The sequence below is a fragment of the Vibrio cincinnatiensis genome, from assembly GCF_022113815.1.
GTDB lineage: Bacteria > Pseudomonadota > Gammaproteobacteria > Enterobacterales > Vibrionaceae > Vibrio > Vibrio cincinnatiensis_A.
Genome location: NZ_SGOM01000013.1, coordinates 1 through 57,671 on the forward strand (window position 1 = coordinate 1; position 57,671 = coordinate 57,671).

Here is a 57,671-nt window from a genome sequence, read left to right on the forward strand (position 1 = left end):
CGGTGAGCACTGAGGCGCTTTCCCGTGACAGCGAGGCGGCATTATAGAGATCAACATCACATTGGCAAGTGTTTTTTATTGCCTTTTTTCTAACTGCGTGTTTTTCACCCAAAACGCATCTTTTATGGCTTAATTCAGGGTACACTTCTCAATAAGTGATGATATAAAAATAGTTAAGGAGAAAAGAGTGAGCTCGATTCGTTGTTATAAAGGAATTTCCCCCCAGATAGCTTCTAGTGCTTATATTGATCCCACTAGCATTCTTGTCGGTGATATCAGAATTGGTGATGATGCGAGTATTTGGCCTTTAGTCGTCGCTCGTGGCGATGTAAACCACATCTGTATTGGCAGCCGTTCTAATATCCAAGATGGGAGCGTGATCCATGTCACACATAAAAATAATGAGAATCCTGATGGTTACCCACTGCTGATCGGCAATGACGTTACGGTTGGACATAAAGTCATGCTGCATGGTTGCATCATTCAGGATCGAGTATTAGTCGGAATGGGTTCAATTCTATTGGATGGTGCGGTGATTAAAAGTGATGTCATGATTGGTGCGGGCAGTTTAGTTCCACCGGGTAAAGTACTGGAGAGTGGCTATCTCTACGTGGGCAGTCCTGTCAAACAAATTCGTCCATTAACAGATAAGGAACGCGCATTTTTAGTCAAATCTTCAGACAACTATGTACAGACCAAGAATGAGTATCTCAATGACGTAGAGATGATCAACTGATCACCTCTATATTACCGTGCTGATTAAAAGCTTCTTCTTCAATCAAGACTTCAGCAAGCTCTTCGAGATCAAAACGTACTGTATCGAATACCGCAAGAGCTTGTTCTGGGCTATTAATCGCTTTCCCAGAATATTGAATTAATTGTTGAATAGAGATCTGACAAGAAATAAGTGCCCCACCTTGCTGAGCTGGAAACTCTATAACTTGCAGCTTTTCATTCCAATGCTGGATATCTGGAAAAAGAATCGACTGATTCATATCTCTCCCGCTAGATTTTTTCTAAGTTCTCGCAAAATCTGTCTTGTCCCTGGACGTAGCCCTCGCCAGAGCATAAAGCTTTCGGCAGCTTGAGCAACCAACATCCCTAAACCATCATAGGCATAGGCAGCACCGTTCTCTAGCGCCCACTGATTGAAGATGGTTGCCCCCTTACCATACATCATGTCATAAGCAACACTAGTAGGAGAAAAAATGCTTGAGGATAGCTCAGGTAACTTTCCCTCTAAACTTGCTGAGGTGGAATTGATGATAATATCAAAGCTATGGGTTATCTCATTCATAGCTTGCGTATGAATAGAGCCAAATTTGGCAAAATTTTCTGCTAACTGCTCGGCTTTACTTAATGTTCGGTTGGTAATGGTAATATTAGCAGGATGCTGATCTAGAAGAGGTTTAATTACGCCCCGAGCCGCACCTCCCGCCCCAATCAATAAAATATTAGCGCCATCAAGAATAACCTGATGTTGTAATAAATCTTGGACTAGCCCTTCACCATCGGTATTGTCACCAATCACTTCTCCATCATCGAGCTTTTTTAAGGTATTAACCGCTCCGGCAAGTTGAGCTCGCTCGGTAAGACGATCGGCAAACTGATAAGCCGCTTCCTTAAAAGGAACCGTAACATTACATCCCTTTCCACCTTGTGAAAAAAACTGTTGCACAGCCTTTTGAAAACCATCAACCGGAGCTAGTTCGGCAGTATAAGTCATTTTCTGATTGGTTTGACGAGCAAACAGCGTATGAATAAAAGGGGATTTACTGTGCCCGATAGGGTTACCAAACACAGCATAGTGATCGTGATGAAAATCCATATTCTAGCCTATTAGCAAAGGTCTCTGTTGAGACCCTATCATTGGGTCTGTTTTCTGTCACCACTCTTTCGGGACTAAAAACTCACTAAGCTTCGCTTCAGCACTGCCTTTCTCAGGCTGATAGTCATACTCCCAGCGCGCCAATGGTGGCATTGACATCAAGATAGACTCTGTACGCCCACCACTTTGTAGACCAAACAGTGTTCCACGGTCAAAAACCAAATTAAATTCAACATAACGACCACGTCGATAAAGTTGGAATTGTCGTTCACGTTCGCCATATAAGGTCTGTTTTCGACGCTCAACAATGGGTAGGTAGGCTTGAGTATACCCCTCACCCACGGCTTTGATATAGTCAAAGCAGCGCTCAAAGCCCCAGTGATTGAGATCATCAAAAAACAGTCCGCCTACCCCTCGTGTTTCTTCACGATGTGGCAGATAAAAATAATTATCACACCAAGCTTTATGCTCATTATAAACATGAGAGCCAAACGGCTCACAGAGCATTTTTGCCACCTGATGCCACTCTCGACAATCTTCAGCAAATGGATAATACGGAGTAAGGTCAAAACCACCACCAAACCACCATATCGGTGCTTCCCCCTCTTTTTCAGCAATAAAAAAACGCACATTCGCATGAGAGGTAGGAACGTAAGGGTTATGCGGATGCATCACAAGCGATACCCCCATCGCCTCAAACTGACGCCCCGCTAACTCTGGCCGATGAGCGGTTGCAGAAGCGGGCATCTGTTGACCTGTAACATGGGAAAAATTGACACCACCTTGCTCAAATACTTGACCATGGCGCATTACTCGCGTTCGACCACCACCACCTAATCGCTCCCCGGGTTCACGATACCATTCATCTTCAACGAACCTGGCTTTGCCATCCTCTGCTTCTAATTGCTGACAAATCATATCTTGAAGGTGGAGTAAAAAGTCTTTCACCGCTTGCTTATCAATTGTCGACATTATCTTATTCCTTTACTCCAGATCATCCTTGTCTCAGTACTTGCTGAGTTTTGGCATCCCGAATCTCACTTGGCTTATTTCTTCCCCCTGTTTTCCCATGTAACACAGCCGGTAGTTGATCACCGAACTGTTGTATCACCTCTTCAGTCGTCATACAGGAGGGAAGACCAGATAAGTTGGCACTGGTTGAGGTAATAGGCTTCCCATAAGCAAGGCATAGTTTTTGTACTAAGGGATGATCCGAGACTCGTACCGCAATCGTATCAAACTGACCACTTACCCATTTAGAGACTTGTGAACTGGCTGGCACAACCCAAGTCACTGGGCCAGGCCAAGTCGATTTCACCGCCATCAGTTGTTCATACGTGAGTTGGCTTTCATCAATATATGGAAGAAGTTGTTCATAGCTAGCGGCAATTAAAATTAAGCCTTTATCTACCGAACGCTGCTTTAATTGCAGTAATTTCTCAATCGCTTGAGAATTATCAGGATCGCAGCCAACCCCAAATACGCCTTCGGTTGGGTAAGCAATCACTTCACCAGAGTGTAAGGCATGTAAAATCTGTTCAAAATTATCCAACGTATATTCCTAAAAGTCGTATGGAGGATTTCTTGGAAGCTAAGTCTACAAATTATCAGACCAGAGTGCTAAAGCAAATTAAGCATAAATTATGTCTATATCCTCCCCTACCCGCGCAAACGTTTGCTTGCAAAAAAAACTCCTCGTATAATGCGCACAAGCTCACTCACCTAACTACCACGCTTAAAGGAATTTGAGATGAAAGTCGGCATTATCATGGGTTCAAAATCAGACTGGCCAACCATGAAACTGGCAGCAGAGATGCTCGATCAGTTTGGCATCGCTTACGAGACTAAAGTAGTCTCTGCCCATCGAACGCCTCATTTGTTAGCTGATTATGCCTCCAGCGCCAAAGATCGAGGATTAAAAGTGATTATTGCTGGAGCCGGGGGTGCAGCTCACTTACCCGGTATGACTGCAGCCTTTACCGCTCTTCCTGTTCTGGGTGTACCCGTTCAGTCACGCGCACTTTCGGGGTTAGATTCTCTCTATTCAATTGTCCAAATGCCAAAAGGCATTGCGGTCGGTACATTGGCTATTGGTGAAGCTGGAGCCGCTAATGCAGGTCTACTAGCGGCACAAATCATCGGCACTCATGATGAAAGTGTCATGGCAAAGGTAGAAGCCTTTCGTACGGCACAAACCCAAGCGGTACTCGCTAACCCTAACCCAGCCGAGGAATAATTCATGCATGTATTGGTGTTAGGTTCGGGTCAACTCGCCCGCATGATGTCTCTCGCAGGAGCACCACTGAACATCACACTTTCAGCCTTTGATGTAACCAGTAACCATGTTGTCCACCCATTAACGCAAACGATAATCGGACACGGTTTACCACAAGCGATTGAGCAAGCTGACATCATCACCGCTGAGTTTGAACATATTCCTCATGATGTACTCGCCGTCTGTGAGCAGAGTGGTAAATTCCTGCCCACCACTGAAGCGATTAAGGCGGGAGGGGATCGTCGTCTTGAGAAAGCTTTACTGGATCAAGCAGGTGTGCGAAATGCACCTTACGCAGTCATCAATAACCGCCAAGACTTTGCTGCTGCCATTGAAAAAATCGGTCTGCCGATGGTGTTGAAAAGTGCCTTAGGCGGCTACGATGGTAAAGGTCAATGGCGCTTGAAAGCCAGTGATGATGTCGAGCGTATTTGGACTGAAATGGCGGAATGTTTAGTCAGCTCAGAAAATCAAGCCATTGTCGCCGAACAGTTTATTCCCTTTGATCGAGAAGTCTCCTTAGTTGGCGTTCGTGGTCGAGATGGGAATATTGCCGTTTACCCTCTTGCTGAAAATATTCATGTTGATGGGGTGCTGAGCTTATCAACTGCCATTGATGCCCCTCAATTGCAAGCACAAGCACAAGCGATGTTTAAAGCAGTTGCTGAACATCTCGACTATATCGGTGTTCTGGCCTTAGAGTTTTTTGATGTGCAGGGAACCTTACTGGTCAATGAAATTGCGCCACGGGTACATAACTCGGGTCATTGGACTCAACAAGGTGCTGAAGTCTGTCAATTTGAGAATCACCTACGAGCTGTCTGCGGTTTACCTTTAGGGAGCACTAAGTTGGTTCGAGAAACTGCGATGATCAATGTTCTAGGTGAAGATAGTTTGCCGAATGAACTACTGGCGATGGAAGGCTGCCATATTCATTGGTATGGAAAAGAGAAACGCGCAGGAAGAAAAATGGGGCACATTAATGTCACCGCCGATTATACGGGAGAGCTCGATCGTAAACTAAATCAATTAGCAACCATACTCGATCCCGTCCGTTTTCCTGCCCTACAAAAACGTATCTCTTCTGTTTAACACAAATGGATTTTTCGCTATCTAGCGATTACCCTAGAAAAAATTAACGACGCTTTATTGTGTCGTTAATCATTTTGGAGATGAGCACACTTCTTATCTGCACATTGATATTTAGTTCCACTTGCCAATTTTTTTTCCATTAATAATGGAAAACCACACTGCTCGCATACTCCAGCAACAGGGCGCTGATTCAGTGCATACTTACATTTAGGAAAGGCATCGCACGCATAAAAGGTTTTTCCAAAACGGGATTTTCGCTCAACCAAATGCCCTTGATGGCATTCAGGACAAGTAAGTAATGACTCCGTTTTCTGGTTCTGAACATCATTATCTAACGATTCAATATGGCGACAATCTGGGTAAGCACTACAACCAATAAACATGCCAAACCGCCCCTGCCGAAGCACTAACTCGTGTCCACATTCCGGGCAAGGAACCCCTAACTCTTTAATGATATGACCATCATTCTGATGAAGCGGCTTTATATAGTCGCATTGTGGATAATGGCTACAACCTAAAAAAGGGCCATGCTTAGCGCGGCGAAGCTGTAACGCCCCACCGCATAAAGGACAAGGCTCATGAGTTAACGCCTGCTCATGAGCAGAAAATAAAGTAGGATCAATTTTATTGCTCATATCAATTAATGCTAATGCAAAATACCCTGTTCTTTACTGTATAGAAGCTCTTCCATCAAGGTATAAGCATTCTCGTTGCCTGGGACATTAAATAGCACCATCAGAATAATCCACTTTAGATCATCTAATTCAAATTCATTGGTTTCTAATCCCATTACACGATCGATCACCATCTCACGAGTTTCTGACGTTAACACCTGAATTTGTTCAAGAAACAACAAAAAACCACGCGCTTCAAGATCGAGCCGCGCCATCTCTTGAGCCGTATATACCCGCATTGAAGTCGCTGCACAGGTTGCCATCGCTGAATGTGCATCACTTTGTTGCAATGCAGCTAGCTCTTCTAACCAATGGAGGGCTTTATAAATCTCTTTCTGGTGAAACCCTGCTCGAAGTAACTCATCCTCAAGCTCATCTTGATCCACTTGCAACTCAGCATCGCTATGGATATACGTCTCAAACAGATACATCAAAATATCCATCATAGCTTGCCCCTCCCCTTACGAATATAGCCACCGGAAACTGCAACAACTTGCCCTAAAAGCTCAAGCTCTAAGAGCTGCATCATGACTTCTTGTACAGGGATATGGGTCCGCTGTGCAAGAATATCAACGGGTGTCGCTTCTACTCCTACGTTAGCTAACAGCTCGGGAAATGGCAATTCTTCTTGACCATTTGATGGAGAAAAAAGGTCTTCTTGAGGGGAAATAGTGGATTTTTGTGACCAATGGGTCAATGACGTAATTTCAGCAAGGATATCGTCCACCGTTTGAACGAGGCAAGCTCCCTGCTGAATAAGACGATTACTCCCCTGACAATTAGCAATATGTATTGGGCCTGGAACCACAAAAACTTCTCGTCCTTGCTCCAAAGCATAGCGAGCGGTAATCAATGAACCGCTTTTTTCTGCGGCTTCAACCACTAAAACCCCTAATGATAAACCACTGATAATACGGTTACGCCGCGGAAAATGTTCTGGTCTTGGTTTGGTATTAGGGCGAAACTCAGACACTAAAGCTCCACTTACTTTTATTCGCTCGGCTAACGATTGATGCCTCGTCGGATAAATACATTCGAGTCCTGAACCTAGAACCGCAATGGTTGATCCTGATGCTTTTAAAGCCCCATCGTGTGCATAACCGTCAATTCCCAATGCAAGCCCACTGGTGACCGCTAACCCATGCTCCACTAATTGCGAAGCAAAATGTTGTGCTATGTGCTGATTATCTATCGTGGCATCTCGACTACCGACAATCGCAATTTGTGGCTGAACTAGAGTCGAATATTGCCCTTCCACAAACAAAACTTTCGGCGGAGAAGCGACCTCGCGTAATAAAGGGGGATAACGCTGCTCATCATATAAAGCAATAATATGTCGCCCAGCCTCTTTCGATTGCCACTCTAAACAAGCTTCAACTTCTCGCTTAGCCTGATGCATCAAATAATCCACTTGATCTGGCTTCAGTCCTAAAGCTAACCATTGTTGAGAGGAATAATCGAGCATGTTCGCCAGAGAATCTAAGCTCAACAGTCGGGTAATCATCTTCTGCGTTAGCTTTGGCGTAAAGCTTAAAGCGAGCCATGCACAAAGATCTTTGTGTTGCATTGGTTTCGTCAAATTAATTTACTGTATCGAAGCGACCGACGAAGAGACGGCTTCATCAATAGGAGCTAGAGCCAATGTGCTTTGATCAATCGGTGATTCACTGTTCGTCACTAAGGCTAGGCTAAATGCATCATAAGGACGAATCACCATTAATGTACCCACTTTGCGTTGTGGAAGATTAATCGCTTCTCCTCGATTCGACTTGTAGCTATATCCCTCTTTATCTTGATAAACGATTGCTCCCTCTTGATACAACTCAAACATACTGCCTTGTACTAATCCATCATCTTTACCATGGTCGATCACAACAACCTGATTTTTTGCTGCATACTGGCTCCCTTCCAGCGTCCCTAAAATGGCTGCTTGAACCCCCTGTGGGGCTGGGCGAGGGAAAAAAGAGGTGGATAAATTAAGTTGATTCAACCCCACTTCAGCGAGAGCGAGATCATTGACCATGATTTCTTGCGCTAATTGATGAATAGAAAGTGCGGTAGCTTGATCTTGGCTGTCCACTCGCTCAGCCGTCGCTAATAAACGCAGTGCGACCATTTTTTTATCATCACGTACAAATTCCGTCATTGGCCGGTAGATGCCCCATTGAGCATGGCTAGACTCTCCAGAAATATAGACCGTATCTTGCTTAGTTAAATACTGCCTTCCATCGTTCGAACCTAACACTCGTGGATTTTGCGCAATCTCTTCCTCTTCGATCAAACGATCCGACAATAAATAAGGCAACAACAACCCCTCTTCGACCGTTGGCAATGACTGCTTTTCCATTAAGCGCACTTTCGGGCTCAACTTAACCATAGGTTTCAAACTTAACACTGGCTGCCCATCACGCCACACTAGTGTTAGTTTATCTCCCGGATAAATAAGATGAGGGTTGTCTATTTCTGGGTTCACTTGCCAAAGCCTTGGCCATAACCAAGGGCTATCGAGATATAACGCTGAAATATCCCATAAGGTATCGCCTTTCACCACAATGTACGTTTTCGGCGCATCCGCTTTCACAGCCAGAACCGCAGGCTCACTAGCGAACACTGAAAAATGAGAGAAGAGAGTGATAAACAGCATATTGAAGGTAAGTGCTGTAAGACGATAGTAACGAATGAATACGCTCATGACCTTGCTTCCTTGGCCGGTAGATAACAGAAGGTTTGCTATAAATTTTGCTCGATGCTGTCATTTAGGTCATAAAATGTCTAGAATTGAGCCAACAAGCGTTAAGCTGTTTCGGCACAGTTCAATATTTCGAGTGTATATGTCTGTATTACAAGTATTAACATTTCCAGATGATCGTCTTCGCACCGTTGCTAAGCCGGTCGACAAAGTCACGCCTGAAATCCAAAAAATCGTCGATGACATGTTAGACACCATGTATGACGAAGAAGGCATTGGTTTGGCGGCAACACAAGTAGATATCCATCAACGCATCGTGGTGATTGATATTTCAGAAACCCGCGATCAACCTATGGTACTGATCAATCCACAAATTTTAGAAAAGCGTGGTGAAGACGGTATTGAAGAAGGATGTTTGTCTGTCCCTGGCGCGCGGGCTCTTGTGCCTCGTGCAGCAGAGGTCACAGTTAAAGCGCTCAACCGAGAAGGTGAAGAGTTCACCTTTGATGCCGATGATTTGCTGGCCATTTGTGTTCAACATGAGCTTGATCACTTAGAAGGCAAACTGTTTGTCGACTATTTGTCGCCATTAAAGCGCAAACGCATCAAAGAGAAGTTGGAAAAAATTAAGCGTTTCAACGAGAAAAATCAATAACTCGAATAGAGAGGTTACCTTGAGTCAATCATTACGTATTGTCTTTGCAGGTACTCCGGATTTCGCCGCCCGTCATTTGGCGGCGTTGTTGTCTTCGGAGCACGAAGTGATTGCGGTCTATACTCAACCAGATCGTCCTGCAGGGCGAGGAAAGAAGTTGACGGCTAGCCCGGTAAAACATATTGCTATTGAACATAATATTCCAGTCTATCAACCTGAAAATTTTAAGTCTGATGAAGCGAAGCAACAACTTGCTGAACTCAATGCTGACTTAATGGTCGTTGTTGCATATGGGTTATTATTACCAAAGGCAGTACTCGACCTCCCAAAATTGGGGTGTATTAACGTACACGGCTCTATTTTGCCCCGCTGGCGAGGAGCGGCTCCGATTCAACGCTCAATCTGGGCGGGAGACCAAGAAACGGGGGTCACAATTATGCAAATGGATGTCGGCCTTGATACGGGGGATATGTTAAAAATTGCGACCCTGCCTATCTCAGAGACAGACACTAGCGCTTCTATGTACGAAAAATTAGCGGCGCTAGGTCCGGACGCATTGATTGACTGCCTTACTGATATTGCCAACGGTACGACTCAACCAATCAAGCAAGATGATGACAAAGCCAATTACGCTCAGAAACTGAGTAAAGAAGAAGCGAAAATCGATTGGACACAAGAAGCCGCCTTTATCGAACGCTGCGTACGTGCTTTTAACCCTTGGCCCATGAGTCATTTCGGTGTCGCTGACAATACGATAAAAGTATGGCAAAGCCGAGTAGATCCTCGAGCTTGTGATCAAGCACCGGGGACGATTATTCAAGCAGACAAATCCGGCATTTATGTTGCCACAGGCAACGGCTTACTGGTTCTTGAACAGTTGCAAGTACCTGGAAAAAAAGCCATGCCAGTGCAGGATATTCTCAATGCTCGTGCAAGTTGGTTTGAAGTCGGTAGCCAACTCAGTTAAACCTTAACGAGGGCAGAGATGTCCTCATTATTTTTATTTTCAATTCGGTATTGCTCATGAATGTTCGCGCTGCGGCAGCCAATGTATTGTTCCAAGTGGTTGATAAAGGCCACTCTCTTTCGCACGCTCTTCCAGCGGCACAGAAAACGATTCGTCCAAGAGACTATGCGCTTTTACAAGAAATTTGCTATGGCGCATTGCGTTATTTACCACGCTTAGAATCCATTGCCAATGAACTGATGGATAACCCATTAAAAGGTAAGAAACGCGTTTTTCACCATCTCATTTTAGTGGGTATTTACCAACTCAGTTTTATGCGCATTCCTTCCCATGCTGCGGTTGCCGAGACGGTTGAAGGAACAAAAATACTGCGAGGAAGTAACTTAAGCGGCTTAATTAATGCCGTTTTACGCAGCTATTTACGAGATCAGGAAACGTTAGATGCCATCTCCGTTAGTCACAATGCGGGTAAATATGGCCATCCCAGTTGGTTACTCAAGCTATTACAAGAAGCGTATCCACAGCAATGGGAACAGATTATTGAAGCCAATAACAGTAAAGCTCCCATGTGGCTACGTGTTAACCGCCAATATCACACCAGAGATGAATATCTTACACTGCTAGAAAATGAAAACATTGAATTCACCGAGCACACTCAAGCCTCTGACGCCATAAAATTAGCCTCTCCTTGCGATGTCAGCGTATTGCCTGGTTTTGATAAAGGGTGGGTGTCTGTACAAGATGCCGCCGCCCAACTAGCCGTTGACTACTTACAGCCTCAAGAAGGGGAGTTGATTTTAGATTGCTGCGCCGCGCCAGGGGGTAAAACCGCACACATTTTAGAACATACTCACGATACTGAAGTGGTGGCAATCGATAGCGATCCAAAACGTCTTGAAAGAGTCTATGACAATCTAGAGCGGCTGCAATTGCGTGCCGATGTTATTTGTGGTGACGCTCGCTACCCCGAAGAGTGGTGGCAAGGAGAGCAATTTGATCGTATTTTGCTTGATGCTCCTTGTTCAGCAACGGGTGTCATTCGTCGTCATCCTGATATTAAGTGGCTACGTCGTGGGAGCGATATTGAGGCATTGGCTCAATTACAAAGTGAAATTCTGGATGCGATGTGGAAACAGTTAAAAGTCGGTGGCACTATGGTTTATGCCACCTGTTCGATTACACCACAAGAAAACAGCGAGCAGATAAAAGCATTTTTAGCGCGGACCACCAATGCACAATTAGTAGGATCGGATCCCAGCCAACCGGGAAGACAAATATTACCGGGCGAAGAAGATATGGACGGTTTTTACTACGCCGTTCTCCACAAACAAGCATAATAGGGTCTGCACATTATCAACCAGATTTCATTGGCGGTTGATGGGTGAATAATAAGAGTACAAGGTATGAAAATCATCATTCTTGGTGCCGGGCAAGTTGGGGGCACACTCGCTGAGAACTTAGTCGGTGAGAACAACGACATTACCGTTGTCGATAAAAGTTCAGAACGGTTACGTGAGTTACAAGATAAATACGACTTACGAGTGGTTAATGGTCATGCAAGCCATCCCAATGTATTAAGGGAAGCAGGGGCACAAGACGCGGATATGTTGGTTGCAGTAACCAATACCGATGAAACCAATATGGCCGCATGCCAAGTGGCCTTTACCCTTTTTAATACCCCGAACCGAGTGGCTCGTATTCGTTCCCCTGAATATTTGCAAGAAAAAGAAGCCTTATTTCAATCTGGTGCTGTTCCTGTTGATCACCTAATCGCCCCTGAAGAGTTAGTCACTAGCTATATCGAGCGTTTAGTGCAATATCCTGGCGCACTGCAAGTGGTAAGTTTTGCGCAGGAAAAAGTGAGTCTGGTGGCCGTTAAAGCCTACTATGGCGGACCTTTGGTTGGGAATGCGTTATCCGCCCTACGTGAACACATGCCACATATTGATACCCGTGTTGCTGCCATATTCCGCCAAGGTCGCCCCATTCGCCCACAAGGCACCACCATTATTGAAGCCGATGATGAGGTATTTTTTGTTGCTGCTAGTAACCATATTCGCTCAGTCATGAGTGAATTACAGCGGCTAGAAAAACCGTATCGTCGTCTCATGATTGTAGGCGGTGGCAATATTGGCTCCAGTTTAGCGAAACGTTTAGAGCATACCTATAGCGTGAAGCTCATTGAACGTGATTACCAACGAGCCGAACAACTTTCTGAAGAGTTAGAAAACACCATTGTTTTTTGTGGTGATGCTGCCGATCAAGAGCTGCTTTCTGAAGAAAATATTGATCAAGTTGATGTGTTCATTGCACTCACCAATGAAGATGAAACCAATATTATGTCGGCCATGCTTGCTAAACGTATGGGCGCGAAAAAAGTGATGGTACTGATCCAACGCAGTGCCTATGTTGACCTTGTTCAAGGTGGAGTAATTGACGTAGCCATTTCGCCACAACAAGCTACCATTTCGGCATTGCTTACTCATGTTCGTCGTGCTGACATTGTCAACGTGTCATCGCTACGTCGTGGAGCGGCAGAAGCGATCGAAGCCATTGCTCATGGCGATGAAACAACATCCAAAGTGGTAGGACGAACCGTGGGAGAAATCAAACTCCCACCAGGTGCCACCATTGGTGCAATCGTGCGCGGTGAAGAAGTGCTGATTGCTCATGATAGAACCATTATTGAACAAGACGACCACGTTGTGATGTTCTTAGTTGATAAAAAATACGTGCCTGACGTGGAAAGCTTATTCCAGCCAAGCCCCTTTTTCTTATAGGTAACTGGCGTTATGCTGAATATACGCCCAATCTTATTCGTTATCGGGCTAGTGCTGTCTAAACTCGCCCTATTCATGTACATCCCCACCTTGGTTGCCTTTGTCAGCGGCACCGAGGGGTTCATCGAATTCGCCCAAGCCGTTATCATCACACACTTAATGGCCTTTTTCTGTTTAACGCTGGGACGAACCGCAACCTTTCGCCTCAACGTGCGGGATATGTTCCTCATCACCAGTTTGGTCTGGACCATTGCCAGTGCTTTTGCTGCCCTGCCTTTTGTCTTCATCAACCACATCAGTTTTACCGATGCTTATTTTGAAACGATGTCTGGTATCACCACAACAGGTTCAACAGTATTGAGTGGGTTAGATGATATGGCTCCTAGCATTTTACTCTGGCGCTCTATTTTACAATGGTTAGGAGGGGTCGGCTTTATTGTGATGGCCGTCGCTGTCTTGCCCATGTTGAACGTGGGCGGCATGAAACTATTCCAAACTGAATCATCCGATTGGTCTGACAAAAGCAGCCCACGAGCCAAAACGGTCGCCAAAAACATTGTGGCTGTGTATCTCATTTTAACGGGGATGTGTATTGTTGGTTATATGCTCACAGGCATGGGCCTTTTTGATGCCATTAATCACGCTTTTACCACCCTATCCACTGGCGGATACTCAACCTCTGATGGTTCGATGAACCATTTCTCAAACGGTGCCCATTGGGTAGCAACGCTCTTTATGTTTTTAGGTGGGCTGCCTTTTCTACTCTTCGTTTCTGCATTACGAAAACGTCGTATTCAAGAATTATTAACCGATTCGCAAGTGAAAGGGTTTTTCCTACTTTTCATGATTACCAGCGGAGTGGTTGCGGTATGGCTGACGCTTCATAATGATTATTCGGTATTGGATGCACTACGGGTTTCCATGTTTAACATCGTCTCCGTTGTCACCACAACCGGATTCGGCTTAGATGACTTTACCGCATGGGGGGCCCTGCCCACGACATTATTTGCTTTCTTGATGATGTCTGGTGCTTGTTCAGGTTCAACCTCCGGCGGGATTAAAGTCTTTCGCTTCCAAATTGGCTTTGCCTTGCTCAATAAGCAAATGATGAAACTGATTCATCCTTCAGGTGTGTTTGTACAGCGTTATAATCAACGCCCTGTTAATGAAGATATTGTTCGCTCGGTCATCGCTTTTGGATTAACGTTTTTTATTACTATTATTGTGATTGCGGGCTCACTCTCCGCCATGGGGCTTGATCCCATCACCAGTATTTCAGGTGCGATTACCGCAGTGGCAAACGTAGGACCGGGAATTGGCAGCGTGATAGGGCCATCTGGTAATTTTGCTCCCCTACCAGATGCAGCTAAATGGATACTCAGTTTAGGCATGCTGATGGGGCGACTCGAAATTCTTACCATTTTAGTGCTATTTTTCCCCGCTTTTTGGCGACGCTAAGGAGAAACATGAAATACCTACTTTCAATAATTCTGGCCTGCTGGTTTCCTCTCGTCACAGCCGCAGAAGTGGTGACGCTCAAAGATGGTCGCCAAATTCAGCTAAATGATGACTTTACTTGGCATTATTTGGCCTTAAGAACAACCCCAGAGTCAACCTCAATCCAGCCAACTGCGGCACCGCTGATCACCACGAAACGATATAAGGTGGAACTTAATGACCATAAACCTAGCTTACAGATCACTGAGTCCGGAATAGACATCGTATTCGGCAGTGCCCGTTATCGTGATGGAAAACTTATTTTACCCACAGCGATCACGAACCAAAGCACCCAATCGGTAATTAATATTCGCCTAGCGGTAACCATTTGGGACGAACAAGGGGTTGAGCTGACTCAACAAACTGTCACCATCTGGCAATCGATCAAACGCATGGCTGACACCTACCTTCGCCCCAAATCATCGGTAGCAGGTAAAGCGATTGAAGTTGATGTTCCTTTTGCGGAACGTTATCAGCTAATGGTCACCATTTCTCAGCTAGAAACTCGATAAATTACATCGGTTCAACATACCAGTAGATTGCCAGAAAATGACATACGCATCCCGCTAACACGAATCCATGCCAAATCGCATGATTGTAAGGGATGCGTTTTGCAACATAGAAAATCACCCCAAGCGAATACACAATTCCACCGAGCGCTAATAAGGTCACCCCACCCACATCAAGATGAAGAACAAGCTGATAGATCACAATGAGCGATAACCACCCCATCACAAGATAACTCACTAGTGAGAATTTCTTAAAGCGAGACATAAAGGCAACTTTCATAATGATGCCGAACAAAGCGATAGACCAAATCACCATCATCAAACTAATCGCCAGCGGCGTACGTAAGCTGACCAACAAAAATGGCGTATAGCTCCCAGCAATGAGCAAATAAATGGCACAATGATCAAAGACCTTAAGCCAATGTTTAACCCGTTGTTGAGAAATGGAGTGATAAAGTGTCGAAGCCAAAAATAAGAGAATAACACTCCCACCATAAAGGCCCATGCTGGTAATTGTGAGAAGATCGGCTCGGTGATCAACCGCTTTTATTAATAGCAACACTAAGCCGATAATGCCTAATAGCAACCCAATACCATGACTGATGGCATTCGCAATTTCTTCTTTTGTGCTGTATTGACTGGAAGACATAATGGTGCCCATATTGAGTCATCTCGTAGCCCTCAGTATGGCACATCAAACTTACACGTGTAAGCTGAAAAGTGTAAATTCTAATTAAGTGGCTGAATCTAAAAACGCCAATACTTTTTCTCCCGCTTGCTGAGGAGACAAAGTTGAACTTAAGGTCAGTTGCCTAGTAAGCTGTCCCGTTCCCAATAGATTAGCGAGCATTCCTGTTGCGCCACGCTGATAACGGTCAATTTCAAACCACAGTTGTAACGAGTGCCGCTCCCGATAAGCGACGATCTCTAATTCTCGCCAACGTCCATGAAATGGGCCATCGATGGGAACAAATTCAAATTCTTGCACAAAAGGAGATTCAAACCCTTCGGCCGCCTCGCACTCAACCTGACGTAAACGTAAACCTTGCTGCTCTAAAGCGGTAAAAATGCCTTCCATTAAAGGCTCAGGCCTAACTGTTAACGTATCTTTATCACTAGGATCTCGAGCGAGCGCGACCGCCAGCCCCGTATCTAGCCAAACTTGCGAGTCACCAATCGTAACCGGCGTATTCCACGGCACCTGTAGTTCAATGTCAAAATCACGCGTCTCCCCAGTACTAATCGTAAAAGCGTAAGGTAAAGACCAATGAGCCAGAACATGAGTTTGAGGAATACGTCGTAAAGGATGACCAGATGGTTGGCCCCTTTCCTGTGGCGCTTCAGCAATATATCGGCAGCACAACTTCAGTTCGATATTATCAACCCATTGCTCAGAGGAACCACCATAAACATGAATGGTCACCTTGACACTCTGGCCAGGAAAGAGAACCTCTTGATGTAATACAGAATCAACTTTTGCTGAACCAATACCAAAGCTGGCTAAGGTTTTTTTGAGCAATGACATAGATTCCCTCCTACGTTGTTTTCCCGACCCCCATCGTAAAACGTAACCACAACACAAGCGACACTTTCACACACTTTCTTCACTTATTTAACAAAAATACGGTTTGGCTATCGATCAATGACTCGGTTAATGCTAGGCTAACTCTGATATGCAAGCATATCATTATTCCTAAATAACTATTTGGATTGGCATTGCCAGAATGAGCGACTCTTCGCCGCAGAGCGTGTGGAGATTAACTCATAGTTATTTAGGCCATAACATCGGCAATGGATGTGCCTGACCGTTAGGTAAATGAATGCGCCCAACAACTGTCAGGTTTTCGCACACGAACCGTAGTGCAATGCGCCGTCGTAGTGGTTTTACTGCTGCTCCGATTGCAAAAAAAATCGCGTCTGCCTCCACTCTTGTGGAAAAAAATGCGTTAATCGCATCGCCAGAAACAAAAGTGGTTAAAGCCGCTTAAGTTAAAAAGCGCAGTTTAAGCTGCGCTTTTTTCTTCACCACACACCTCTCCACCGAAACCCGTTGATTGAACGAAGGCATACCTCCACTCTCCCAGAAACTTGGGGGTTATTGGTATTCTCGATTCAATTTGCTATCTTTAGCAAAAACCATTACAAAAATAGGGAGAAAGCGATGCAATGTCATCGAATTGAAGAATTACTTGAGCTATTAGAACCAGAATGGCAGAAAGCGTCAGAACTCAATTTAGTCCAATTTATTGCTCAATTGGCTCAAGAGGCTGGCTATAAAGGAGCATTAGAATCACTCACGGATGATGTGCTGATTTATCATCTTAAAATGCGTAATAGCAGTAAAGATGCTGTTATTCCCGGCATCAAAAAAGATTATGAAGACGATTTCAAAAGTGCCATTTTACGAGCACGAGGAATTATTAAGTAATCCTCTTTCTATTTAAGCAGCCACTGGCTGCTTTTTTATTCTCTCCTGCATACCGTTCCCCCTTCAAAAACATCTTTTATTGTTAAATCTTGATTGCATTAAAGAAACAAAAACGTTACCACCGCTATAATTTCACTCAGTCTTTTCATACACTACTCAGTGAAATCGCAATGTTAAAGAGTGTGAACGTAAGAAGTTGCACCACATCACCAAAAAGGATGGGTTATGAGTCAAGATAAAATTGACGTTAAAGAGATAACACCAAAAAGCCAACAAGACGATCGCTTTAACCCCAGTAATCGTATTTATGTGCGGGAAAGTAAAGGAGCCTACCAACAATTACGCCGTTATGGCGGTTGGGTTTTATTGCTGCTTTTTGCACTGATTCCATGGATCTCTTACGGTGAACGCCAAGCCATTCTATTTGATCTTAGCCAGCAACAGTTTAATTTCTTTGGCACAACACTTTATCCACAAGATCTCACACTGCTTGCCCTCTTATTTGTGATCGCCGCTTTTGGATTATTCTTCCTCACGACTTTTTTAGGGAGAGTCTGGTGTGGTTACCTCTGCCCACAAACGGTGTGGACGTTTATGTATATCTGGTTTGAAGAAAAGCTCGAAGGTAGTGCCAATAAACGCCGTAAGCAAGACTCAAACAAACTCACTGCCCATTTAGCATTACGTAAAACCATCAAGCATCTCGCATGGTTTGCCATTGCTCTCGCCACCGGATTAACCTTTGTTGGCTATTTTGTTCCGATCCGAGATCTTGTCATTGATTTTTTCACATTAGAAGCTTCTTTCTGGGCGCTTTTTTGGGTCTGGTTTTTTGCTCTTTGTACTTATGGAAATGCAGGTTGGATGCGCTCGATTATGTGTATTCATATGTGTCCTTACGCCCGTTTTCAGTCTGCTATGTTTGATAAAGACACCTTTATTGTGGGCTATAATTCAAAACGTGGAGAACAACGAGGCCCTCGTTCACGAAAGTCGGATCCAAAAACGTTAGGACTCGGTGACTGTATCGACTGCAATTTATGTGTGCAGGTTTGCCCAACCGGAATTGATATCCGTAATGGCTTACAATATGAATGTATCAACTGTGGGGCTTGTATTGATGCCTGTGACACCACAATGGAAAAAATGGGTTATGAAAAAGGGCTCATTAGTTACACGACTGAACATCGTTTAGCCGGAAATAAAACAAAAGTAGTACGCCCCAAATTGTTGGGTTACGGTGGGGTGCTGATCTTAATGCTTGGGCTGTTCTTTGTACAAGTTGCCAATGTTGACCCCGTAGGACTCACCGTGATTCGAGATAGAAACCAACTGTTTAGAATCAATAGCAACCATGAGATAGAAAATACTTACACCTTAAAGATAATCAATAAAACGCAGCAAACCCAAACTTACCATTTACAAGTAAACGGCGTAGTGGGTGTCTCTTGGTATGGCCGACAGCAGGTTAGCGTCAAACCAGGTGAAGTGCTCAACGTTCCTCTTAGCTTGGGGGTAAATCCTGATAATCTTCCCTCAACGGTCACCACAATTCAGTTTATACTCAGCGACAGTCAATCTTTTTCTACCGAGGTAGAGAGTCGGTTTATAAAACCCCTTTAACCTTCGTACACTATGGCAAAGGGCTTAGCAATGAGCCCTTTTAAAACAATGACTCAAGCAACCTTTCACTTTGATGCTCTGACCCCGGATTTAATCTGGTATGCACTAGAAAGTATCGGTATTCGTGCTGAATCCGGTTTTTTAGCACTCAATAGCTACGAAAATCGTGTCTATCAATTTAGTGATGAACAACGCCGACGATTTGTCGTCAAATTCTACCGGCCACAGCGTTGGAGTAAGGAACAAATCCAAGAAGAACATGACTTTGCACTGGAGCTTGAGGACGCTGAAATTCCACTGGCTCCCCCTCTGGTCATCAATGGATCGAGCTTACATGATTATCAAGGTTACTATTTTGCCCTATTTAATAGCATGGGGGGACGTCAGTTTGAAGTGGATAATGAACAACAACTAGAATGGGTCGGCCGCTTTCTTGGCCGAATTCACAAAGTAGGAGCTATCCAGCCTTTTGTCCACCGTCCGACCCTTGGTTTAGAAGAATACCTCTACCAACCGAGAAAGATTCTCGAACGCGCTTCTTTTATTCCCACGCACTTAGAAAATGCATTTTTTAACGATCTCAACCTGCTGATCTCCCACCTTGAACAGTGCTGGCAACCCACAAATAATCTCATTCGCTTACATGGTGATTGCCATCCAGGTAATATTTTATGGCGAGATGGCCCAATGTTTGTTGACTTAGACGATGCTCGTAATGGCCCAGCCATTCAAGATCTATGGATGTTATTAAGTGGAGATCGACAAGAGAAACTGATCCAATTAGATATTCTGCTTGAAGGTTATCAAGAGTTTTGCGATTTTAACCCCAATCAATTGAAACTAATTGAACCACTGCGTGGTCTACGCATGGTGCATTATATGGCTTGGTTGGCAAAACGTTGGAACGATCCCGCATTTCCACTCGCTTTCCCTTGGTTTAATGATCCAAAATATTGGGAAGGTCAAGTGCTGTCCTTTAAAGAACAGCTTGCCGCATTACAAGAGCCAGCACTATCACTCACGCCCACTTGGTAAACTGCCTCAAAAGAGAATTATGGAGTTAATATGAAAAAGTTGTTTGCACTGGTTGCAACCCTAATGCTAAGCCTTTCTGTACAGGCTGCTCAATTTAAAGAAGGTGTTCACTATAAAGTGCTCGACCTCCCTCATTCAAGCCAACCGAGTGTGAGTGAATACTTCTCTTTTTATTGCCCACACTGCTACTCTTTTGAACCGGTGATTAAACAGTTAAAAACCCAGCTTCCTGAAAATGTTACCCTACAAAAAAACCATGTTTCATTTATGGGTGGCAAAATGGGTAAATCAATGAGTAAAGCTTACGCAACGATGCTCGCACTCAATGTTGAAGAACAAATGGTACCAGTGATGTTTAACCGCATCCATAACCAACGTAAAGCTCCTAAAAATGATCAAGAATTGCGTCAAATTTTTCTTGATGAAGGGATTGATAGTGCCAAGTTTGATGCCGCGTTCAACGGATTTGCGGCCGACTCCATGGTTCGCCGTTTTGATAAACAGTTCCAAGACAGCGGTCTAACAGGGGTTCCGGCGGTTATCGTCAATAACCGTTACTTGGTGCAAGCTCAAGGAATCAAAACCATGGATGAATATTTTGAACTCATCAACCATCTGTTAAGTAAATAATCGATGACGTGAATAGTCGACGAAAAAAGGAGCATGATGCTCCTTTTTTATCGTAGATAGATAACAAAAAATAACTAGAACATTGAAATCACAGCTAGACAGTAAGAAACCTATACCATCAAAACGATAGCTCTAAGCAGAAAGGTTAGAGCACCGCCTGAGCAGATAATTGTTTCAGTAGCCTATCCATAGAACGATAACCTAAAGCTTCAGCCAAATGGGTTCGCTGAATATCCACTTCTCCTTGTAAATCTGCGATAGTCCGAGCCACTTTAATGATGCGATGATAAGCTCGTATTGATAACCCTAAGCGATGTAAGGCACTTTCTAAAAATTCCGCATCCGCCTTATGCAGTCGGCAATACGTCTCTATCTCACGGCTTTGCAATAAAGCATTGACCTTACCGCTTCTCGCGATCATTCGCTCTCTCGCCACTAAAACACGTTGACGGACCGTCATCGTATTCTCACCTCTATCTCCCCCTTGAGATAAGGTTCCCTTCGGCAAAGCAGGGATCTCTATCGACATATCAAATCTATCTAATAGCGGGCCTGACAATCGGCTTAAATAACGCAAAATAACCTGAGGATTCACCCGAGCCTGACTACCCTCATAGTAGCCAGTCGGACTCGGATTAAGCGCACCCACCAATTGAAAGCGAGCCGGAAAACGCGTTTTACCCTGTGCCCGAGAAATAATAATCTCTCCCGATTCAAGAGGCTCTCGCAGCGAATCGAGCACTTTACGCTCAAACTCTGGCATTTTCCTAATATCGAGTTTGAGTAATAATTATTGTCAATTTGAGGCTTTGTATTTTGTGAGTGTTGTCCGAGTTAGGGAGTGGAGCACATCGCTTCAGATGCTAGCGGAACGATAGGTCATTCATTTTTCTATTTAGTCGAGTAAGTAGCTATGTTATCCATTCAATCTAACACCTTCATCTAGCCCCTCCTCATGAATGAATATTCACTTAATCGTTAGATGCAACAACTAATTCAGTCACAGAATTCAGATAGAGAGCGAAACTGCCAGCTAAAACAGTTAGGACCCAAAGTTTGCTAGGACTAACACTTTCGTTCATTCATTCCCTACACTCTTTGACTTAATGGAACTAATACCACCATTATGATTTAGGTTGCTTATCTAAAATACCAAAGAGTGTGCTATCCAATGAAAAGAACAATGTTGTTTATCGCAGTATTACTGTTGTCGCCAGCGGCATCAGCTAAGTGGTTGACGTCTGACAGTACTGATAAAATAACAGGAGAGAGAACAGTCAGTGCGTTCTCATATATTTACAAACAAGATGAAAGCATCGGGATTCGATGTGACGTTACTTCAGATCAACGACAACTTATGCTGACATTTGATTCTGATAGCGCTCTAGGCACGCCAAGAACAGACGTAGATATGTTCGTGAAAGTTGATGATAACCAGCCTATTAGCTTCCGTGGGCGGTTGTATACTAACTCCTATCGTTCTGGCTATGTCAGAGCAGATAACAAGATAGAAGCCGAAGTAAGTAAATTGGTGGCTCAAATGCTCGCTGGCAATAAAGCATATGTAAAGATCCAGAATGACAGACGCTCAGAAGTAGTCAATTTTACAGTAAGTCTTACTGGGTTTACTGCCAGTTCAAAACAAACAATATCAGCATGTGGATTTAACCCGAAAGCTAAAGAAATTACTCCAGAAGATAAAGCTCGTTTGAGTAAGATCGAGTTAGAACTTAAAAAACTTCAGTCAGAGAAAGATTCTATTCTTTCTAAATATTAGTCTTTGAAAAAAGACTGTTAGTACTCTCTTGGGCAAATAGAACATAAGGATGTAAGTAATGAGTTTCGTCGGGGCAAGATGGTGGAAGTTCGATTTTCATACACACACACCAGCTTCTTTTGATTATGGGAAAACAGATAGCAGTTTAAAGGCATCGAAGACCGCTAAAGATTGGCTGTTGGACTATATCGGCAAGGGCATAGAGTGTGTAGCAGTTACAGATCACAATACTGGCGACTGGATTGATAATCTTAAAGATGCGGCAGAAAACTTAAGAGCAGAAGGTTATTCAATTTTCGTCTTTCCTGGTGTTGAGGTTACAGCCAACTCAAACATACATGTTCTGGGTATTTTTGACCCTTGTGCAACTTCAGCAGATATTAGTGCTGTTATCGGAGCATCAAAGTTTCGTGGGACAAAAGGAGATAGTGATTCAGTAGCCGAGGAAAGTGCTGAGAATGTAATAAAAGAAATCATATCAGCTGGCGGCGTTGCCATACCAGCACATATTGATATGAAGGCAGGACTTTGTCAGCAGCATTCTTCTCACACAATAGGGCAAGTCTGCAAACATGCAAATGCCGTTGAAATAATTTTCCCTGATCAAGAGCGAGCTGATGCCCCTTTATCAAGATACACAAATTTAAATGTCGACTTACCATCAATAATTGGCTCTGACGCCCATCACCCTAATGATATAGGGAGAGCTTATACTTGGGTAAAAATGTCTATCCCTTCAATAGAAGGGCTTAAACTGGCTTTGGTTGATGGTTCATCTTCCATAATTCGTTCAGATAACGAAACAACAGATCCAAATAGTTCTTCCAACACACTGTTACGATCTGTGACTATTGAAAATGCTAAATATGCAGGGCGTTCGACTCCTTTGAAAGTGGAATTCAACCCTTGGTTGAATTCCATCATTGGAGGTCGTGGAAGTGGAAAATCGTCCGTCCTTGAATTTATACGATTAGGTATGGACAGAGCGAAAGACTTTGATGTACTGGATCGCGACAATGAAATTCGTAGATCTTTCGAGAGTTTTACTAAAATATCAGCATCTAGAGATTCTGAAGGAGTAATGCTTGAAAATACAAAAATCAGTTGTATCTATACGAGAGATGAAGTTCATTACCTCCTGACGTGGACTAAGGCAAGCAACCACGTTTCAATTTCTCGTTATGATGGTCAGCACTGGATTCCCGAAGAGGGTGAAGCACATTCTCGCTTCCCAATAAAGATTTTTAGTCAGAAGCAGATATTCGACTTAGCTAAAAACCCAAATACGCTTCTTCGTCTTATCGATGAGTCTTCTACTGTTGGTTACCAACAGTGGAAGATGGATTGGTCTGAAAAACACTCCCATTTTCAAACATTGTGCAGTCAAAAAAGGGAGCTTCAATCAAAGTTAGCAAATAAAAGTGTGTTGTTAGGACAGCTTTCTGATGTGGATCAGAAGATAAAAACAATAGAGAACTCTGGTCACACAGACATCCTTAAAAACTATCAAGCATATAGTGGAAAGCGAACGAGTGTTTTGCAATATGAAACTGGAATTGAAGATCTGAAGAACCAAGTTGAGTCCATATCCAACGCTTCTGCTATTCCTGCAATAGATGACATTACATTTGATTCGCAGTCGGCAAATGAATCAAAAGTTCTTACCAAGTTAAAAAACTTGAATGGGGCAGCACAATCTTTTAAAGAGGCTATTGCGCAAGCAGTGGCCTCACTTGGAAATGAATTAACACAGTTTAGAGGCTGGTATAGTGAGTCTGACTTCAATAAGTCTCATCTTGAAGTTATTAGAAAATACGAAGAGTTAATTGAAAGATTGCGTAGCGAAGGAATTGATAACCCCTCTGATTATGCAAGACTAATTGATGAACGGGATACCATTAATAAATCACTAAAAGCAATGGAGCTGGTAGCATCTCAGATAAGCGAGGCGGATTCTTTAATCAATTCTGCATATCATGAAATTATAGAATGCAGGAAAAAATTAACAGTAAATCGTTTAGAATTCTTAAAGCAACACTTGTCTGGAAACTCGTCCATTAAAGTTGATTTAGCTCCTTTTTCAGATATAGACCACATGGAAGAATCATTTAGAGGTGTAATAGGGCGTTCTGATAACGCTTTTGCTGCTGATATTTTTGATTTGGATCGCGAGTGTGGCTTCCTTTACAGTTTAAACAAAGAATTATTGGCCACAACAAGCTCTGGCAATTCAAGTAACCTAGAGCCTTGGCTATCTAAAATTCATGACTTCAAGTCTCAGGTGTTTAACTTTAGGTCTGGTGAAATCCAAGGAGCTAAGATTGGAAAAAGATTTTCTGAATTCATGGCTAACTTGCAGCCTCAAAGCTTTGATCAAATAAATACGTGGTTTCCTGAGGATAAATTGTCCATAAAATTTAATGACGGCAATAGATTTAAGGATGTTTCACAAGGTTCAGCTGGACAAAAGGCCTCGGCTGTTTTGTCATTTTTATTATCTTATGGAACTGAACCGCTCGTTTTAGATCAGCCTGAAGATGACCTTGATAATGGCTTGATTACAAGCTTGATCGTTTCGAAATTACATGAAAACAAAGCAGACAGACAAATAATTGTCGTCACTCACAACCCTAATATCGTAGTAAACGGTGATTCAGAGTATGTTATTGCGCTAGAAGATCGAGGCCAAATAAATCCAGTAGCATCTGGCGCATTGCAAGAAGTAAATGTTAGGAAGAATGTATGTGAAATTATGGAAGGTGGTGAGATAGCACTCCAACAACGCTACAAGAGAATGTTTAATGTTTAACATAAGCAAAGCGCTAACAAGTCAAAACACTCGGACGCAGCAAAGCTGAGCCAGTGTTTGAGATATTATGCAGTCATTAAAGAAAGCATGACGGGCTATGGATTTCAGAGAAAAATATAAAAAATGGCTTAAACCGACTGATGATGCTCCTCCCACATGGTACCGAAAAAGGGGCTATGCATTTGAGGAAATTATTAAAAGTTGTTTAGAGCATGAGCAACTAGATCCTCGCGCAAGTTATAAAGCCGAAGGAGAGCAGATTGATGGATCATTCTTTCTCGATGGCAGTATTTTTCTGCTAGAGGCAAAATGGCATAAAGACGAATTGCCAGCTTCAGCAATTTATCAGTTCAAAGGCAAAGTAGACGGTAAATTAGCTGGAACAATTGGGGTGTTTATCTCCATGTCTGGTTATTCCAAAGACGCAGTTGATGCTTTAACGCTTGGAAAGTCTCTAAATATAATTCTGTTCGGTAAGGAAGATATCGACGCGGCAATCATCGGAGGGAGTAGCTTCAGAAGTGTTCTGAAATCTAAGCTTAGAATTGCAGCTGAAGAGGGTGTTGTCTACCATTCAACTGAAATGGAACAAGTGTCAAAAGATGGACAAACCATCATCGAAGCCTTCACTTACGATAATATGTCATCAATGCTTGTTAAACAGGATTCAAATTTTGACGCAACTTCAGACTTAGTCATTGTCTGTGAAGGAACCACTGACCGAGAACTACTATCACTTTTGGCAACTAAAATTCTCAATAAGTTTGGTCTGACCAAGAAAATCAATATTATTGTCGCCATGGGTAAAATGACTATCCCTCGTGTTGCCAATGCCGCTAGCAATATCATCACAAACTCTCCCGTACTAATCGTTACTGACTCAGATAATGACATTGGAAAAACCCGCGATATGCTTAACCGAGGAGTTGAATTGGCTAGCTGGCGGTGTTCTATTCCAGATCCAGAAATAGAGTCTTGGCTTGGTTTAGACCCTAAGGAATTCCGTCACCGTTATCGAGGAGCAGAGATGCGCAAGATGTTAACCAAGCTTGTTAATGACTTAGATCTTGAAGAGCTATCGGAGCGAGATGAATCCTTCAAAACGTTTTATGACTGGATCAAGAATTCCTAACAAAGAGCTGCTACGGAAAATTTACTCGCTGGCGCTCCCAAATTTCCACAGAGTGCAGCGTTATGTTTTAGAGGAAATGGTTAATGAAACTTTTGAACAAAGGTTTACTAGTTCTTAGCTTTCTTTGTCTCTTTTTAGCGCTGAAAAGTAGTGAAGAAAGGCTCCTTTTTGAAAGTACTGGATTCTTTTTTCAGCAATTTAAGCTGGGGAATGATATTGTCTTTAACTTGTCATGTGGGATGCTCATTAGCATTTGGTTTTACTTTTTGGTTGTTTGGCTCCCAGAGAAAAAGAAAAAAAAGCGGGTAAAAAGTCACTTTATATCGCAATATACCGAGTTTAAACGTCAATTAATTATGCATATTGTTGGCGCATGCCGAGAACCTTACAAGGCTGATTTACTCAGAAATCTGATGGAACCTCAGGCATTTAAAGAGTATTTCAATGAAAAGTTAACAGCAGACCAAGAGCGTTGGCACGTGTTTCTAAATAATCTCGATAAAGCTCTCTTAGCTGACATTCTTAATGAATTTGAGGCGTTTAAAGAAGCTACATCTTATTTGCTCAGTAACGTGCAAGTCGATGATGATGAGGTGTTCTCATTTCTGCATAGGATAAATACTATATCAATTACCCTAAAAGGCGTCAGTGTTGAAAATGATAGTTTGAAGCAACTATCTCGGTTGCTTTGGGAAATATTGGCTGGCTTTAGTTGGATTGATGGCTATCGAGATTATGACTATTTCGACAGTATGTTCCATAAAATTTAGATCAAACATAACAAGGCGTTAAGCATATTATGGAGGCTTAATTGAGCGTTAAAAAAGACAATCACTTTTTGCCTCAGATGTATCTAAAAAATTGGTGCAATGAACAGGGTAAGGTATTTCAGTATAGGAAAGTAGTTCAACACGAAAATGTACCTATCTGGAAAGACTACTATCCATCAGCTATCGGTTACTCTCGGTATTTGTATGTTAATACGCAGAATGGCAACCCAGATGATATCTTGGAAAATTGGTTTGACTCTAATTATGAATCTCCCGCCAAAAATTCGATTGATAGAGCAATTCGTAATGAGAAGCTCACGAGGAATGATTATAAATTGTTAGCTAACTTCGTTGCACTTCAGGATTTACGTACTCCAAAGCGTTACTTTGAGCATTTAGAGCGCTCTGACAAACAGGCTCTGAGTGAAATTGTCGAAGATGTGGTCAATGATATTAAATTAAAAATTCCGCCAGACTTTAAACCTGATGGAAAGGCACGTTACCATGATAGCTTACCAATGAAGGTGGAGATTGAAGAGGATGGTAATGACGCATTTATAGTAAAAGTAACATGGTTGGCGGGCAGAGCTTCTTGGTTATGGTCTATAAAACATGTTCTTACTACTGTAGCTGAACAACTACACCAAAATTCATGGACGATACTTTATCCTGCCAATGGTATGAGTTGGCTTACATCAGACAATCCAGTGGTTCGACTAAATTATGATAATGGTAAAAGCTATGATTTTAATGGTGGCTGGGCAAAACCCAAAAGTGAAATAATTTTGCCATTGGGACCGAGGCATTTGTTGTATACGCAGGTTGGTGTTTCACCTCCCATCTTACGAGGGACTAAACTGACCGTAGACCAAACTCAGAATATTAACCGAATGATCGCTGAGAACTGCCATAACTTCGTTGTATCTCATGAAAAAAGAGATGACGTTGAGTTGTTAATCCCTAGGGTTGTAGATAACGAAAAAGTGGAGACTGAAAAGGAACATTGGAAAAACTGGCATTTACACCACCAAGATGCAGAGTTAGTGTTTTACGGGGATAAATACACTTAACAAACTTTTTGAAGTGATTCGCAACGCATGGCATTTTTACTATGTGTTAGTCGCCGTTGTTCATTACTTAACAACGCGTTTTGCTTGTTCATTATCTCATCCGAATCTAGCATATCAGCTCAACGGCTCTAAACAGTTTTTGTCCAGAAGTTGTTTTAGATTACCTAAACAGCAAACTTTGTTATCACGATGAGATGATGCTTTTATCAATATCTGACTGAAAGGCTTCTAACAATATCTTGATCTCCACGAGCGCTGCGGTAAATGTTAGCTCTTTCCCTGCTATCTGTTCTTCTAAGAACTCGATCTGACGTTTAGCAAGCTCAACACTCGACTTTAGCGAAACTGCATTGTAAACCTCTGTATAGCCATGAATATCAGCAAATGCGAGGTCAATGTAAGTATCTAGCGAACTCAATTGCGTATGACCTGTCCATTGCTGAAGCTGCATTTTAAATGTTTGTGTATGAAGCAAATGTTTTCGGAAATCATCTTTGTCATTAACTTCTTTAGAGGCAAGAATAAGCTCCTTAAGCTTGTCTGTAATAAATGCATGTCTCCACAGATGTGGGTGCAACTCCCCCTTGATACCAAGGTCTTTTTTCCATAGGTTCATGTACGTTGTCCATGAGTCAGCGGATAAGCATTGACCTGTTTTTAAACTGATAAAAAGGTAGTCATGTTGCACTTTTTTTTGCCTCATGACCTTCTTGCGAACTTTGATGTAATCTGCAATCACCGAGAGTAACAGGTGCGGTACGGGAATCTTTCGAGTGGTGTTATCGTCCTTACGCTTTAGAGTGGTAAGAGTGAGCATACCAGTGCGCCTAGCTTCATAATAATCAGTCACTTTAATCGAATGAAGCTCTGATATACGACAACCCAGTTGCTCCATTGCTGTGTATAACGCCATATCCCTTTTGCGTTTATCTTTGTTTTTCTGAGTCTTTATAAACTCCCATACACGCAAAGCATTAGCTTGAGAAACAGGGTGGAGTTTCTTGATTTCATCTTTTGTTGGTACGGCTGCGTGGGTGACTTTGACACCTTCAATGAAGCCCTTGTAACCTTCTTGTTTCCGCTTATAGGGCTTTTCAAGCACCTTAATTGAATTACCTTTATCCTTACCAATAAAAGAGTTCAAATCATGAAACTCTTGGACAAACAGCAAAAAATCAAGGCAGGAATGAGCAATCTTTATCACCGAATTATTACGGCGCTTCAGTTCACCGAGGGGCGTTCTCTCTGCTTGTAACGACTGAACAAAAAGGGTGAACGTTGCATCAGTAAGTTGGCTAAATCGGCTCAACATTGGTTGCTTTTCAATAAAACGAACCAAGTGGATAATATCGTGTGCATACCCTCGAATCGTATCACTTTTTAAGCCTCTGACTACCAAGCTCTGAGTGTAGGCATTGGCCTCATAGCAAGGCACATGATTACTGTAAGTAACGAAAGGGATGTCTAAAGGCTTACGAAATATAAGCTTGCCATCGAACCCTATATGACTCCATTGCTCAAAATCTTTAAGCTTGCGAACCACCATCACACTTCTCCATTCAGAGTGAAGCTCATCTGTGCTTCAATCTTCCGATTATGCTCTCGGTAAAGCTCCTTCCGTTCTTCGATTGTCCCTTCATGCTTTGCAAGTTGCTTTAGCCTAGAACGCAACTCTGAGACCATAACGGTCAATAAAACATTGCTACGCTGCACTGCATCAAGCTCTGCTTCAAGCTCAGCAACTTTTTGTTTTAACCCCACTGCGGTTTGTTTGTTGCCTTTAGAAGCTTTCTCGTGATGAAGTACAGCCTCTATCGCCAGCTTCGCATTAATACGCAATTCATCTAATGATAAGAAACCTCTGTCTAGTAATGCTTCTGAGATGCTTTTGACCGTGTTTAACGAACACGAAGTGATGTGACGCTCTTGATTTTGATATTTAGCTATAGCCGATTGTGACCTCAAAGCCTTTAGTAGTTCTTCATCATTTTTAAACTCAACGGGCGATTTGATGATTTCTCTCAACAGCTTTTCTGTTTCAAGTACCTTAGTTTGATTTTTCTCTAACGCTTTCATTATCTCAATCCTTAATCAAGGTCTTTGATTTTTAAAATTAGATTAAAGGTTTGAGTTGTATTTCCATCAACATCCTCGATGGTAAAAAACTCTGGTTCAAGCGTGATTCGCCCTTCTTCTAAAAGATGGATTACCTCTGTTTCAATATCCTGTTCTTTTTGAAGCTGGCTAATGTGAGGGATAGTTAAATAAGACTCATCCGCGTAATCTTCTACTGCCTCGCTCACCGACTCTATAGTAATCGGCGTTGAGCTATCACCAGTCAGTCGCTCTGCAATAATTTTACGAACCTCTTCCACTCCTTCGAGCTTGGCAAGCTCAGAGGTAGAGTCGACTACACCACGAACAATCACGCTCGCTTTAGCTCCGTTAAGTACCGCTCCTGTCTCTGATTCAGAGATGTAATTATATAAATGCTCCATATCAGAGTGCCCAAGCATCCAGCGTAGGGTATCCATGCCATCAAACCCTTTAGACCAGAAGAATGCCATCGCAAAGAAGCGTCTTAGTTGGTGCTGACGAACGTAATTGCGACGGTATTCACTGTTTTCATACTTCACCAAATCAGTTTCGACGTAATCACATAAAGCATCGAGATGTGCATTATAGGTTGTAGATTGTACTGGATTTAGATGGCTTCGGAGTGAATTTAAGTTGTTAAACAGCGATAACTTTCCATAGACCAAATTCAATTCACTGGCTTTGATATTAAATTGTTCAAGTTGCCAAATGAATCTAGCGATAGATAAAGGTATTGGTCTTTCTATTGTGGCATTTACACCCTTTGAGCCTGTTTTCTTTACCTTAAATATTAAATTGTACTCAGTCTTTGCTCCTTCTTTTGAAAAAGGGTCTACGTTGGGATATAAATTGCCATGTGACTTCAATTTGACTAACTCATCTTGTCGTCGTGCCATAATAGCTCCCACCAAGATCTGTAAAGAGCCTTGCAGCACTGAGAACAACTCAAATAGGCTTTCATTAGCTCTTATCCGTTCAAAGCGATTTTCAGTGCCTGTTACGAACCATTGAACCTGTTTTATACCTTTTCTTCGATATTCGTCACTCAGGCAACTGATAGCCTCCGTTTGAAACCAGTAACCCCGCATCGAGCTAGACATGCCTCGATGCAATTTTTCATCCCAAGCAGAGCTATCTGAGTGTGGACGGTAGGGGTTGGAGTGCTTCTCAGTAGACTTGCTTCTTGCCTTAGCAAGCATGGTGAGCACTTCGTCGAGCAAGGTAACCGAGCTTTCATCTCTAGGTAGGTGCTCTTTGGCAAACTCATAGCATTGACGAATCAAATTAAACACAAACTTAGGCGGCAAGGTGCGTGTTCGCCCCATTTTTTTTAAACGGACTAACTGACTAATGCTGCTAGCACTGACACGCTCGGACAGAATAGAGGGACTTGCAGCATCTTCACGCTCAAGGTTGGTATGAATTAATCTAATATTTTCAATGTATACTGAGATATGTTTCTGATTCGTGCCTGTAGATGAGTCTTTATTCTCAACAGCTCGATACTCTGTGTTTTGTCTTGACTCTTTGAGTCGAAGTTCTGGATAGTTGGGGAAATTGATGTCGTGATAAAGTATCCTACCCTCAAATAACAGCTTACGGAGTACAGCAGAATTGCCATCATAATGAATACCCTCGCTCTTTTGATAATAACCTTGCTTGAAAAGCCAAGTGCACGCCTTATCTCTCGCAGTTAAAAATAAGATAGCCTCATCTTGAACAACATCTTGTGAAATATAGGGGTATTTTTCTTTAATCTTTTGAGCATCTGTATCAGAAACACCATGACAAGCATTGTCCAGTAATGCCTTGGTACGTTTATCAAGCTCGTACACCCCATGAAAACTTCCATGCTCAGCGAGTTGCATCAATATATTCAACCAAAAGTCATCATTCACATTTTGAAGGTGATATTTCGCAAGCTTTAATTCCTTCGAGTGCAGTAAGATAGCATTGATTAGGGAGATAACTCTGTTAGCCTTTTGATTAGCCATTACTGGACCAATCATCTTTCCACCGTTTTCAAGCGGGTTATCTACAGCTGTAATCCAGTATTTAAAACTGTTTAATAACTTCTGATGCTTTGTGTCAGTTAGTTTCTTTCCATCATCCAAGTAAATAGTGTCCCAATGTATCGTTTTTGGGGTTTTGCCAAATCTTAATACCCATTTATTTTCAGGAAAACTGGACTCTAACCACTCAGGTTGTCTTTCATCATAACCATATATACCCGTGTGGATATGGGTAATAATATCTAATGCTCGATAGTCATCATTAGCGACTGAATAATTTACAATATGTTCAAGTGCATCAGAACTTAGGCCATCAAGCATCGAGTTGTCTCGCACAATGCTTTCAATGAGACTAGCAATGGAGGAATTGTCGATAACGACACTTAGCATAGCAGCGCTCCTTTAATTGAATCGGCATCAAGCTTATTACTGGCTGCAATATCGAGCATTTCCATTAGAACAGCATCAGCACTATGGTTACCTGAATTTAAGGTATCTAAGATAAACACCGCAGACTGATACCAGTGGGAAACAACATCTAAAAAAGAACACTCTTCATCACAACTCTCTACAATAAGGCGTATCACCATTAGTAGCTGCAAAAGAGAAGTGGAAATAGTATAGGTCAACTGGTCGAACTCTAAAGAGTCAGGGGGTTCATTATCAGTGGTATTCTGTTGGACAAAACCATGATCAAGATGTTCAGGAATATTACTGATACCATGATTTTTTAGGAATTCATCAATGTCGTCTGCGCTCATGTTAATAGCATCAAATCGATGCACTGACTCTTTCATTGCTTCAAGCAAAATAGCGCTCTGGAACTGACGTACCCAACGCCTATTAAAGAAGTCCATGAGTGGCTTAGGAAGATATGATGTCAGTAAGTTCGTATTTTTCTTTTCATGACCTAACGCTTCGGCAACCGCATCCATTGAGCGTGTTTCCAGATAAATCTGGAAACCACGGTGTCGTCTAATCGATCGCAATGAATGGATGTCAGAAATAGCTTGTGCATCTGCTTGGCTAATATCGCAACTCTTATCAAAGAGCGATTTATCTTGAAGCCAGTCATAGAAATCATCAGCAGTGTGAAGAGTAGTATTAAGATCTTTTAGGCAAGTCGCATTGGAGTGGGTAGCGGTTAAAATCATTTTTCGCCAATCCACATTCCCCTTATTCTTTAGGTATTCACGCGCTATGTGGGTATGTTGTATCAAGAACTCTACTATAGATTTAGAAAACTCGTTGAGCACTACCTCTTGTTGCGCATTGATTACTCCTTTGCGTGATTTGTAACTTACTGCTATATACTGATTGCCAACCTGTTTATAGCCCACCTCATTACCATGCGTATCAAATAGTTCCCACTTTGCTAGCCAAGAAGGTGTGATCAAAGGATGTTCCATCACAAGTAATGTCAAAAGAGCATTCAGCGTTGATTTATTGGGTAGGTTTAACTCTTTGTTAAATTGTTTAGCATTACCGAAAAAACCCAAATATTTCAGATAGTTTTTCTTTGCTCCTATACCGTGTGCGTAAAACGTTGCAACTGTGTTGTTTAGATTATCTTCACCAACAATATTGTAGTACTGACTGAACCCCAAAGTACTTTGCAGCGGTTTAACTGAGCCATTTTTTTTAAAGGCTTTATTCCTAATTTCTCGATCTAAAAGCTCCTTAAACTTCAAAAGGCATACATGCCTGATATGCGCCATGTCTCGATCTACACGTTGCTGAATAACTAAAACAGCTTCTTCATCTTTAATTCTACTTGGGATATTGAAAAACCATCGATTGCTTTCTTTCTGTGTCGCATTGCCACCAACTGAAAAAATAGGTGCTGAACTTTTGGGGTCTTTCCAGTCTGGAACGATAAATGGCTTGTGAGGCTCATCAAAGACACCAGTATTGATAAAGCAGTCTGTATAAAAGTTAATGATATTACGCCACCGACTGTGAAAGTAATTAGGGCAGTTCAGAGCCGCTTGAGAGCGCACAAAAAGCACTTTAAACACTTTATGAAAAAAGGGCTGAACACACTTGCGACTCAGGTAGGTTTCTATTGTAATACCATCCCGCTCGACATAAACGACTGACATACCGACAAAAAGCTGTTTGAAGCCGTTCAAAATATTACTTAGAGATGAAGATTTTTGTTTAGAGGCATAGTTTTTTAGAGCTAGATGAACTTTATTTGTAAAATCCTCGCCAAAATTCACATAGAGTGTATCAAGATGAACCTCAAGGCATTGATTTTCTTTTGATACCACCTGCCACCCTTTCAGGTAATCAGCTTTTGTTTTATCTATATTAAGCTTGCTAAATTGTGCCGTACACTTCAAAACATCTTCTGTAACTTTGACAGATGATAGCTTTATTTCATCCAAGCTTAAGTGCTTATCTTGTGCGATGTGGTTATAAATTTTTTTGAAGTGGTGGCATAGGACGTATTTACGTTTAAGATTGATGCCATCGATGCCATAAACGAACCCAATGAGCGAATAAAAGTGCGCATTGAACAAGTTTGAGTCATTCAAAATTTTAAAAGCCGTGTAGTTGCCTTCTTCAACCAAATAACAGTAAGCAGCATAAACATTCAACACTGGCTGAACGCACCTTATTGAGACTGAGGATTCAGCAGCAGAGACTAGGTAGTTAGAGTATTCCTCGGACAGTGCGGAATTTAACAAAGAAAGCTCATTTAGTGTTTTTATATTCACAACCAAACCCCATAGATTGACAGCTAATATTTAACGTAGATGTCAGTGTGAATATTGTCAAAGTAAAAAAAGAGAATATTAATTGATTAAAATGATTTTATTCAATAAGTTAATGTTGATTTGACTTTTTTTTGTTATTGGGATTTCATGCCTTTCATCTAAAAAAAGCAAACCATTATGTGCTAGAGAAATTTCTCCTGGCCTTGGAATCGTCCCCCCACCCACTAGTGCAGCCATCGAACTAGAATGATGAGGAGAACGAAAAGGTCTCAACTTCCAATTATGCTGGTTAATATATTGCTCCGTGAGCGAAGCAACCGATGCGGTTTCCATCGCCTCTTCATCGCTCATTTCGGGTAATAAATCACACAAGCGCGAAGCTAACATCGTTTTTCCAGTTCCAGGCGGGCCAAGAAACAATAAGTTATGACTCCCTGCCGCCGCAATTTCTAATGCTCGCTTCCCTTGCTGCTGACCAATAATATCTTGTAGATCGCGCTGATGATTCAACGGTTGATGCTGTTTATCACTTTGAAAAAGCGTCAACGTTTTCTGACCACACAGATCCGCACAAACCTCAAGGAGTGTCTGTGCGGATTTATGCTGCCCCTCGCTCACTAGTGCAGCCTGATCCCCATTATCTTGTGGTACCACTAAACTGCGTTTGGCTTTATGAGCGGCCAAAGCGGCGGGTAAAACCCCTTTTATCCGCCGAATTTCACCGGATAAAGCCAGTTCCCCAATAAATTCATAACGTTCAAGATGAAGAAGTGGTAATTGCTCTGAAGCGGCTAAAATACCTAATGCGATCGGCAAATCAAACCGCCCCCCTTCTTTGGGTAGATCCGCAGGTGCTAAATTTACGGTTATGCGTTTGGCGGGAAATTCAAAGCGAGAATTAATGATGGCACTACGCACTCGATCCCGAGACTCTTTCACCGTAGTTTCCGGCAACCCAACCAGATTGAATCCGGGCATGCCGTTACTGATATGAACTTCAACAGTCACCACTGGCGCTTGAACCCCAATACTGGCTCGACTATGGATAATCGCAAGTCCCATCACTTTCCTTAGATATCACAATAAAAAATTCAACAAGCCAGATAAAGAAAACTCAGGCCCTGAAAGATATATAGCGGCTAAGAACCATGCAAGAATGTGAAAAAAGAATGAGTTTTTGCTTGTCATGTAACAGAGATGTGTGATACCACTAGAGACGCAAACAATTTCGTACCATAGTACGACAACAAATAGAACAGATATGATGAATTTAAGCGCTCACTTTAACTCACTGATTAGCCTGCTTATCGTGGTCATTATTCGGACCGCGCGGGGGCTTGTGGGCGCAAAATAACACACAGATTCAAAAAAACCCCCGCACTGAAAAGTCCGGGGGTTTTTTTACAACTATTGTGAATAAAAAAGCCATGTCGTTTTATTTTTGAACATGACATAACAGGAAGAATGGGGAGCCGCACATGACGTGCATAAAAAATATAACCAATGACAGCAACATCGGTTGCCGACAGGGAGGTTTACGATGACAGGAGCACAACTAGTCGTAGCCGCATTAAAACAGCAGGGAATCAAAACCGTTTTTGGTTATCCGGGGGGGGCCATCATGCCTATTTATGATGCGCTATATGATGGGGGGGTCGAGCATATTCTATGCCGCCATGAACAAGGTGCTGCAATGGCGGCCATTGGAATGGCCAGATCAACGCAAGAAGTTGCCGTTTGTATGGCCACCTCCGGCCCAGGAGCCACCAACCTCGTTACCGGACTGGCCGATGCTTTTTTAGATTCCGTTCCGTTGGTGGCCATCACCGGCCAAGTTGCCAGTTCTCATATTGGCACGGATGCTTTCCAAGAAATGGATGTGATTGGTATGTCACTGGCATGTACCAAACACAGCTACCTCGTTACCGATATTAATGAGCTTGCACCCACTTTAGCCGAAGCTTTTGAAGTGGCTAAAACCGGACGACCTGGGCCGGTTATCGTTGATATCGCTAAAGATGTTCAACTTGGTCAAGCGCCAGTTTCTATCCTTCCCGATTTTACTCCTCCCGAAATACCACAGGTCGATCCGGAACAATTGAGCAAAGCTCAGCAGTTACTGGCTCAGTCAAAACGCCCAGTGCTTTATGTTGGGGGAGGCGTCCAACTCGCAAAAGCGACCGAGACCGTACGCGAATTTTTACGCCAAAACCCCATGCCTTCCGTGAGTACTTTAAAAGGACTGGGAACCATTGAACGCCATGATCCACACTATCTGGGCATGCTTGGCATGCATGGCACAAAAGCGGCGAACTTAGTGGTTCAAGAGAGCGATCTTCTGATCGTCGTCGGGGCTAGATTCGATGACCGAGTGACAGGAAAGCTAGACACCTTTGCCCCTCATGCTCAGGTTATCCATATTGATATTGATGCCGCTGAATTTAATAAATTGCGCTGCGCTAATGCGGCCTTACGCGGTGATATTAACGTTATTCTGCCACAGCTAAAAACCAGCCAAGATCTCACGCCTTGGGCGCATCATAGCGAAAGCCTACGTCAAGGGTTTAAGTGGCGGTATGACCATCCCGGAGAAGCCATTTATGCGCCTCTGCTCCTAAAACAGTTATCCGATATGATGCCTGACTCTGCCATCGTGTCGACCGATGTGGGTCAACACCAAATGTGGGCAGCACAACATATTCAACCCAGAGCGCCTCAAAACTTCATCTCATCAGCAGGGTTAGGCACCATGGGATTTGGATTACCCGCAGCCATGGGAGCATCGGTCGCTCGCCCAGACGATCAATCCATCCTTATTTCTGGCGATGGGTCTTTTATGATGAATGTGCAAGAGCTAGGAACCCTCAAACGCCGCCAGATCCCAGTCAAAATGGTGCTGTTGAATAACCAACGATTAGGTATGGTACGTCAATGGCAATCCCTCTTTTTTGATGGTCGACACAGTGAAACGATTTTAGATGACAATCCTGATTTCGTTATGCTGGCTCAAGCGTTCGATATTCCGGGCAAAACTATCACCAAGAAAGAAGAAGTTGAACCCGCACTTAAAGAGATGATCGCAAGCAAAACTGCCTATTTATTACATGTTTTGATTGATGAAGAAGAAAATGTCTGGCCACTGGTTCCACCGGGTGCGTCCAACAACGATATGTTAGAAAACACCTAGGAGACTCACCATGCAAAGATACTTACTGGATATCAAAGCCGATGATAAACCCGTATTGCTAGAGCGAGTACTGCGTGTGGTTCGCCATCGTGGATTTATCATTAAACAAGTGGCCGCAACACAAAACCACGCAAGCCATGTCGCCAGCGTAGAAATCATTGTCGATAGCGATCGGCCAATCACCACGTTGACCAATCAAATTGAAAAATTATGGGATGTTCGTTCTGTTGATGTCACCACCATTAGTAGTAATGAATTGCCCAATAACAATTTACAACAAAAAATTTGTGCTTAAGGAAGGCAAACATGGCAACAAAAACTGCAGATTATATTTGGTTTAATGGTGAAATGATGCCGTGGGAAAATGCGACGGTTCACGTATTAACTCATGCAATGCACTATGGTACCTCTGTTTTTGAAGGAGTACGCTGTTATAACACTCCGAAAGGCCCGATCATTTTCCGTCATCGTGAGCATGCTCAGCGTTTAGCCGATTCTGCAAAAATTTATCGTTTCCCGATTCCTTACTCAATAGAAGAGATCATGGAAGCGACACGTGAAACACTCCGCATGAATAAACTCGATAATGCTTATATTCGCCCATTAGCGTTTGTAGGGAATGTCGGGCTAGGCGTTTGCCCTCCTAACGGTACAGAAATGGATCTGATCATCGCCGCTTTCCCTTGGGGCGCTTATCTCGGTGAAGAAGCGCTAGAAAATGGTGTTGATGCGATGATCTCCAGTTGGCATCGTGCAGCGCCGAATACCATTCCAACGGCCGCAAAAGCCGGAGGGAACTACTTATCCTCTCTACTGGTTGGTGGTGAAGCGCGACGTCATGGCTATGCGGAAGGCATTGCATTAAGTGTGGATGGCTACTTATCAGAAGGGGCCGGCGAAAATATTTTCGTTATCAAAAACGGGGTTATTCTTACTCCGCCAACGACCAGCTCCATTCTCCCCGGCATCACCCGTGATTCCATAATAACGCTCGCTCAAGAACAAGGGTATGAAGTTCGTGAAGTCAACATCGCTCGTGAAGCCCTTTACCTTGCTGACGAGATTTTCATGACTGGTACAGCCGCTGAAATTGTTCCAGTACGCAGTGTAGATAAAATCACGGTAGGTGCGGGTAAACGCGGCCCAATCACTAAAGCAATGCAGGAAGCCTACTTTGGCCTATTCAATGGCACCACGGAAGATAAGTGGGGCTGGTTAGATTATGTATACCCACAAGATAAGTAAAAGGACGACAAACAATGCCAAAATATAGATCCGCCACCACAACTCATGGACGTAATATGGCTGGTGCCCGCGCATTGTGGCGCGCCACAGGAGTGAAAGAAGAAGATTTCGGAAAACCGATCATTGCCGTTGTGAACTCCTTTACTCAATTTGTTCCCGGTCACGTACACCTCAAAGATCTCGGCCAACTGGTTGCTCGGGAAATTGAAGCCGCTGGTGGTATCGCCAAAGAATTCAACACTATTGCTGTCGATGATGGTATCGCTATGGGACATGGCGGTATGCTCTATTCACTGCCTTCACGGGAACTCATTGCAGACTCAGTTGAATACATGGTTAACGCACACTGCGCTGATGCTATGGTGTGCATTTCGAACTGTGACAAAATTACTCCGGGAATGTTGATGGCCTCACTACGCCTGAATATCCCCGTTATTTTTGTCTCTGGCGGCCCAATGGAAGCAGGGAAAACCAAGCTTTCTGATCAAATCATCAAATTGGATCTGGTCGATGCCATGATTCAAGGTGCTGATCCCAAAGTTTCTGATGAACAGAGTGAGCAAATAGAACGCTCCGCTTGCCCGACTTGTGGCTCTTGTTCTGGTATGTTTACCGCCAACTCGATGAACTGCTTAACCGAAGCTCTTGGCCTTTCTCAACCGGGGAATGGTTCGCTCCTCGCGACTCATAAAGATCGCCAAGAACTGTTCTTAAACGCTGGTCGTCGCATTGTAGAACTGACCAAACGTTACTACGAGCAAGATGACTCATCGGCGTTGCCACGTAATATTGCCAACAAAGCTGCATTTGAAAACGCCATGGCGTTAGACATTGCAATGGGCGGTTCAACCAATACCGTTCTACATCTACTGGCTGCCGCTCAAGAAGGTGAAGTCGATTTTGATATGACCGATATCGACCGTATGTCACGTCAAGTCCCTCACTTATGTAAAGTGGCCCCCTCTACTCAAAAATACCATATGGAAGATGTGCATCGCGCTGGCGGTGTGATGGGTATTCTGGGGGAATTAAATCGAGCAGGGCTACTCAATGCGCAGACCAAAACCGTCTTAGGTTTAACGCTCGAAGAGCAATTAGCTCAGTATGACATCATGCAAACTCATTCCGAGCAGATAAAAGAATTCTACCGCGCAGGACCGGCCGGCATTCGTACCACACAAGCCTTTTCCCAAGATTGCCGCTGGGAAAGCTTAGATGATGATCGCACCGAAGGCTGTATTCGCAACCAAGCTCACGCCTTTAGCCAAGATGGTGGCTTAGCAGTACTAAAAGGCAATATCGCCCTTGATGGCTGCATTGTAAAAACCGCTGGAGTGGATGAAAGTATTCTGACCTTTACTGGTCCAGCCGTTGTTTTTGAAAGCCAAGAAACGGCGGTTGAAGGCATTCTCGGTGGTCAAGTTAAAGCTGGCGATGTGGTGGTGATCCGCTACGAAGGCCCCAAAGGAGGCCCTGGTATGCAAGAAATGCTCTATCCAACCACCTATCTAAAATCCATGGGACTGGGCAAAGAGTGTGCGCTGCTCACCGATGGTCGTTTTTCTGGCGGCACATCGGGCCTTTCTATTGGTCACGCCTCTCCAGAAGCCGCCAATGGTGGTACCATCGGTTTAGTCAAAACCGGCGATATTATTGCTATCGATATACCAAATCGAACCATTACCCTAAATGTGTCGGAAGCGGAACTGGCAGAACGGCGCGAGAAGCAAGATCAACAAGGATGGAAACCCGAAAGCCGCCAACGTGAGGTCTCTTTTGCACTGAAAGCTTACGCAAGTATGGCCACCAGCGCAGATAAAGGGGCGGTACGCGATAAATCTAAGCTTGAGGGGTAGCCGGATGAGTTTAACAAGGCAAACGGGCGCAGATTACCTGCGCCAAATCCTCCGAGCTCCGGTTTATGAGGTGGCCATCGTCACACCACTACAAGAGATGCCTCGGTTGTCTGCTCGTATCAAAAACCGAGTACAGTTAAAGCGAGAAGATCGCCAGCCCGTCCACTCGTTTAAACTACGCGGCGCTTATAATATGGTGGCCAACTTAACCGAAGAACAGAAACAAGCAGGAGTGATCACCGCCTCTGCGGGCAATCATGCTCAAGGTATGGCACTTTCTGGCAGCCGGTTGGGAATCAAACCCACTATTGTGATGCCCAAAACAACCCCAGATATCAAAGTTGAAGCCGTTCGCGGGTTTGGTGGTCATGTTGTCTTACATGGCAATAATTTTGATGAAGCCAAAGCGGAAGCTGAGCGATTAACCGAACAACACGGCTATACCTTTGTTCCCCCTTTCGATCACCCACTTGTCATTGCTGGCCAAGGCACCATGGGGATGGAAATGTTGCAACAAAATGGGCACTTAGACTATATCTTTGTTCCAGTGGGTGGAGGCGGTTTAGCGGCAGGCGTTGCCGTGCTAGTCAAACAGTTAATGCCCGAAGTGAAAGTCATTGCGGTTGAACCCGAAGATTCTGCTTGTTTAAAAGCAGCGTTCGATGCTGGAGAACCGGTTGTTCTAGACCAAGTCAGTATGTTTGCTGATGGGGTTGCGGTAAAACGCATTGGTGATGAAACATTCCGTTTATGTCAGCAATATATTGATGATCACATTACCGTATCCAGTGATGAAATCTGTTCGGCTGTAAAAGATATTTTTGAAGATACCCGAGCGATTGCAGAGCCTTCAGGTGCGCTGGCGTTAGCTGGTCTGAAAAAATTTGTTGAAAAACATAATATCGAAGGAAAACAATTAGCGACCGTTCTCTCAGGAGCAAACACGAACTTCCATGGCTTACGCTATGTTTCTGAACGCTGTGAACTCGGAGAAAAACGCGAAGGGCTGCTTGCGGTAACAATTCCCGAGCGTAAAGGGGCTTTTTTTGAATTCTGCCATATTCTTGGTAACCGAGCGGTGACGGAATTTAACTATCGTTATAACGATGATCAACTCGCTAATATTTTTGTTGGGGTTCGATTGCTCGGAGGGCAAGATGAGCTAGACACCATCATCAGTGAATTACGTAGCAGCGGCTATCCAGTGGTTGACTTATCCGATGATGAAATGGCGAAGTTACACGTACGGTACATGATTGGTGGAAAACCATCCAAACCACTCAAAGAAAGGCTTTATAGCTTTGAATTCCCCGAGTATCCGGGAGCATTGCTGAAGTTTTTAAGCACATTGGGCACCCATTGGAATATAAGCCTATTTAATTATCGAAATCATGGTGCAGACTACGGACGAGTCCTGTGCGGTTTTGAGCTGGAAGAACATGATTTGTCCCGTTTTTCTGCCCATCTACGTGAACTGGGCTACCAGTGTAAAGATGAAACGGATAATCCTTCCTATCAATTTTTCTTATCTTAACTCACTCAATGCCAGTCAATGACTGGCATTTTTTCTTCTCTAATGCGCGATGCGCATAGTACCAATGCTAAAGTTTCATTTTAGTCATCCGCTATTCAGTACTACACTTAGCGACAAATTATCGTTGCTATGCAAATTTGGAGATCGGAATGTTTAATGCCTTAGTCCTTACCCAACAAGAAAAACACACCCTTGCCGCTGTTGAACAACTGGATGAATCCCAATTACCAGAAGGAGAGGTGTTAGTCGCGGTTGACTACTCCTCGCTCAACTACAAAGACGGCTTAGCCATTACAGGTAAAGGTAAAATCATTCGTCAATTTCCTATGGTACCGGGAATCGATCTGGCGGGAACCGTGCTTGAATCTCACGATACTCGTTATAAAGCCGGCGATCATGTCGTACTCACAGGGTGGGGCGTGGGTGAAAATCACTGGGGAGGCATGGCACAAAAAGCTCGACTAAAAGCAGACTGGTTGGTTCCATTAACTCAAAACCTGAGTAGCAAACAGGCAATGATGATTGGAACGGCAGGCTTTACGGCTATGCTCTGCGTACAAGCCTTACTCGATGCCGATATCAAGCCAGAACAAGGAGAAATTCTTGTTACAGGTGCTAGTGGTGGTGTTGGTTCTGTGGCTGTCACTCTATTAGCCAATTTAGGCTACCGTGTTGCCGCAGTGACGGGGCGAGTAGCAGAAAATGGACCTCTACTTGAAAAGCTCGGAGCCAAACGCATTATCGATCGTTCAGAATTCGAACAACCTGCTCGCCCATTAGAAAAACAGATCTGGGCAGGCGCAATTGATACCGTTGGTAGTAAAGTCTTGGCAAAAGTCTTAGCGCAAATGGATTACAACAGCACCGTGGCTGCTTGTGGTTTAGCGGGTGGCTTTGATTTACCCACAACCGTCATGCCATTTATCTTACGTAATGTCCGCCTACAAGGGGTTGATTCTGTATCTTGTCCAACAGAAAAAAGAATCGCTGCATGGGAAAGCCTTGCTAAACTTTTACCCTCCAGTTATTTCGAGCAAGCCTGTAATGAAATAACCCTAGAGCAAGCACCACAATACGCAGAAGCCATTACAAACGGACAAATTACCGGCCGCGTTGTGATTAAGCTATAAATGTTCGTTTGAGGCCAACATTGTTGGCCTCCTCTTTATTCATAAATGAAAGATAAAAAAATCCCGCCTTTCAGCGGGGAAGCCCAAGAAAACTAGGGATAGTGTCGGAATAATGCTAAGTGTCGTATAATTACGATGTTGCGTAATTGTTAATTAAATTATACCATTTTGATCTCTTTGCCAAGTGATGATTGAATATTTTTTCTTCAACAGTATTATCTAGCCCTTAATTGTCATATCTATATCTTAGGCTCGACCATGAATTTTGATCCTGAATTAGCTACGCTCACATTAGAAGCGCAAGGATTACGCTGCCCAGAACCCGTGATGATGGTCAGGAAGACAATTCGAAATATGCAAGAAGGGGAAATATTGCTGATCACCGCAGATGATCCTTCGACAACTCGTGATATACCTAGTTTTTGTCGCTTTATGGATCACCAACTGCTCGCAGCACAAACAGAAGCATTGCCGTATCAATATTTGATCAAAAAGGGAATGGATTAACACGAAAAAGGCAGCTTTACGCTGCCTTTATTCTATTCTTGATATTCGATTGAACGAATATCGGCTTGTAATTTTTTTATCTGTTGCTGCAAGGTTCTTAACTCATCATGCAATGGAATAATATAAGTGACACGGATCCACGCTTCGACAGTCAACCCAGCCATCACAATGGCACCAATCACCATCGGCAACCACATATTTGTTAAGGCCATTCCTAATAAAGTTAATACAAAACCAAAAGAGAATAAGTAACTCTGACTTTTGGCGCTCATTCCTATATAACGTGCTAGCATAAATGCGCCCCTCTTTTCGCAATAGATATTAATAACCCTAGCACGACTCGTATGACACGCATATGGCAGACATCACGCTCTCACACGCTTTTGACGTAGAGCGTGATCTAGAACTTAAAATAGAGCCGCTCCAATCGCTAACGCAAAGAATAGCCCCGCTGTTATTTTCCGAATCAAACCTAATGGCATCTTATCGGCCGACAATTTTCCAATCACCACCACAGGCACGTTAGCCAGTAACATCCCAATCGTTGTACCCAGCACAACCCAGGTTAAGGCATCAGCGTATTGAGCCCCTAAAATCGAAGTGGCAATTTGGGTTTTATCACCAATTTCTGCAATAAAAAAAGCAATAAAGCTGGCAATAAATGGGCCTCGATTAGAAATTTTCTCATCATCATCCAATTTATCAGGAATCAATACCCACCCCGCCATGAGCAAGAAGCTCACAACCACTACCCACTTTAAATGTTCAGGAGCAAGATAATCTGCAACCACCACACCCAACCATGCCGCTAAAGCATGGTTAGCAATGGTCGCCAAAAAAATAGCAACAATAATAGGAATCGGTTTTCGGTATCGACTAGCGAGTAACAAAGACAGTAATTGGGTTTTATCCCCAATTTCGGCCAAAGCAACAGTAGTCATTGAAATAGCTAAAACACTCACGACAGGCTCATTGGGGCGGGATTATGATAACCATAGACAAACGCCACGCCCCACCCCGGTTCGTGCTGTTTGTCTAAGGTCTTGCTAAACTCAAATGGATTTTGAGTCTCGAACGCCACGGTGATTGAGCACCAATTATGTTGACGAACGAACCGAATAACACAGATTAGTTAATCGGTAAGCTACTCCCCAAAGACGGAAGAATTCTATCCAGCTTCACTGATAATCTCAATGGATAAATATTAAAAACACCTTCGATGAGCTTGTTTATATACAGCGATAGACTAAAACTTAGCTAAAAGTCATTTCTGGTGATTAATTAGTCAACATTACCTCTACTTTGTCAGGGAATAACTCGGTATACTTGATTGTTATTTTTTATCAATTCAGACAGAAGAATCGCGCGAACCTGACTATGCAAAAATACGATATCAAAACCTTTCAGGGTATGATCCTCGCGCTGCAGGATTATTGGGCCCAACAAGGCTGTACCATTGTTCAACCATTAGATATGGAAGTAGGCGCTGGTACCTCTCATCCGATGACATGCTTACGTGCTCTTGGCCCTGAGCCCATTGCGACAGCCTATGTTCAACCTTCACGTCGCCCCACTGATGGCCGTTATGGTGAGAACCCTAACCGCCTGCAGCACTATTACCAATTTCAGGTGATCATCAAACCCTCGCCAGACAATATTCAAGAGCTGTATTTAGGCTCACTAAAAGTGCTCGGTATTGATCCACAAGTTCACGATATTCGTTTCGTGGAAGATAACTGGGAAAACCCAACTCTCGGCGCTTGGGGGCTAGGCTGGGAAGTTTGGCTAAACGGCATGGAAGTCACTCAATTTACCTACTTCCAACAAGTCGGTGGGCTTGAGTGTAAACCCGTTACTGGTGAAATTACTTACGGGATTGAGCGCTTAGCCATGTACATTCAAGGTGTTGATTCTGTGTATGACTTAGTTTGGACAGATGGTCCACTAGGCAAAGTCAGCTATGGCGATATCTTTCACCAAAATGAAGTCGAGCAGTCAACTTATAACTTTGAACATGCTGATGTTGATTTCCTATTCACGTTCTTTGATCAATGTGAAAAAGAGTGCAAACATCTACTGGAACTCGAGAAACCGCTCTCTTTGCCAGCTTATGAGCGTATCCTAAAGGCTGCTCATGCGTTTAACCTCTTGGATGCACGTAAGGCCATTTCGGTAACGGAACGTCAACGTTACATCCTACGTATTCGCAACCTAACGAAAGCCGTGGCAGAAGCCTATTACGCCTCTCGTGAAGCGTTAGGCTTCCCTATGTGTAAAAAGGGTGAGGATAAATAATATGGCAAAAGAATTTCTTATTGAGCTAGGCACAGAAGAACTGCCACCAAAGCAATTACGTACACTTGCAGAAGCATTTGCCGCGAATTTTTCTGCAGAATTAACCGCTGCGGATTTGGAATACCAAGATCTAAAATGGTTTGCGACTCCTCGTCGTTTAGCGTTAAAAATCACACAACTGGCTGAACAACAAGCAGACAAAGTTGTAGAGAAACGTGGCCCTGCAATTTCTGTTGCCTTTGACGCAGAAGGAAACCCAACCAAAGCAGCACAAGGCTGGGCTAGAGGCAATGGAATTACGGTTGAACAAGCAGATCGATTAAAAACCGAACAAGGCGAATGGCTCCTTTTCAAACAAGAAGTCAAAGGTCAAGCAACCAAACAAATTATTGTCGAATTAGCAGCAAAAGCATTAGCGAATTTACCCATCGCAAAACCGATGCGCTGGGGAGATAAAGAAACTCAATTTATTCGCCCAGTAAAAACACTCACTATCTTACTCGGTGATGAGTTGATTGAAGGCGAAATTTTAGGCGTTCCATCAGCGAGAACCATACGTGGTCACCGCTTTATGGGTGAAGCTGAATTTATGATCGAAAATGCAGCACAATACCCAACCATCCTAGAAGAACGCGGCAAAGTCATTGCTGATTACGATGCTCGTAAAGCAACTATCATTGCTGAAGCACAAAAAGCAGCACAAAAAGTAGGTGGAGCGGCGGATCTAGAAGATGAACTAGTTGAAGAAGTGACCTCTTTAGTTGAGTGGCCCGTAGTACTTACAGCGAAATTTGAAGAAAAGTTCTTAAAAGTACCGTCTGAAGCCTTAGTTTACACCATGAAAGGCGACCAAAAATACTTCCCAGTATACGATGCCAATAAGAACCTACTACCTAACTTTATCTTTGTTTCAAACATTGAATCCAAAGAACCTCGGCACGTCATTGAAGGGAATGAAAAAGTCGTTCGACCTCGCTTAGCGGATGCCGAATTCTTCTTCAATACCGACCTAAAGAGTAAGTTAGTGGATCGCCTTCCTCAACTTGAAACGGCTATATTCCAACAACAACTTGGTACAATCAAAGATAAAACAGACCGTATTACCGAGCTAGCTGGTTATATTGCCGAACAAATCGGTACCGATGTCGAGAAATCTAAACGAGCAGGCCTATTAGCAAAATGTGATCTAATGACCTCTATGGTCTTTGAATTTACCGATACTCAAGGCGTAATGGGTATGCATTATGCTCGGCATGACGGAGAAGCCGAAGAAGTGGCGGTAGCGCTCAACGAACAGTATATGCCTCGTTTTGCAGGAGATGAACTCCCAACAGATGGCGTGTCTGCAGCTGTCGCGATTGCAGATAAGTTGGATACTATTGTTGGTATCTTTGGTATTGGCCAAGCCCCTAAAGGGAGCGATCCTTTCGCGTTGCGCCGAGCCTCATTAGGTGTCTTACGTATCATCGTTGAATATGGCTACCAACTTGATTTAGTTGATCTTGTCGCAAAAGCAAAATCGTTATTTGGTGATCGACTCACCAATGCCCAAGTTGAGCAAGATGTGGTTGAATTTATGCTTGGTCGTTTCCGTGCTTGGTACCAAGATGAAGGATTCAGCGTGGACATCATCCAAGCCGTATTAGCTCGTCACCCAACGAAACCTGCAGATTTCGACCAACGAGTTAAAGCAGTCTCTCATTTCCGTGAACTAGAAGCCGCCGAAGCATTAGCTGCAGCGAACAAACGGGTCGGAAATATACTGGCTAAATTTGATGGTGAACTTGCCACTGAGATTGATCTTGCACTTCTACAAGAAGCGGCAGAAAAAACCTTGGCTGAAAGTGTTGAAGTCATGAGTGAAGCATTAGAGCCTGCATTTGCTACCGGTAATTATCAGCAAGCATTAAGCAAATTAGCCGAGCTACGTGAACCTGTGGATGCTTTCTTTGATAATGTAATGGTCATGGCTGATGATGAAGCTTTGAAGAAAAACCGTTTAACTTTACTGAATAATCTACGCAATCTCTTCTTACAGATTGCTGATATATCATTACTACAAAAGTAAGTTCATCACACCAATAACTCATAAAGGGGCCTAACCGGCCCTTTTTTATACCCATTTTAGGCTTTCGCACTCTCTAGCTCCTATGCATCATTGATGATAACAACATGCTTTCAAGACAATGACTCTTGGAGTAGAGAACTTGCCACAAAACTGTGCCCCAAAAATGAGAATCTGTGAATTTTTCAGATGAGAATAAAAAGACGAAGTTTTATCGTAGGAAAAGAAAAAGCCCTTGATAAATCAAGGGCTTGTGTGTGGCGGAGAGATAGGGATTTGAACCCTATCTCTTTGAAAACCTATATTTATCAAGCTCTTGAGTTTGTTAGCTTTCTTCGATTATCAATCAAATGTCGCGTTGACAGTTGTGAATCACATTTAGTATACAAAAACAGCTTAACTTAGCAAGTGAATCAAGCAGATAACTCGATAAAATTTTATAGGAATTTGCCTACTAAGAGTACCAGGGGAAACCGTATCCACTGTATAAAACAATGCTAATTTTAACCCCTATAGAGGATAAATATGATATTATCCTCTATAGGGGTTAAAATGTTCTGGAGAGTACAATGTTGATTACGGGTCCCAAGCAGTTAGGCATATACCTGAGAGATATCCGTCGAAATCAAAAGCGCAATCAAACCAAAGTCGGCGATATTGTTGGCTTAAAGCAAACAACCGTATCCAAATTGGAACGAGATCCTGCCTCTTCAAGTATTGAGAGCTTAATGCGTCTTTTGTCATCTCTCGACCTTGAGCTACATATTGAAGATAAGTCTGCAAGCAGAGAGAAAGCCAAGTTTCGTGATGCTGACGATTGGTAAATCGTCTTAAACGAAACCAATATCGAAGAAAGCAGCCAGAACCTTGTAATAGTAACATCTACACATAAGCGGGAGATGGATGAGATCGTCGGTGATTACTAGGTTGACCTCAGCGGAAAGTTCTAGTGAATCATGAATCATGATCCATGCTCAATGTTATAGACTAACTTGTAAATCTCAATATGTGTCCAGACGAATCGCTTGGGGATCACAGATGAATTGCAGCTTCTGAAACTCACAATTGGACAAAAGTCACTTAGAGAAGTCACTTAAATTATCAAAATGCGGATAACTTTAGGTATGGGAAAGTTGCTTAATGAAGTGTCCAGTTTTGCAGGCACAGATCACTTCCACCAAGTAATGTGATGTTGACACATGTGATTATCGCTAAAGTCAACATCACAACTATCATCCGACTATAGCATTAGAACTCATTTGACTTACATCAATAAGCAATTAATTGCTATCTATTCGCACGCATAAAAAGTAAGTTATAGTGTCGTGGAGTAGTACATGATAATGATTAGTTGGAGGAATTCGTGTCAGCAAAAAGTTTAGAGGAAATTACAAAAGGTTATTTTTCGGATATCCGAGATGGGTTAGAAAGCAAACGTTCTAAAAGAATTATAGGTAATGAAAATTTCTCAACAGAGTCATTTGATGAGTTGTTTGAATCGGTTGATTTATATAAGAGCGCTAGTGTTTCGCGTCGTTTAAAAGCGGAATCGAGCGGGGAGCTTACGGCTCCAGAAGAGTACACCTATCAGAACGCTTTACGACCATGGTTTAATAAGGTTGGATTAAACCAAAGTAAGGTAGGCCCGCATCCAGATTTCGCTCACTTAAAGGATTCGGGTGAAGTAGAGTTTCATCATATTGTGACAATGTTTGTAGACATAAAAAGAAGCTCTAGACTGTCTTTGTTAATGCCTTTACAAGATGCATATGTGGTAAAAAACCGAATTCTTCAAGCATGCGTTGATGTGATTCGTGCATTAGATGGTTACCCACATCGACTTATGGGAGATGCCGTTATGGCTTTTTTTGGTGGGAAAGGCAATTGTCCTGAAGATGCGATAGCTAATGCTCTTAACGCATCTTCAGCGTTAAAGCTAATTCTTACTGAAACGGTTTTCCCAGAACTAAACAAACTTATAGGCAAAGACGTTAACCTAGGAGTTCGTGTGGGGTTAGATTATGGCTCTCGTAAAGAGGTTGTTTGGGCCAATTATGGTTATGGTGATGCATCGGAAGTTACTGCTCTAGGTATACCAGTAGATCTTGCTTCAAAAGCCCAATCTCAAGCACGAACGAACACAGCTATGTTGGGGCAAGGTATTTTAGATTATGTTGACTTTCCAGATAGATATTCTGAAATTAAGACCGTAGGTAAAGATAAATCTGAGGAACCATATATATTGCCTAATATGAGCGACGAAAATGGCATTCCAATAAATCGTCGATGTCGTTTATTAAAAATGGAAATGTATCAAGATTTGTTACCAGTTCCATTAAATTGGAAAACTCTTGGAAGTAGTCGATTAACCTATCGAGATAATATTAAATTCAAATGCTACTACAGGAAGAGTGATTCAGATGGATGGGAAGAATATAAATCAGTTTCTTATTTTTTAGAAAAAGATATGCAATTAAAGTTTGAGTTGGAGATATTAAATCCAAATGAGCTTTCATCTCTATATCCTCTTAATGCAAAGTTTATAAAGAACAACCATGGTAAAGAAGCGCTTCAAAACGAAGAAAATGGCCTTACAGATACCAAAGTCCGTCAGATAGATAAACCTACCGACATGTATCAAAGTTCAATTGTACTTGATTTTCCAGAAGGTACTGCATATCGGGGACTGCATACTATGAAGGTTTCATTATCACCAAAATCGAATTTAAACGTTGTTATATATAGCGATATAATTGGTGTCTTCATTAAGTAATTAAATGAGGGGGGATGTTCCCCTCATATTTCATTTGCAGATTGATAAGAACTTAGTAAATTCATGATGCTCAATAAAATAAACCATAGTAGCCAAGCCTATCAATGAAATTGATAGCGCCACCCACAACCAATGTAAACTTTTTTTGAAGTTTTTCATCTTGTTAAAGCATATTTCTGAACAAATCCAATGATTTTCAAGGATGTCTTCATTTATATTCTTTACAAACATATCATTGTTTATATTTATGCTTTCATAATATAGCTTAAACTGCTCTAAACTAGGGGTATTTGAAGCTATTGATGCAAAAGATATGATTGATTCTTTTTCTGATGGCTTAAGGTTTGGTGAAAATATAGTTTTTATAGTATAAAAGAACACAATCCAAGGTAATAACACCAACCCTAGAATTGCAATCGTCAAAGTTGCTGATATTACAGCATTGTCATCAGTTATAACGCTATAAAACAACGTTGAATAAATACCTAAAAATGTAACAGCAGCAGCTAGGCAAAAAGATGCTTTTTGATCAGCGGCCAGAGCGTAGCTATCTGTTCTTCGTAATGACTCAAAGAGTATCTGTGTTTTGTCTACCATGTTACTATCCCTGAATGATTTATCTGATGTATATATCAGACGCCTGACATAAATAATGTATGATTACGTTTCGATGACGATCATAACAGATTCATGTCTGTTGTTATATTCGAATGACACAGAAGCTAGAGCGCAGTTCTCTCAGGCATCCTCTCTCATTAATCTTAACCCTCCGCAACAAACAGTCTTTTACATTATATTTTGGGGGCTGATTTATTTTTGTCCAGTTACGAGCAGAGCCGTTCAACATCCAGACATAACTATAAGTATCTTAAACTCAGTAGCGCAATCCGTTGCTGAGTAATCGCACTAAAACACAAAGGGGCATTTCTGAGCTAGAAGTGCTCACCGTGAACTCTGATCACCGTGAACAAAAAACTATTAGCAAATAAGCAGGTAAGTGCCTCTTCTCATACTGATGATGTTCCCCCTCTGTCCAAAACGCGACGATTTTCGTCAACTTCTATTCAGATATCATTCACATAGTCTTCTAGCATGAACTTTTCTCAGCAAAGAAAGGACAAATTAATAATGTTAGAAATGCCATCAGAAAAATACCGAGCAGATCCTGTTATCAGCTTTCCACAAAGAACATGGCCTTCGAAGATATTAGACAAAGCCCCTCGCTGGTGCTCAACCGATTTACGAGATGGTAATCAGTCTTTATCTAACCCAATGAATATTGATAAAAAACTGAAGTTCTTTCACCACTTAGTTGAATGCGGATTCAAGGAGATTGAGGTTGCATTCCCATCAGCATCGCAAACGGATTTTGACTTTGTTCGATGTCTGATCGAGAACGAGTTAATTCCAGGTGATGTTACTATTCAGGTGATTACGCAATCCAGATCGGACTTGATTGGGCGAACAATTGATTCTCTAACAGGGGCGTCTAAGGCCATCGTCCATTTGTACAATGCTACAGCTCCATCTTTTAGAGATATTGTTTTTTCTCAGGATAAAATGTCTACTCTAGAACTTGCTGTAAATGGGGCTAAACAGATTAAAGCCTTATGTGAAAAACGACCTGAAACTGAATGGACTCTTGAGTATTCACCAGAGACATTCAATTTTACGGAATCCGAGTTTGCACTGGAAATCTGTGAAGCAGTAGCGTCAGTATGGCAGCCAAGTAAGACACGGCAGCTTATCATTAACCTGCCAACAACCGTTGAATGTAACACTCCTAACGTTTTTGCAGACCAGATTGAACACTTCATAAATACATTTAGTTCATTAGAGCACGTGACAATCAGTGTTCATCCTCATAATGATCGAGGTACAGGTGTTGCTAGTACCGAACTCGCCATGCTAGCAGGAGCGACTCGGGTCGAAGGTTGTTTATTCGGGAACGGTGAACGTACAGGCAATGTTGACTTGGTCACACTCGCGCTAAACCTTTATTCACAAGGCATTGATCCTAAATTGCGCTTTCATGACATTCGGCATACGGTTGAACTCGTCGAGCAGTGTAACGAAATCCCTGTTCACCCTCGTCACCCTTATGCTGGAAGGCTCGTTTTCACCGCCTTTTCGGGCTCTCATCAAGATGCCATTAAAAAAGGATTTTCTTCGTATAGCTCTAAGTTGAAGACCTTCTGGGATATCCCTTATTTGCCGATAGACCCTATGGATTTGGGGTGTAACTATGAAGAAGTGATTCGTGTAAACAGTCAATCAGGTAAGAGTGGTGCCGCATGGTTACTACAAGAAAACCACGGATTGTTACTGCCTAAAATGCTCCAAGCCGATTTGAGTAAAAAAGTGAAAAGTCATACCGATAGATCGGGATGTGAAATTAATCTTTCGGAATTATGGCAACTATTCAGACAGTCTTATGGTCTAGTGAGTAACCCGACCATAAGCTTGCAGAGCTATCACAGTCAAACAACAGAGATTGGCCAAAAAATTGAAGCCAAAATTCATCACAACAACAAAATGATAGGATGTGTTGGTTCTGGGAATGGTCTAATGTCTGCGTTGCTAAAAGGGTTAATGGAACAATATGGTCTACAGGTAAATATCGTTGACTATCACGAGCATACTCTCGGTTCACGAACCCAAAGTAAAGCGGCCTGTTATGTGCAGCTACAGTCTGCGATTTCTAACGTGAGCTTTTTTGGCGTCGCAATTGAAGAAGATGCAACAAAAGCATCTCTACAAGCATTGTTGAATGCCTACTCTAATTTACTACAGACTAACTTAGCGCTTTAATCTTGTTCTAATGGATTAACCATCGGACAATATTCCCTCGGAGACAGCCCCGTTCGACTTTTAAACATCGCGCTAAATGCGCTAGGGCTGTCATATCCAATCGCTAATGCAGTGTCTAACACACTGCACCCGCTGGCTAAAAGTTCAGACGCATGTAGTAATCGTTTCTGACGCAGCCATTCTGTGAACGTTAGACCTAGCTCTTGCTGAAACCGACGAGAAACAGTTCTTTCACTTTGGCCCAAATACTTGGCAGCATCTGAAGCCGTCCATGGGTGTGAAAGACGCTCAGATACGTTTTTACAGAGCATGACCAATGCTTCGGTTCTTGGGTTGAGGAGATAAAAATCAATGGGGTTTAGCAAACGTAATTCATCAAGCATAAGTTCAAATATTCGTTCTTCTCGCGTTCCTGCTATCCGAATATCAGGTAGAGATACAGCCTCAACAATTAAACTGGTCAGCAACGACGAAACTTTCGATAGCACACAAGTATTGGGAAGGTCTGCCCTAGCCATAGGATCAACAAAAAGCGTACGAACTTGAACGTCCCCCGTAATTCTGAGGCTGTGTGAGATACCAGCAGGTACCCATAGCCCTTGATTCGTTGTCACAACCCACGACTCTGATTGTGTATCCACTCGAATAACACCGTTTAAAGCATGTAAAAACTGAGCGCACTGATGAGTATGGAGTGGTTCTACATCCCCATGAGAATAATTGTGTGCATATGCCAGTATTGGAGGGGCCAACGTTTCGTCACAAAACTTCATAAATACTCGAGTAAATCCTTATACCGAATGAAAAAATAATGTAACGAACTTATCCAGAATTCTCCAGAAGAAAGATAATCTCTGTTTCTCTACTGAATTGTCCTTTAGACATTTAGCCAGTCAGATACAACTAAACTGGTATTAATTCGTTAGGCAAATTAGGGCAAACGTCGATACTCAGGAACGTCGTGAGTGAGGGGGCTGAATTGAAATGGGGCAAAGGTGATTAGGCAACCAAGAAGGGTTTCTTCCTAGTTGCCAGCACAGAAAGGAGCAGAAATAATTCACTAAACAGGTTGTTTCGTAATTGTCCGACAGCTTGTTGCCCAAATAAACCTCATGATGGTTTCATACGTCCTAAACACGTCTTGGGGCATATGTGATTTAAGGCAACTAAGAAGGTTCCCTTCCGAGTTATCAGTATGATTTGAGGCACCCAAAGATTAACATTTGCATAGGTGCTGAAAACCCCATATGTTGCTGATACTTATTACTATAATTCATACACGAAGGGAAACGAATGAAAGCTCGAATCGGAATTGTATCAGAAGACACCATTCGTAAATATATGATTAATGTCGTTACTGGATCAGTTCAGTCGAGCGAAGATATCCCCAAACTCTGGTTCACATCATTGGATGAAGTTTCAAAGGTTCTCAGCAGGAAAAACATTGAACTGATGCTTCTAATAGCAAAGGAACAGCCACACAATCTTACGGAACTAGCTAACATAAGTAAAATTGATATCTGTGAGCTATCAAATACAATCAACGTCCTTTCATCTAAAGGCTTTGTACGCATCGAAAAGCAAGGAACAGCTTCGCGACCAATTGCTCTATTCTTCGATTTTGAGATTGTCTTCGGACAAGAACTAGAGAATGAACTGCAAGGTAATCGATAGATAACTCCATTCAATCAAACTCATTGCAAAGCATATGAGTATTCCTGCCTATGCGCTTCAAATCTCGAATCGCCGCAGACTCCGTGGCGATTCTCAGTGGTCTATCATAAAGAATCGTGTTGTTCAAAATATTGATGCCACTACGTTCAGTATGGGTAAATTCAATCACACCATATGCCGTTTTAAAAGTCCCTTTTCTTCCTGTTGTCATCACTGTTAAGCGATCAATGGGGATCTGAGAAATGGCACCATACTCCGAAAGAGCGGATTCAAGTGAGATGTAGTTATATTCACCACGTCTAAGGCTTTTCGCAACATATTCAATGGTATAGCTGCCTTTATGACGACTTAAAGCAAAAACATAAACCCCTCTGCATGCTCGCTCTAGCACGCCAAACTTGATCAAACGCGGTAAGCTCTGCTTAAAAGCTTCGGCACTGTCATCAAAAAACACTCGCCGTAGATTACCTTTGGTATAGACATAAATTCCCTGCCTATCGAACTTGTACAATCTTTGTAAGGCGGTCTTAATGTCCATGCTAGTGATCCAATTAAATCAACATTAAAGATAACAATAGCATACCTTATTGTTCACTTAATGGCTTATTGAGAGAATCACTTTTCTCTCCCCTTTGTGAAAGCTGCTGCTCAAGCTTTTGGTTTCTGGTGTTCAGATCGGTTATCGTCTCTTGAGACTGACCTAAACTGTTTTCCAATAATTTATTGTTAACTGAAAGCTCTTGATGTTCAGATTGCAGCTTTTGAAGAAATACATCCGATTTCTCTAGTGCTGATTGTGTTGATTTGAGTTCAGCCAATACTTCGTTCATCTTCTGAACAGTTTGTTCATGGCATTCTATCTGTTCGGATAGTTTCAACTCATAGCTCTTTGCTTCATTGCGTGAGTAGTCAAGCTGTACCGCTTGGGCAGCAAAACCTTTCTCAATTTTTGCCAGGTTAGCCCTCAGATCATTGATGATTTCTTGATTCTCTTCTAGCTTAACTGTTGCATGATTGAGAGAGTTTGTGAGCTGGTTGTTCGTCTTGATTAGATCAGATTGCTGATGCCTAGACTCCATAAGCAATTCGTCTATGTGTTCAATTTTTTCTTCGAGTGATTCATTCAGTTCGATTTGCTTTAATAGTCGAACTTCCATTTCAGCACATGTATTTTCTGCCATAGCTTGAGCTTTGATTGCTAAGTCAGTTTTTGTATCGAATTCGTGAATACGAGCATTCATCAAGTTTTCATAATGTTGATGAATTTGGCAATTTAAGGATGTGGTAATGCGCTGAATTATCTTGCAAATTTCTTGCTCAGACTGGGCTAGTAGATTTTGAACCTCAATGGGTAATCCATAAGAAGCAATTACAGGATTTTCTGTAGCAGCAGTATTTTGCTCTTTACGCGTCGTATCAATTTCACCAGAGTCGATTAGTCGTTCCAAATCTCTCTTGATAGTTGATAATTTTCCGCGCCCCAACTGTTCTTTGATACGCCAAGTGGATACTTCATCTCCTT

52 protein-coding genes, 2 pseudogenes and 1 riboswitch (1 of these 55 running past the window's edge) are annotated in these 57,671 nt (G+C 42.7%); of the genes and pseudogenes, 32 read left to right on the forward strand and 22 right to left on the reverse strand.

Going from position 1 to position 57,671, the window contains the following annotated elements; translation table 11 throughout:
• The first annotated feature begins 187 nt into the window (after positions 1–187).
• Entirely contained in the window at positions 188–736 is a 549-nt protein-coding gene (locus EXA13_RS14310; RefSeq protein WP_238133776.1) for a gamma carbonic anhydrase family protein, read from the forward strand.
• Here EXA13_RS14310 and EXA13_RS14315 read toward each other — a convergent pair.
• From EXA13_RS14315 to EXA13_RS14330, 4 genes are read right to left on the reverse strand one after another with little or no spacing between them, the layout of a single operon-like run.
• Positions 729–995, reverse strand: a complete 267-nt coding sequence (locus tag EXA13_RS14315) for a DUF1488 domain-containing protein (RefSeq protein ID WP_238133777.1) — start codon at positions 993–995, stop codon at positions 729–731. The genes EXA13_RS14310 and EXA13_RS14315 overlap by 8 nt on opposite strands.
• Positions 992–1,828, reverse strand: a complete 837-nt coding sequence (gene aroE / locus EXA13_RS14320; protein ID WP_238133778.1) for a shikimate dehydrogenase — start codon at positions 1,826–1,828, stop codon at positions 992–994. Before aroE ends, EXA13_RS14315 begins: the two co-directional genes overlap by 4 nt.
• Positions 1,829–1,885: 57 nt before the next feature.
• Complete coding sequence (gene hemF, locus EXA13_RS14325) at positions 1,886–2,800, reverse strand: oxygen-dependent coproporphyrinogen oxidase (RefSeq protein ID WP_238133779.1); 915 nt, start codon at positions 2,798–2,800, stop codon at positions 1,886–1,888.
• 22 nt (positions 2,801–2,822) lie between these two features.
• Positions 2,823–3,380 carry an L-threonylcarbamoyladenylate synthase gene (locus EXA13_RS14330; protein WP_238133780.1) on the reverse strand — a complete coding sequence of 186 codons (558 nt, stop codon included), beginning with the start codon at positions 3,378–3,380 and terminating at the stop codon, positions 2,823–2,825.
• Between the two features lie 198 nt (positions 3,381–3,578).
• Between EXA13_RS14330 and purE the strand changes: the two genes are divergently transcribed.
• Positions 3,579–4,064 carry a 5-(carboxyamino)imidazole ribonucleotide mutase gene (gene purE, locus EXA13_RS14335; RefSeq protein WP_238133781.1) on the forward strand — a complete coding sequence of 162 codons (486 nt, stop codon included), beginning with the start codon at positions 3,579–3,581 and terminating at the stop codon, positions 4,062–4,064.
• Between the two features lie 3 nt (positions 4,065–4,067).
• Positions 4,068–5,195 (forward strand): 5-(carboxyamino)imidazole ribonucleotide synthase, encoded by a 1,128-nt coding sequence (locus EXA13_RS14340; RefSeq protein WP_238133782.1) that lies wholly within the window; start codon positions 4,068–4,070, stop codon positions 5,193–5,195.
• A 65-nt stretch (positions 5,196–5,260) separates the two neighbouring features.
• Here the strand turns inward: EXA13_RS14340 and EXA13_RS14345 are convergent, their stop codons facing one another.
• From EXA13_RS14345 to EXA13_RS14360, 4 genes are read right to left on the reverse strand one after another with little or no spacing between them, the layout of a single operon-like run.
• Complete coding sequence (locus EXA13_RS14345) at positions 5,261–5,830, reverse strand: DNA topoisomerase family protein (protein ID WP_238133783.1); 570 nt, start codon at positions 5,828–5,830, stop codon at positions 5,261–5,263.
• An 11-nt stretch (positions 5,831–5,841) separates the two neighbouring features.
• Positions 5,842–6,315 carry a DUF494 family protein gene (locus EXA13_RS14350; protein ID WP_238133784.1) on the reverse strand — a complete coding sequence of 158 codons (474 nt, stop codon included), beginning with the start codon at positions 6,313–6,315 and terminating at the stop codon, positions 5,842–5,844.
• Entirely contained in the window at positions 6,312–7,436 is a 1,125-nt protein-coding gene (gene dprA / locus EXA13_RS14355; protein WP_238133785.1) for a DNA-processing protein DprA, read from the reverse strand. The genes EXA13_RS14350 and dprA overlap by 4 nt, the downstream gene beginning before the upstream one ends.
• 18 nt (positions 7,437–7,454) lie before the next feature.
• The gene (locus EXA13_RS14360) at positions 7,455–8,561 is read right to left on the reverse strand and encodes a LysM peptidoglycan-binding domain-containing protein (RefSeq protein WP_430794493.1); all 1,107 of its coding nucleotides are present in this window, start codon (positions 8,559–8,561) and stop codon (positions 7,455–7,457) included.
• Positions 8,562–8,700: 139 nt separating this feature from the next.
• Here EXA13_RS14360 and def point away from each other — a divergent pair, with 139 nt between their 5' ends.
• The 6 genes from def to EXA13_RS14390 are packed head-to-tail and all read left to right on the forward strand — an operon-like array spanning position 8,701 to position 14,969.
• On the forward strand, positions 8,701–9,213 hold the full coding sequence (def, locus tag EXA13_RS14365) for a peptide deformylase (protein ID WP_206752144.1): 513 nt from the start codon (positions 8,701–8,703) through the stop codon (positions 9,211–9,213).
• 19 nt (positions 9,214–9,232) lie between these two features.
• Positions 9,233–10,180, forward strand: coding sequence for a methionyl-tRNA formyltransferase (gene fmt / locus EXA13_RS14370; protein WP_238133786.1), 948 nt, complete (start codon positions 9,233–9,235; stop codon positions 10,178–10,180).
• Between the two features lie 56 nt (positions 10,181–10,236).
• Positions 10,237–11,517 carry a 16S rRNA (cytosine(967)-C(5))-methyltransferase RsmB gene (rsmB, locus tag EXA13_RS14375; protein WP_238133787.1) on the forward strand — a complete coding sequence of 427 codons (1,281 nt, stop codon included), beginning with the start codon at positions 10,237–10,239 and terminating at the stop codon, positions 11,515–11,517.
• Positions 11,518–11,568: 51 nt separating this feature from the next.
• Positions 11,569–12,960 (forward strand): Trk system potassium transporter TrkA, encoded by a 1,392-nt coding sequence (gene trkA, locus EXA13_RS14380; protein WP_303046253.1) that lies wholly within the window; start codon positions 11,569–11,571, stop codon positions 12,958–12,960.
• 12 nt (positions 12,961–12,972) lie between these two features.
• Positions 12,973–14,418: a TrkH family potassium uptake protein gene (locus tag EXA13_RS14385; protein WP_238133788.1), complete on the forward strand. Its 1,446-nt coding sequence runs from the start codon at positions 12,973–12,975 to the stop codon at positions 14,416–14,418.
• Positions 14,419–14,426: 8 nt separating this feature from the next.
• The gene (locus tag EXA13_RS14390) at positions 14,427–14,969 is read left to right on the forward strand and encodes a DUF3157 family protein (protein WP_238133789.1); all 543 of its coding nucleotides are present in this window, start codon (positions 14,427–14,429) and stop codon (positions 14,967–14,969) included.
• 1 nt (position 14,970) lies between these two features.
• Here EXA13_RS14390 and trhA read toward each other — a convergent pair whose 3' ends face one another.
• Positions 14,971–15,615 (reverse strand): PAQR family membrane homeostasis protein TrhA, encoded by a 645-nt coding sequence (trhA, locus tag EXA13_RS14395; RefSeq protein ID WP_078927484.1) that lies wholly within the window; start codon positions 15,613–15,615, stop codon positions 14,971–14,973.
• Between the two features lie 84 nt (positions 15,616–15,699).
• Positions 15,700–16,491 carry a sporulation protein gene (locus EXA13_RS14400; protein WP_238133790.1) on the reverse strand — a complete coding sequence of 264 codons (792 nt, stop codon included), beginning with the start codon at positions 16,489–16,491 and terminating at the stop codon, positions 15,700–15,702.
• Between the two features lie 295 nt (positions 16,492–16,786).
• Between EXA13_RS14400 and EXA13_RS14405 the strand changes: the two genes are divergently transcribed.
• From EXA13_RS14405 to EXA13_RS14425, 5 genes are all read left to right on the forward strand, one after another.
• On the forward strand, positions 16,787–16,954 hold the full coding sequence (locus EXA13_RS14405) for a hypothetical protein (protein ID WP_238133791.1): 168 nt from the start codon (positions 16,787–16,789) through the stop codon (positions 16,952–16,954).
• Between the two features lie 173 nt (positions 16,955–17,127).
• Entirely contained in the window at positions 17,128–17,394 is a 267-nt protein-coding gene (locus tag EXA13_RS14410) for a YihD family protein (RefSeq protein WP_238133792.1), read from the forward strand.
• A 225-nt stretch (positions 17,395–17,619) separates the two neighbouring features.
• The gene (ccoG, locus tag EXA13_RS14415) at positions 17,620–19,017 is read left to right on the forward strand and encodes a cytochrome c oxidase accessory protein CcoG (protein ID WP_238133793.1); all 1,398 of its coding nucleotides are present in this window, start codon (positions 17,620–17,622) and stop codon (positions 19,015–19,017) included.
• 48 nt (positions 19,018–19,065) lie between these two features.
• On the forward strand, positions 19,066–20,052 hold the full coding sequence (locus tag EXA13_RS14420; RefSeq protein ID WP_238133815.1) for a serine/threonine protein kinase: 987 nt from the start codon (positions 19,066–19,068) through the stop codon (positions 20,050–20,052).
• A gap of 30 nt (positions 20,053–20,082) precedes the next feature.
• Complete coding sequence (locus tag EXA13_RS14425; RefSeq protein ID WP_238133794.1) at positions 20,083–20,682, forward strand: thiol:disulfide interchange protein DsbA/DsbL; 600 nt, start codon at positions 20,083–20,085, stop codon at positions 20,680–20,682.
• Between the two features lie 145 nt (positions 20,683–20,827).
• On the opposite strand, the pseudogene EXA13_RS14430 reads toward EXA13_RS14425, so the two are convergent.
• Positions 20,828–21,469 (reverse strand): annotated as a pseudogene (locus EXA13_RS14430) (ATP-binding protein); the annotation flags it as partial.
• 384 nt (positions 21,470–21,853) lie between these two features.
• Between EXA13_RS14430 and EXA13_RS14435 the strand changes: the two are divergent.
• From EXA13_RS14435 to EXA13_RS14455, 5 genes are all read left to right on the forward strand, one after another.
• The gene (locus tag EXA13_RS14435; RefSeq protein WP_206752277.1) at positions 21,854–22,459 is read left to right on the forward strand and encodes a hypothetical protein; all 606 of its coding nucleotides are present in this window, start codon (positions 21,854–21,856) and stop codon (positions 22,457–22,459) included.
• A gap of 58 nt (positions 22,460–22,517) precedes the next feature.
• Entirely contained in the window at positions 22,518–25,268 is a 2,751-nt protein-coding gene (locus EXA13_RS14440; RefSeq protein ID WP_158141278.1) for a TrlF family AAA-like ATPase, read from the forward strand.
• A gap of 97 nt (positions 25,269–25,365) precedes the next feature.
• On the forward strand, positions 25,366–26,400 hold the full coding sequence (locus tag EXA13_RS14445) for a TOPRIM nucleotidyl transferase/hydrolase domain-containing protein (RefSeq protein ID WP_158141279.1): 1,035 nt from the start codon (positions 25,366–25,368) through the stop codon (positions 26,398–26,400).
• 83 nt (positions 26,401–26,483) lie between these two features.
• Positions 26,484–27,170 (forward strand): hypothetical protein, encoded by a 687-nt coding sequence (locus tag EXA13_RS14450; protein WP_158141280.1) that lies wholly within the window; start codon positions 26,484–26,486, stop codon positions 27,168–27,170.
• Positions 27,171–27,211: 41 nt separating this feature from the next.
• A complete protein-coding gene (locus EXA13_RS14455; protein ID WP_158141281.1) occupies positions 27,212–28,240 on the forward strand; it encodes a DUF4238 domain-containing protein in 1,029 nt (342 codons plus the stop codon).
• A gap of 184 nt (positions 28,241–28,424) precedes the next feature.
• Here EXA13_RS14455 and EXA13_RS14460 read toward each other — a convergent pair whose 3' ends face one another.
• The 5 genes and pseudogenes from EXA13_RS14460 to EXA13_RS14480 form a co-directional block, all read right to left on the reverse strand.
• Positions 28,425–29,786 carry a site-specific integrase gene (locus tag EXA13_RS14460; protein ID WP_158141455.1) on the reverse strand — a complete coding sequence of 454 codons (1,362 nt, stop codon included), beginning with the start codon at positions 29,784–29,786 and terminating at the stop codon, positions 28,425–28,427.
• Positions 29,786–30,316 carry a hypothetical protein gene (locus tag EXA13_RS14465; protein WP_158141282.1) on the reverse strand — a complete coding sequence of 177 codons (531 nt, stop codon included), beginning with the start codon at positions 30,314–30,316 and terminating at the stop codon, positions 29,786–29,788. The genes EXA13_RS14460 and EXA13_RS14465 overlap by 1 nt, the downstream gene beginning before the upstream one ends.
• Before the next feature lie 11 nt (positions 30,317–30,327).
• Entirely contained in the window at positions 30,328–32,739 is a 2,412-nt protein-coding gene (locus EXA13_RS14470) for an integrase (protein WP_158141283.1), read from the reverse strand.
• Positions 32,733–35,072: a hypothetical protein gene (locus EXA13_RS14475; protein ID WP_158141284.1), complete on the reverse strand. Its 2,340-nt coding sequence runs from the start codon at positions 35,070–35,072 to the stop codon at positions 32,733–32,735. The genes EXA13_RS14470 and EXA13_RS14475 overlap by 7 nt, the downstream gene beginning before the upstream one ends.
• Before the next feature lie 144 nt (positions 35,073–35,216).
• A pseudogene (locus tag EXA13_RS14480) lies at positions 35,217–36,134 on the reverse strand (YifB family Mg chelatase-like AAA ATPase); the annotation flags it as partial.
• A gap of 478 nt (positions 36,135–36,612) precedes the next feature.
• Here EXA13_RS14480 and ilvG point away from each other — a divergent pair.
• The 7 genes from ilvG to tusA all read left to right on the forward strand — a co-directional run bounded on the left by ilvG (position 36,613) and on the right by tusA (position 44,531).
• Positions 36,613–38,259, forward strand: a complete 1,647-nt coding sequence (ilvG, locus tag EXA13_RS14485) for an acetolactate synthase 2 catalytic subunit (protein WP_238133795.1) — start codon at positions 36,613–36,615, stop codon at positions 38,257–38,259.
• 10 nt (positions 38,260–38,269) lie between these two features.
• The gene (gene ilvM, locus EXA13_RS14490; RefSeq protein WP_238133796.1) at positions 38,270–38,554 is read left to right on the forward strand and encodes an acetolactate synthase 2 small subunit; all 285 of its coding nucleotides are present in this window, start codon (positions 38,270–38,272) and stop codon (positions 38,552–38,554) included.
• An 11-nt stretch (positions 38,555–38,565) separates the two neighbouring features.
• The gene (gene ilvE / locus EXA13_RS14495) at positions 38,566–39,504 is read left to right on the forward strand and encodes a branched-chain-amino-acid transaminase (protein ID WP_238133797.1); all 939 of its coding nucleotides are present in this window, start codon (positions 38,566–38,568) and stop codon (positions 39,502–39,504) included.
• Between the two features lie 14 nt (positions 39,505–39,518).
• On the forward strand, positions 39,519–41,360 hold the full coding sequence (ilvD, locus tag EXA13_RS14500) for a dihydroxy-acid dehydratase (RefSeq protein ID WP_238133798.1): 1,842 nt from the start codon (positions 39,519–39,521) through the stop codon (positions 41,358–41,360).
• A 4-nt stretch (positions 41,361–41,364) separates the two neighbouring features.
• Positions 41,365–42,894 (forward strand): threonine ammonia-lyase, biosynthetic, encoded by a 1,530-nt coding sequence (gene ilvA, locus EXA13_RS14505; RefSeq protein WP_238133799.1) that lies wholly within the window; start codon positions 41,365–41,367, stop codon positions 42,892–42,894.
• A gap of 149 nt (positions 42,895–43,043) precedes the next feature.
• Positions 43,044–44,024: an MDR family oxidoreductase gene (locus tag EXA13_RS14510; RefSeq protein WP_238133800.1), complete on the forward strand. Its 981-nt coding sequence runs from the start codon at positions 43,044–43,046 to the stop codon at positions 44,022–44,024.
• Positions 44,025–44,282: 258 nt separating this feature from the next.
• Entirely contained in the window at positions 44,283–44,531 is a 249-nt protein-coding gene (tusA, locus tag EXA13_RS14515) for a sulfurtransferase TusA (RefSeq protein WP_238133801.1), read from the forward strand.
• 32 nt (positions 44,532–44,563) lie between these two features.
• Here the strand turns inward: tusA and EXA13_RS14520 are convergent, their stop codons facing one another.
• Both EXA13_RS14520 and EXA13_RS14525 read right to left on the reverse strand, forming a co-directional pair.
• A complete protein-coding gene (locus tag EXA13_RS14520) occupies positions 44,564–44,824 on the reverse strand; it encodes a hypothetical protein (protein ID WP_238133802.1) in 261 nt (86 codons plus the stop codon).
• 114 nt (positions 44,825–44,938) lie between these two features.
• A complete protein-coding gene (locus EXA13_RS14525) occupies positions 44,939–45,493 on the reverse strand; it encodes a TMEM165/GDT1 family protein (protein WP_238133803.1) in 555 nt (184 codons plus the stop codon).
• 86 nt (positions 45,494–45,579) lie between these two features.
• A riboswitch (yybP-ykoY riboswitch) is annotated at positions 45,580–45,696 on the reverse strand.
• Between the two features lie 212 nt (positions 45,697–45,908).
• Between EXA13_RS14525 and glyQ the strand changes: the two genes are divergently transcribed.
• From glyQ to EXA13_RS14545, 4 genes are all read left to right on the forward strand, one after another.
• Positions 45,909–46,826: a glycine--tRNA ligase subunit alpha gene (glyQ, locus tag EXA13_RS14530; protein WP_238133804.1), complete on the forward strand. Its 918-nt coding sequence runs from the start codon at positions 45,909–45,911 to the stop codon at positions 46,824–46,826.
• Position 46,827: 1 nt separating this feature from the next.
• Entirely contained in the window at positions 46,828–48,894 is a 2,067-nt protein-coding gene (gene glyS / locus EXA13_RS14535) for a glycine--tRNA ligase subunit beta (protein WP_238133805.1), read from the forward strand.
• Between the two features lie 566 nt (positions 48,895–49,460).
• Positions 49,461–49,715 (forward strand): helix-turn-helix domain-containing protein, encoded by a 255-nt coding sequence (locus tag EXA13_RS14540; RefSeq protein ID WP_045545705.1) that lies wholly within the window; start codon positions 49,461–49,463, stop codon positions 49,713–49,715.
• A 539-nt stretch (positions 49,716–50,254) separates the two neighbouring features.
• On the forward strand, positions 50,255–51,664 hold the full coding sequence (locus tag EXA13_RS14545; protein WP_238133806.1) for an adenylate/guanylate cyclase domain-containing protein: 1,410 nt from the start codon (positions 50,255–50,257) through the stop codon (positions 51,662–51,664).
• A gap of 30 nt (positions 51,665–51,694) precedes the next feature.
• Here EXA13_RS14545 and EXA13_RS14550 read toward each other — a convergent pair whose 3' ends face one another.
• A complete protein-coding gene (locus tag EXA13_RS14550) occupies positions 51,695–52,261 on the reverse strand; it encodes a hypothetical protein (RefSeq protein ID WP_238133807.1) in 567 nt (188 codons plus the stop codon).
• Between the two features lie 531 nt (positions 52,262–52,792).
• Here EXA13_RS14550 and leuA point away from each other — a divergent pair.
• Positions 52,793–54,475: a 2-isopropylmalate synthase gene (gene leuA / locus EXA13_RS14555; protein ID WP_238133808.1), complete on the forward strand. Its 1,683-nt coding sequence runs from the start codon at positions 52,793–52,795 to the stop codon at positions 54,473–54,475.
• On the opposite strand, the gene EXA13_RS14560 is transcribed toward leuA, so the two are convergent.
• Positions 54,472–55,248, reverse strand: coding sequence for an AraC family transcriptional regulator (locus EXA13_RS14560; RefSeq protein ID WP_238133809.1), 777 nt, complete (start codon positions 55,246–55,248; stop codon positions 54,472–54,474). The two genes, leuA and EXA13_RS14560, sit on opposite strands and share 4 nt — an antisense overlap.
• Before the next feature lie 520 nt (positions 55,249–55,768).
• Here EXA13_RS14560 and EXA13_RS14565 point away from each other — a divergent pair.
• Positions 55,769–56,149, forward strand: a complete 381-nt coding sequence (locus EXA13_RS14565; protein ID WP_238105788.1) for a transcriptional regulator — start codon at positions 55,769–55,771, stop codon at positions 56,147–56,149.
• Positions 56,150–56,159: 10 nt separating this feature from the next.
• On the opposite strand, the gene abiEi is transcribed toward EXA13_RS14565, so the two are convergent.
• Both abiEi and EXA13_RS14575 read right to left on the reverse strand, forming a co-directional pair.
• Positions 56,160–56,687 (reverse strand): type IV toxin-antitoxin system AbiEi family antitoxin, encoded by a 528-nt coding sequence (gene abiEi / locus EXA13_RS14570; RefSeq protein WP_238133810.1) that lies wholly within the window; start codon positions 56,685–56,687, stop codon positions 56,160–56,162.
• A gap of 46 nt (positions 56,688–56,733) precedes the next feature.
• Positions 56,734–57,671, reverse strand: the 3' portion of a protein-coding gene (locus EXA13_RS14575; protein ID WP_238117421.1) for a hypothetical protein. The gene runs 64 nt beyond the window's last position; the window shows 938 of its 1,002 coding nt (coding positions 65–1,002); its start codon lies off the right edge, out of view; its stop codon occupies positions 56,734–56,736.

What these genes read in the sequence shown, in the direction of transcription:
- ilvA (WP_238133799.1), top strand. Translation starts at nt 41,365, where the DNA reads ATGAGTTTAACAAGGCAAACGGGCGCAGATTACCTGCGCCAAATCCTC.
- ilvD (WP_238133798.1), top strand. Translation starts at nt 39,519, where the DNA reads ATGCCAAAATATAGATCCGCCACCACAACTCATGGACGTAATATGGCT.
- EXA13_RS14390 (WP_238133789.1), top strand. Translation starts at nt 14,427, where the DNA reads ATGAAATACCTACTTTCAATAATTCTGGCCTGCTGGTTTCCTCTCGTC.
- glyQ (WP_238133804.1), top strand. Translation starts at nt 45,909, where the DNA reads ATGCAAAAATACGATATCAAAACCTTTCAGGGTATGATCCTCGCGCTG.
- EXA13_RS14340 (WP_238133782.1), top strand. Translation starts at nt 4,068, where the DNA reads ATGCATGTATTGGTGTTAGGTTCGGGTCAACTCGCCCGCATGATGTCT.
- EXA13_RS14410 (WP_238133792.1), top strand. Translation starts at nt 17,128, where the DNA reads ATGCAATGTCATCGAATTGAAGAATTACTTGAGCTATTAGAACCAGAA.
- EXA13_RS14400 (WP_238133790.1), bottom strand. Translation starts at nt 16,491, where the DNA reads ATGTCATTGCTCAAAAAAACCTTAGCCAGCTTTGGTATTGGTTCAGCA.
- ccoG (WP_238133793.1), top strand. Translation starts at nt 17,620, where the DNA reads ATGAGTCAAGATAAAATTGACGTTAAAGAGATAACACCAAAAAGCCAA.
- EXA13_RS14550 (WP_238133807.1), bottom strand. Translation starts at nt 52,261, where the DNA reads ATGGTAGACAAAACACAGATACTCTTTGAGTCATTACGAAGAACAGAT.
- EXA13_RS14450 (WP_158141280.1), top strand. Translation starts at nt 26,484, where the DNA reads ATGAAACTTTTGAACAAAGGTTTACTAGTTCTTAGCTTTCTTTGTCTC.
- EXA13_RS14315 (WP_238133777.1), bottom strand. Translation starts at nt 995, where the DNA reads ATGAATCAGTCGATTCTTTTTCCAGATATCCAGCATTGGAATGAAAAG.
- EXA13_RS14425 (WP_238133794.1), top strand. Translation starts at nt 20,083, where the DNA reads ATGAAAAAGTTGTTTGCACTGGTTGCAACCCTAATGCTAAGCCTTTCT.
- rsmB (WP_238133787.1), top strand. Translation starts at nt 10,237, where the DNA reads ATGAATGTTCGCGCTGCGGCAGCCAATGTATTGTTCCAAGTGGTTGAT.
- dprA (WP_238133785.1), bottom strand. Translation starts at nt 7,436, where the DNA reads ATGCAACACAAAGATCTTTGTGCATGGCTCGCTTTAAGCTTTACGCCA.
- EXA13_RS14385 (WP_238133788.1), top strand. Translation starts at nt 12,973, where the DNA reads ATGCTGAATATACGCCCAATCTTATTCGTTATCGGGCTAGTGCTGTCT.
- EXA13_RS14420 (WP_238133815.1), top strand. Translation starts at nt 19,066, where the DNA reads ATGACTCAAGCAACCTTTCACTTTGATGCTCTGACCCCGGATTTAATC.
- abiEi (WP_238133810.1), bottom strand. Translation starts at nt 56,687, where the DNA reads ATGGACATTAAGACCGCCTTACAAAGATTGTACAAGTTCGATAGGCAG.
- EXA13_RS14445 (WP_158141279.1), top strand. Translation starts at nt 25,366, where the DNA reads ATGGATTTCAGAGAAAAATATAAAAAATGGCTTAAACCGACTGATGAT.
- purE (WP_238133781.1), top strand. Translation starts at nt 3,579, where the DNA reads ATGAAAGTCGGCATTATCATGGGTTCAAAATCAGACTGGCCAACCATG.
- trhA (WP_078927484.1), bottom strand. Translation starts at nt 15,615, where the DNA reads ATGTCTTCCAGTCAATACAGCACAAAAGAAGAAATTGCGAATGCCATC.
- glyS (WP_238133805.1), top strand. Translation starts at nt 46,828, where the DNA reads ATGGCAAAAGAATTTCTTATTGAGCTAGGCACAGAAGAACTGCCACCA.
- EXA13_RS14540 (WP_045545705.1), top strand. Translation starts at nt 49,461, where the DNA reads ATGTTGATTACGGGTCCCAAGCAGTTAGGCATATACCTGAGAGATATC.
- EXA13_RS14470 (WP_158141283.1), bottom strand. Translation starts at nt 32,739, where the DNA reads ATGCTAAGTGTCGTTATCGACAATTCCTCCATTGCTAGTCTCATTGAA.
- EXA13_RS14460 (WP_158141455.1), bottom strand. Translation starts at nt 29,786, where the DNA reads ATGGTGGTTCGCAAGCTTAAAGATTTTGAGCAATGGAGTCATATAGGG.
- leuA (WP_238133808.1), top strand. Translation starts at nt 52,793, where the DNA reads ATGTTAGAAATGCCATCAGAAAAATACCGAGCAGATCCTGTTATCAGC.
- ilvE (WP_238133797.1), top strand. Translation starts at nt 38,566, where the DNA reads ATGGCAACAAAAACTGCAGATTATATTTGGTTTAATGGTGAAATGATG.
- EXA13_RS14565 (WP_238105788.1), top strand. Translation starts at nt 55,769, where the DNA reads ATGAAAGCTCGAATCGGAATTGTATCAGAAGACACCATTCGTAAATAT.
- EXA13_RS14510 (WP_238133800.1), top strand. Translation starts at nt 43,044, where the DNA reads ATGTTTAATGCCTTAGTCCTTACCCAACAAGAAAAACACACCCTTGCC.
- ilvG (WP_238133795.1), top strand. Translation starts at nt 36,613, where the DNA reads ATGACAGGAGCACAACTAGTCGTAGCCGCATTAAAACAGCAGGGAATC.
- EXA13_RS14520 (WP_238133802.1), bottom strand. Translation starts at nt 44,824, where the DNA reads ATGCTAGCACGTTATATAGGAATGAGCGCCAAAAGTCAGAGTTACTTA.
- hemF (WP_238133779.1), bottom strand. Translation starts at nt 2,800, where the DNA reads ATGTCGACAATTGATAAGCAAGCGGTGAAAGACTTTTTACTCCACCTT.
- EXA13_RS14405 (WP_238133791.1), top strand. Translation starts at nt 16,787, where the DNA reads ATGCGCCCAACAACTGTCAGGTTTTCGCACACGAACCGTAGTGCAATG.
- ilvM (WP_238133796.1), top strand. Translation starts at nt 38,270, where the DNA reads ATGCAAAGATACTTACTGGATATCAAAGCCGATGATAAACCCGTATTG.
- aroE (WP_238133778.1), bottom strand. Translation starts at nt 1,828, where the DNA reads ATGGATTTTCATCACGATCACTATGCTGTGTTTGGTAACCCTATCGGG.
- tusA (WP_238133801.1), top strand. Translation starts at nt 44,283, where the DNA reads ATGAATTTTGATCCTGAATTAGCTACGCTCACATTAGAAGCGCAAGGA.
- EXA13_RS14560 (WP_238133809.1), bottom strand. Translation starts at nt 55,248, where the DNA reads ATGAAGTTTTGTGACGAAACGTTGGCCCCTCCAATACTGGCATATGCA.
- def (WP_206752144.1), top strand. Translation starts at nt 8,701, where the DNA reads ATGTCTGTATTACAAGTATTAACATTTCCAGATGATCGTCTTCGCACC.
- EXA13_RS14435 (WP_206752277.1), top strand. Translation starts at nt 21,854, where the DNA reads ATGAAAAGAACAATGTTGTTTATCGCAGTATTACTGTTGTCGCCAGCG.
- EXA13_RS14440 (WP_158141278.1), top strand. Translation starts at nt 22,518, where the DNA reads ATGAGTTTCGTCGGGGCAAGATGGTGGAAGTTCGATTTTCATACACAC.
- EXA13_RS14345 (WP_238133783.1), bottom strand. Translation starts at nt 5,830, where the DNA reads ATGAGCAATAAAATTGATCCTACTTTATTTTCTGCTCATGAGCAGGCG.
- EXA13_RS14465 (WP_158141282.1), bottom strand. Translation starts at nt 30,316, where the DNA reads ATGAAAGCGTTAGAGAAAAATCAAACTAAGGTACTTGAAACAGAAAAG.
- EXA13_RS14360 (WP_430794493.1), bottom strand. Translation starts at nt 8,561, where the DNA reads ATGAGCGTATTCATTCGTTACTATCGTCTTACAGCACTTACCTTCAAT.
- EXA13_RS14350 (WP_238133784.1), bottom strand. Translation starts at nt 6,315, where the DNA reads ATGATGGATATTTTGATGTATCTGTTTGAGACGTATATCCATAGCGAT.